This window comes from Rhodohalobacter sp. SW132 (genome assembly GCF_003390325.1).
GTDB lineage: Bacteria > Bacteroidota > Rhodothermia > Balneolales > Balneolaceae > SW132.
Map to the genome: position 1 here is coordinate 173,014 of NZ_QUOK01000001.1, position 57,671 is coordinate 230,684.

Annotated in this window: 52 protein-coding genes (2 of these 52 only partly in view); 29 read left to right on the forward strand and 23 right to left on the reverse strand. The window is 44.7% G+C overall.

Features of this window, described 5'->3' with window-relative positions:
* From DYD21_RS00735 to DYD21_RS00745, 3 genes are all read left to right on the forward strand, one after another.
* Positions 1-72 carry the 3' portion of a hypothetical protein gene (locus DYD21_RS00735; protein ID WP_116030871.1) on the forward strand. 1,662 nt of this gene lie to the left of the window's left edge, so the window shows 72 of its 1,734 coding nt (coding positions 1,663-1,734); its start codon lies beyond the left edge, outside the window; it ends in the stop codon at positions 70-72.
* A gap of 345 nt (positions 73-417) precedes the next feature.
* On the forward strand, positions 418-1,179 hold the full coding sequence (locus tag DYD21_RS00740) for a class I SAM-dependent methyltransferase (protein ID WP_116030873.1): 762 nt from the start codon (positions 418-420) through the stop codon (positions 1,177-1,179).
* Positions 1,180-1,198: 19 nt separating this feature from the next.
* Positions 1,199-2,005, forward strand: coding sequence for a glycosyltransferase family A protein (locus tag DYD21_RS00745; protein ID WP_158551358.1), 807 nt, complete (start codon positions 1,199-1,201; stop codon positions 2,003-2,005).
* Positions 2,006-2,557: 552 nt separating this feature from the next.
* On the opposite strand, the gene tnpA is transcribed toward DYD21_RS00745, so the two are convergent.
* The 5 genes from tnpA to DYD21_RS00775 all read right to left on the reverse strand — a co-directional run bounded on the left by tnpA (position 2,558) and on the right by DYD21_RS00775 (position 9,431).
* Positions 2,558-3,010 (reverse strand): IS200/IS605 family transposase, encoded by a 453-nt coding sequence (gene tnpA / locus DYD21_RS00750; RefSeq protein WP_116030877.1) that lies wholly within the window; start codon positions 3,008-3,010, stop codon positions 2,558-2,560.
* A gap of 1,145 nt (positions 3,011-4,155) precedes the next feature.
* Positions 4,156-5,145 carry a glycosyltransferase family A protein gene (locus tag DYD21_RS00760; protein WP_147303454.1) on the reverse strand — a complete coding sequence of 330 codons (990 nt, stop codon included), beginning with the start codon at positions 5,143-5,145 and terminating at the stop codon, positions 4,156-4,158.
* A gap of 41 nt (positions 5,146-5,186) precedes the next feature.
* Complete coding sequence (locus DYD21_RS00765; RefSeq protein ID WP_116030883.1) at positions 5,187-6,920, reverse strand: asparagine synthase-related protein; 1,734 nt, start codon at positions 6,918-6,920, stop codon at positions 5,187-5,189.
* On the reverse strand, positions 6,920-8,182 hold the full coding sequence (locus DYD21_RS00770) for a lipopolysaccharide biosynthesis protein (protein WP_116030885.1): 1,263 nt from the start codon (positions 8,180-8,182) through the stop codon (positions 6,920-6,922). Before DYD21_RS00770 ends, DYD21_RS00765 begins: the two co-directional genes overlap by 1 nt.
* Positions 8,183-8,258: 76 nt before the next feature.
* Positions 8,259-9,431, reverse strand: a complete 1,173-nt coding sequence (locus DYD21_RS00775; protein WP_116030887.1) for a glycosyltransferase family 4 protein — start codon at positions 9,429-9,431, stop codon at positions 8,259-8,261.
* A gap of 93 nt (positions 9,432-9,524) precedes the next feature.
* Between DYD21_RS00775 and DYD21_RS00780 the strand changes: the two genes are divergently transcribed.
* The 3 genes from DYD21_RS00780 to DYD21_RS00790 all read left to right on the forward strand — a co-directional run bounded on the left by DYD21_RS00780 (position 9,525) and on the right by DYD21_RS00790 (position 13,260).
* On the forward strand, positions 9,525-10,712 hold the full coding sequence (locus DYD21_RS00780) for a GNVR domain-containing protein (RefSeq protein ID WP_158551359.1): 1,188 nt from the start codon (positions 9,525-9,527) through the stop codon (positions 10,710-10,712).
* Positions 10,713-10,717: 5 nt separating this feature from the next.
* The gene (locus tag DYD21_RS00785; protein ID WP_116030892.1) at positions 10,718-12,115 is read left to right on the forward strand and encodes an O-antigen ligase; all 1,398 of its coding nucleotides are present in this window, start codon (positions 10,718-10,720) and stop codon (positions 12,113-12,115) included.
* 206 nt (positions 12,116-12,321) lie between these two features.
* On the forward strand, positions 12,322-13,260 hold the full coding sequence (locus DYD21_RS00790) for an NADP-dependent oxidoreductase (protein WP_199535433.1): 939 nt from the start codon (positions 12,322-12,324) through the stop codon (positions 13,258-13,260).
* A gap of 121 nt (positions 13,261-13,381) precedes the next feature.
* Here the strand turns inward: DYD21_RS00790 and DYD21_RS00795 are convergent, their stop codons facing one another.
* From DYD21_RS00795 to DYD21_RS00845, 11 genes are all read right to left on the reverse strand, one after another.
* Entirely contained in the window at positions 13,382-15,364 is a 1,983-nt protein-coding gene (locus DYD21_RS00795; protein WP_147303455.1) for an LVIVD repeat-containing protein, read from the reverse strand.
* Between the two features lie 97 nt (positions 15,365-15,461).
* Positions 15,462-16,229: a DUF305 domain-containing protein gene (locus DYD21_RS00800; protein ID WP_233505459.1), complete on the reverse strand. Its 768-nt coding sequence runs from the start codon at positions 16,227-16,229 to the stop codon at positions 15,462-15,464.
* 163 nt (positions 16,230-16,392) lie between these two features.
* The gene (locus DYD21_RS00805) at positions 16,393-17,490 is read right to left on the reverse strand and encodes a Gfo/Idh/MocA family protein (RefSeq protein ID WP_116030901.1); all 1,098 of its coding nucleotides are present in this window, start codon (positions 17,488-17,490) and stop codon (positions 16,393-16,395) included.
* A gap of 139 nt (positions 17,491-17,629) precedes the next feature.
* On the reverse strand, positions 17,630-18,172 hold the full coding sequence (locus tag DYD21_RS00810; RefSeq protein ID WP_116030903.1) for a tetratricopeptide repeat protein: 543 nt from the start codon (positions 18,170-18,172) through the stop codon (positions 17,630-17,632).
* A gap of 7 nt (positions 18,173-18,179) precedes the next feature.
* Positions 18,180-18,401, reverse strand: a complete 222-nt coding sequence (locus DYD21_RS00815) for a hypothetical protein (RefSeq protein ID WP_116030905.1) — start codon at positions 18,399-18,401, stop codon at positions 18,180-18,182.
* Positions 18,401-19,045, reverse strand: coding sequence for a deoxynucleoside kinase (locus DYD21_RS00820; RefSeq protein ID WP_116030907.1), 645 nt, complete (start codon positions 19,043-19,045; stop codon positions 18,401-18,403). The genes DYD21_RS00815 and DYD21_RS00820 overlap by 1 nt, the downstream gene beginning before the upstream one ends.
* 3 nt (positions 19,046-19,048) lie before the next feature.
* On the reverse strand, positions 19,049-19,537 hold the full coding sequence (folK, locus tag DYD21_RS00825; protein ID WP_116030909.1) for a 2-amino-4-hydroxy-6-hydroxymethyldihydropteridine diphosphokinase: 489 nt from the start codon (positions 19,535-19,537) through the stop codon (positions 19,049-19,051).
* Positions 19,525-19,890: a dihydroneopterin aldolase gene (gene folB / locus DYD21_RS00830; protein WP_116030911.1), complete on the reverse strand. Its 366-nt coding sequence runs from the start codon at positions 19,888-19,890 to the stop codon at positions 19,525-19,527. Before folB ends, folK begins: the two co-directional genes overlap by 13 nt.
* A gap of 11 nt (positions 19,891-19,901) precedes the next feature.
* Positions 19,902-21,347, reverse strand: coding sequence for a chromosomal replication initiator protein DnaA (gene dnaA, locus DYD21_RS00835; protein ID WP_116030913.1), 1,446 nt, complete (start codon positions 21,345-21,347; stop codon positions 19,902-19,904).
* A gap of 390 nt (positions 21,348-21,737) precedes the next feature.
* A complete protein-coding gene (gene prmC / locus DYD21_RS00840) occupies positions 21,738-22,607 on the reverse strand; it encodes a peptide chain release factor N(5)-glutamine methyltransferase (protein ID WP_116030915.1) in 870 nt (289 codons plus the stop codon).
* 25 nt (positions 22,608-22,632) lie between these two features.
* Positions 22,633-23,022, reverse strand: coding sequence for a hypothetical protein (locus DYD21_RS00845; protein ID WP_116030916.1), 390 nt, complete (start codon positions 23,020-23,022; stop codon positions 22,633-22,635).
* Between the two features lie 191 nt (positions 23,023-23,213).
* On the opposite strand from DYD21_RS00845, the gene DYD21_RS00850 reads away from it, so the two are divergent.
* Complete coding sequence (locus DYD21_RS00850) at positions 23,214-24,047, forward strand: hypothetical protein (RefSeq protein ID WP_116030918.1); 834 nt, start codon at positions 23,214-23,216, stop codon at positions 24,045-24,047.
* 228 nt (positions 24,048-24,275) lie between these two features.
* Here the strand turns inward: DYD21_RS00850 and DYD21_RS00855 are convergent, their stop codons facing one another.
* Positions 24,276-24,968: an HAD family hydrolase gene (locus DYD21_RS00855; RefSeq protein ID WP_158551360.1), complete on the reverse strand. Its 693-nt coding sequence runs from the start codon at positions 24,966-24,968 to the stop codon at positions 24,276-24,278.
* A 79-nt stretch (positions 24,969-25,047) separates the two neighbouring features.
* On the opposite strand from DYD21_RS00855, the gene eno reads away from it, so the two are divergent.
* The 6 genes from eno to DYD21_RS00885 all read left to right on the forward strand — a co-directional run bounded on the left by eno (position 25,048) and on the right by DYD21_RS00885 (position 33,860).
* Positions 25,048-26,334 (forward strand): phosphopyruvate hydratase, encoded by a 1,287-nt coding sequence (eno, locus tag DYD21_RS00860; protein WP_116030922.1) that lies wholly within the window; start codon positions 25,048-25,050, stop codon positions 26,332-26,334.
* Between the two features lie 486 nt (positions 26,335-26,820).
* Positions 26,821-29,814, forward strand: a complete 2,994-nt coding sequence (locus tag DYD21_RS00865; RefSeq protein ID WP_116030924.1) for a SusC/RagA family TonB-linked outer membrane protein — start codon at positions 26,821-26,823, stop codon at positions 29,812-29,814.
* Positions 29,815-29,880: 66 nt separating this feature from the next.
* Positions 29,881-31,239 carry a RagB/SusD family nutrient uptake outer membrane protein gene (locus DYD21_RS00870; protein WP_158551361.1) on the forward strand — a complete coding sequence of 453 codons (1,359 nt, stop codon included), beginning with the start codon at positions 29,881-29,883 and terminating at the stop codon, positions 31,237-31,239.
* A 162-nt stretch (positions 31,240-31,401) separates the two neighbouring features.
* Positions 31,402-32,538 (forward strand): DNA replication/repair protein RecF, encoded by a 1,137-nt coding sequence (locus tag DYD21_RS00875; protein ID WP_116033385.1) that lies wholly within the window; start codon positions 31,402-31,404, stop codon positions 32,536-32,538.
* Between the two features lies 1 nt (position 32,539).
* Positions 32,540-32,839 (forward strand): DUF721 domain-containing protein, encoded by a 300-nt coding sequence (locus DYD21_RS00880; RefSeq protein ID WP_116030928.1) that lies wholly within the window; start codon positions 32,540-32,542, stop codon positions 32,837-32,839.
* 19 nt (positions 32,840-32,858) lie between these two features.
* Complete coding sequence (locus DYD21_RS00885; protein ID WP_116030930.1) at positions 32,859-33,860, forward strand: CdaR family protein; 1,002 nt, start codon at positions 32,859-32,861, stop codon at positions 33,858-33,860.
* A gap of 11 nt (positions 33,861-33,871) precedes the next feature.
* Here the strand turns inward: DYD21_RS00885 and DYD21_RS00890 are convergent, their stop codons facing one another.
* On the reverse strand, positions 33,872-35,122 hold the full coding sequence (locus DYD21_RS00890; RefSeq protein ID WP_116030932.1) for a 4-hydroxy-3-methylbut-2-enyl diphosphate reductase: 1,251 nt from the start codon (positions 35,120-35,122) through the stop codon (positions 33,872-33,874).
* A 533-nt stretch (positions 35,123-35,655) separates the two neighbouring features.
* On the opposite strand from DYD21_RS00890, the gene DYD21_RS00895 reads away from it, so the two are divergent.
* The 9 genes from DYD21_RS00895 to DYD21_RS00935 all read left to right on the forward strand — a co-directional run bounded on the left by DYD21_RS00895 (position 35,656) and on the right by DYD21_RS00935 (position 44,769).
* Positions 35,656-36,513: a CsgE family curli-type amyloid fiber assembly protein gene (locus tag DYD21_RS00895; RefSeq protein WP_116030934.1), complete on the forward strand. Its 858-nt coding sequence runs from the start codon at positions 35,656-35,658 to the stop codon at positions 36,511-36,513.
* Positions 36,514-36,856: 343 nt separating this feature from the next.
* The gene (locus DYD21_RS00900) at positions 36,857-37,417 is read left to right on the forward strand and encodes a hypothetical protein (protein WP_147303456.1); all 561 of its coding nucleotides are present in this window, start codon (positions 36,857-36,859) and stop codon (positions 37,415-37,417) included.
* A gap of 875 nt (positions 37,418-38,292) precedes the next feature.
* Complete coding sequence (locus tag DYD21_RS00905) at positions 38,293-39,039, forward strand: hypothetical protein (protein ID WP_116030938.1); 747 nt, start codon at positions 38,293-38,295, stop codon at positions 39,037-39,039.
* A gap of 77 nt (positions 39,040-39,116) precedes the next feature.
* Entirely contained in the window at positions 39,117-39,935 is an 819-nt protein-coding gene (locus DYD21_RS00910; RefSeq protein WP_158551362.1) for a hypothetical protein, read from the forward strand.
* Positions 39,936-40,066: 131 nt separating this feature from the next.
* Complete coding sequence (locus tag DYD21_RS00915) at positions 40,067-40,909, forward strand: hypothetical protein (protein ID WP_116030942.1); 843 nt, start codon at positions 40,067-40,069, stop codon at positions 40,907-40,909.
* 110 nt (positions 40,910-41,019) lie between these two features.
* Positions 41,020-42,225 carry a hypothetical protein gene (locus DYD21_RS00920; RefSeq protein WP_158551363.1) on the forward strand — a complete coding sequence of 402 codons (1,206 nt, stop codon included), beginning with the start codon at positions 41,020-41,022 and terminating at the stop codon, positions 42,223-42,225.
* Positions 42,226-42,415: 190 nt separating this feature from the next.
* A complete protein-coding gene (locus DYD21_RS00925) occupies positions 42,416-43,429 on the forward strand; it encodes a hypothetical protein (RefSeq protein ID WP_116030946.1) in 1,014 nt (337 codons plus the stop codon).
* A 68-nt stretch (positions 43,430-43,497) separates the two neighbouring features.
* Complete coding sequence (locus DYD21_RS00930) at positions 43,498-44,049, forward strand: hypothetical protein (protein ID WP_147303457.1); 552 nt, start codon at positions 43,498-43,500, stop codon at positions 44,047-44,049.
* Positions 44,050-44,118: 69 nt separating this feature from the next.
* Complete coding sequence (locus DYD21_RS00935) at positions 44,119-44,769, forward strand: beta-sandwich domain-containing protein (RefSeq protein ID WP_116030950.1); 651 nt, start codon at positions 44,119-44,121, stop codon at positions 44,767-44,769.
* 40 nt (positions 44,770-44,809) lie between these two features.
* On the opposite strand, the gene DYD21_RS00940 is transcribed toward DYD21_RS00935, so the two are convergent.
* The gene (locus DYD21_RS00940) at positions 44,810-45,727 is read right to left on the reverse strand and encodes an AraC family transcriptional regulator (RefSeq protein ID WP_147303458.1); all 918 of its coding nucleotides are present in this window, start codon (positions 45,725-45,727) and stop codon (positions 44,810-44,812) included.
* Positions 45,728-45,912: 185 nt separating this feature from the next.
* Between DYD21_RS00940 and DYD21_RS00945 the strand changes: the two genes are divergently transcribed.
* The 6 genes from DYD21_RS00945 (at position 45,913) to DYD21_RS00970 (ending at position 52,404) form a co-directional block, all read left to right on the forward strand.
* Entirely contained in the window at positions 45,913-47,415 is a 1,503-nt protein-coding gene (locus tag DYD21_RS00945) for an aldehyde dehydrogenase family protein (RefSeq protein ID WP_116030954.1), read from the forward strand.
* Between the two features lie 294 nt (positions 47,416-47,709).
* Positions 47,710-48,075 carry a DUF779 domain-containing protein gene (locus DYD21_RS00950; protein WP_199535434.1) on the forward strand — a complete coding sequence of 122 codons (366 nt, stop codon included), beginning with the start codon at positions 47,710-47,712 and terminating at the stop codon, positions 48,073-48,075.
* Between the two features lie 97 nt (positions 48,076-48,172).
* Positions 48,173-49,156, forward strand: a complete 984-nt coding sequence (locus tag DYD21_RS00955) for an N-acetylmuramoyl-L-alanine amidase (protein ID WP_116030958.1) — start codon at positions 48,173-48,175, stop codon at positions 49,154-49,156.
* Between the two features lie 232 nt (positions 49,157-49,388).
* A complete protein-coding gene (locus DYD21_RS00960; protein ID WP_116030961.1) occupies positions 49,389-49,838 on the forward strand; it encodes an anti-sigma regulatory factor in 450 nt (149 codons plus the stop codon).
* 19 nt (positions 49,839-49,857) lie between these two features.
* The gene (locus tag DYD21_RS00965; RefSeq protein ID WP_116030963.1) at positions 49,858-51,681 is read left to right on the forward strand and encodes a PAS domain-containing protein; all 1,824 of its coding nucleotides are present in this window, start codon (positions 49,858-49,860) and stop codon (positions 51,679-51,681) included.
* Between the two features lie 72 nt (positions 51,682-51,753).
* Positions 51,754-52,404, forward strand: coding sequence for a response regulator transcription factor (locus tag DYD21_RS00970; RefSeq protein ID WP_116030965.1), 651 nt, complete (start codon positions 51,754-51,756; stop codon positions 52,402-52,404).
* A 13-nt stretch (positions 52,405-52,417) separates the two neighbouring features.
* On the opposite strand, the gene DYD21_RS00975 is transcribed toward DYD21_RS00970, so the two are convergent.
* From DYD21_RS00975 to DYD21_RS00985, 3 genes are all read right to left on the reverse strand, one after another.
* Positions 52,418-53,824, reverse strand: coding sequence for a histidine kinase dimerization/phosphoacceptor domain -containing protein (locus DYD21_RS00975; protein WP_116030967.1), 1,407 nt, complete (start codon positions 53,822-53,824; stop codon positions 52,418-52,420).
* A gap of 326 nt (positions 53,825-54,150) precedes the next feature.
* Positions 54,151-54,597 (reverse strand): nuclear transport factor 2 family protein, encoded by a 447-nt coding sequence (locus DYD21_RS00980; RefSeq protein WP_116030969.1) that lies wholly within the window; start codon positions 54,595-54,597, stop codon positions 54,151-54,153.
* 8 nt (positions 54,598-54,605) lie between these two features.
* Positions 54,606-55,022, reverse strand: coding sequence for a thioesterase family protein (locus DYD21_RS00985; protein WP_116030971.1), 417 nt, complete (start codon positions 55,020-55,022; stop codon positions 54,606-54,608).
* Between the two features lie 150 nt (positions 55,023-55,172).
* Here DYD21_RS00985 and DYD21_RS00990 point away from each other — a divergent pair, with 150 nt between their 5' ends.
* Positions 55,173-56,177: a hypothetical protein gene (locus DYD21_RS00990; RefSeq protein WP_116030973.1), complete on the forward strand. Its 1,005-nt coding sequence runs from the start codon at positions 55,173-55,175 to the stop codon at positions 56,175-56,177.
* Positions 56,178-56,195: 18 nt separating this feature from the next.
* Here DYD21_RS00990 and DYD21_RS00995 read toward each other — a convergent pair whose 3' ends face one another.
* On the reverse strand, positions 56,196-57,671 hold the 3' portion of the coding sequence (locus DYD21_RS00995) for an NAD(P)/FAD-dependent oxidoreductase (protein ID WP_116030975.1). It continues 78 nt past the right edge of the window; the window shows 1,476 of its 1,554 coding nt (coding positions 79-1,554); its start codon lies off the right edge, out of view — the gene reads right to left on this strand; the stop codon is at positions 56,196-56,198.

Genomic DNA, 57,671 nt, shown 5'->3' on the forward strand with positions numbered 1-57,671 from the left:
GCTGATTCAGCATATCGCTGCTCCGGAATTCCGGCCTCATCTACTGGGGAAACAGGTAACTCTTTGGAGTGATGGAATTCCATAACCTGAGTTCGATTAAAAAATGTGCTTTTTAGGGGCCCAAAAGTGAGGCTCTCCAAAAAGGGCGTCATCCCGCGCTCGATGCGGGATCTCCTCTCTTTGGTAAAGTCAGGAGATATCGCTCCGCGGGGAAAAAATGAGCGGATCGGGGTCCGGTATGACGATACCGATGATGAACATTCTTATTGAACCCCCTTTTTTTAGACAGCCTCAGCTTAATTTTTGCATTTATAAAAAATAACATAGTCCCAATGTTTTAATCAGATAATTTACCCCATCGTTTGTCTTGATTTATTCTTAAATTTTCAATCATTCTGAGAAAGTATCATATATAATATGCCAGACAGGGACAGACTCGACCGGGAAAAAGAGTTTCACAATGAGGCGTTCGCCACTGGCAAGCGGAAGAATGTAAAGAAATACTACAAAACCACCGATCTAAGCAAGAGTTTTTATCGGGAAAAGATACACGAAAACGTTGCTGGGTTATCTGTTCTTGAATATGGCTGCGGGCCGGGCAGCCAGGCCTTTGACTTGGCAAAAGCGGGAGCCAGCATTACCGCGATCGACATTTCTGACGTGGCGATTGAGCAGACTAAAAAGGAGGCCGACCGGCAAGGTGTTGAGATCGAATGCTTTGTGATGGACGGAGAGGACCTATCATTTGATAAAAACAGCTTCAACCGGGTATGCGGCAGCGGAATTTTGCACCACCTGGACCTTGAGCGCTGCTACCCGGAGCTGAAGCGCGTACTGATACCGGGCGGCAACGGAATCTTTTTTGAGCCGATGGGCTATAATCCGCTAATCAATCTTTACCGAAACATGACACCCGGCCTTCGAACCGATGACGAACATCCTCTGCTGAATGAAGATTTTGAACTGGCCGAAAAATACTTTGACGAGGTCAACCCCGCATTTTTTCACCTAACCTCCATCGGTGCCTCCTTTGTCCCCGTCGCTTTCCTTCAATCAGCTCTCGCCCGTCCGCTAAACGGACTCGATTCGGTTCTTTTTAAAACTCTCCCGTTTCTGAAAAAATACGCGTGGATTACGGTTTTAGAACTAAAAACCACAAAACAAGATCTTTCAGCTTAAATCAATCAATCCAAAAAAGTTGAACTCGCCACTTGTAAGCATTGTCATTCCAACGTATAACAGACCGGGTCACCTGGTGAGAGCCATAGAATCCGCATTGCGTCAGACCTATGAAAACATCGAAATCATAGTTGTGGATGATTGTTCTGACTTGGATCTTGATCAGTTCCGTGAAGAATTCCCTGCAGTAAAGTTATACAAAAACAGTGATAACAGGGGCGCATGCTTTTCAAGAAACCGGGGTTTGGAAATTGCATCCGGTGATTACATCAATTTTTTGGATGACGATGATGAACTGTATCCGGATAAAATTGCATTGCAGATCCAAAAATTTCAAAGGTCGGCTGATCCAAATTTAGGCATGGTAACCTGCCATCTTGAAGATTATCGTTCAGGAAACAAGCAAATAGTCCGAAATAGAGTAAATGGTGACGTTTATCGCTTACTTCTCTCAAAATTTGCAATAGCGGGTACCGAATCGATGCTATTTAAACGATCCGTATTTGATGAGGTTGGTGGGTTTGATGAAAACCTTCAGTCCAGCCAGGAATACGATCTTTTTCTAAGAGTTTCTGAACTGTTTACAGTTGATTATGTTGATAAGATACTGAGCCGTAAAAACAGATCATCCGATCAAATAAGCCTCAATTTTGATAAAAAGATGGCGGGTGCGAAATATCTTTTCAAGAAACACGATGAACGTTATAGGCAAATTGGGTTCCTTTTTTGGCTCAAAATGCGGCTAAAACTTCGCGGACTGATCTGCCGGTTCTATATTGGGAAATGGTTTGGGGAAAAGGCGTACAGGCTTACCATCAGGGATTGACCACGGCATTGTTTTGAGAGGCTTTCGCCCGTTTCGGGCTGACATCTACGTGATGTCATTCTTGTTCACAGGGCGGTGCCCTGCGCTATTGCTGAGGCCCTTTCAGGGCGGACTCTTGAAATGGATTTTTACTTGAATCTACTTTTATGAGCTAAAAGAGAATGATTTTATCAGTTTTATCAGAAATTAAATCATCTTCAAATTCGGATTTGGTTTGCGCTAATAATTCGAGTTAAGAGCCGGGCAAAAAGTCCTAATTTTATTCTCAGGATGATAAAAATGGTTACCATTACCAGCCCCAAAGGGGCGAGAGCAACAGCACTCATTTCCCCATTATGGGTTGTATTGTAAAGAGATAAGCAACACCTTCGGATGAGAATAACTTCAATGTATTCTCACGATGACTTTGGTCAGCAAACCGATAATCAGCCCCAACGGGGCGTGGGCATCAGCACGGGGCACCGCCCCGTGCTGATGGAATCGAAGGAGAAATCATCAGCCCCGAAGCGGGCGCAAGCCAAAACAATACCCTTTTTCGAATTCTGGTCGGGGTCAATCCCAAACATATTTTTCATCATAATCAACATCGTACGATTTTAGTATTTTCCTGTACTCTTCTTTAAACGCTATCTTTTTATGATGATTTTTTTGATTCCTGATGTAGGCAGCGGTTTTATCAATATTGCGGGGTGTCACAGAAAAAATTCCGTACCCATTTTGCCAATAAAATCCAGAATACTTTTCTCCTTTTGTCTTTATCCATTTCGAGGATCGTTTCTTCACCTCTTCAAGAAGATTCATTTGCGTAATCTTCCTGGAATGCAGGCATAAAATATGTACATGATCAAGATATCCACCCACCTGTACAGGATAGCATTCCAAACCTTTACAGATTCCTCCAAGATAGTCGAATAACAATGGCTGGATCTCTTCATCAATCAGTTTTCTCCGGTGCTTTGTGCTAAAAATAATGTGTATGTAAACTTTAGATAATGATTGTGGCATTTCTTCGGGGATATAGATTTGACTTTCGCCCGTTCTGGGCTGTCTTCTGCATGGTTTTATTCTTGTTCACAGGGCGGTGCCCTGTGTTGTTTCTTTAGGCCCTTTCAGGGCGGACTCCTTAATTAGGTTTTTACCTAACTCCACATATAAGAGCTAAAAAAGGGTGATCCCTTACAGTTTTTCTATTATTTACTCTCTTTTATCGGTTCTGGGTCGCGTTGAAATGAGACATGAACAATCTCTGGATAAAAAACCTCAGTGAAGTTTCATGATCATGTTGGTTAGCAAACCATTAGCAATGTTAGTGGGCAACCGCACCAGGTACCATTCCGTGATCATCGAATTGAGGGGGAAAATCATCAGAGATTAGACCAAGGCATTGTTTTGAGAGGCTTTCGCCCGTTCCGGGCTGATTTCTGTATGGTTTCATTTTTGTTCACAGGGCGGGTGCCCTGCGCTGTTGCTGAGGCCCTTTCAGGGCGGACTTTTGAAATGGGTTAAATTCATTTTGAAAAAAAGAGACCCGCAACAAAGAGTGGCAAAAAGCTCTCACTATACCCTCAGGATGATGTGAACGGATGCCATCATCAGCCCTTACGTTAGTGGACAATAGCACTTGGCGCCTCCCTGCGGGCATCGAATTGATGGGGGAAATCATCAGAGATTAGACCACGGCATTGTTTTGAGAGGCTTTCGCCCGTTCCGGGCTGATTTCTGTATGGTTTCATTTTTGTTCACAGGGCTGTGCCCTGTGCTGTTGCTTTGGGCCCTTTCAGGGCGGACCCCTTAATTAGGTTTATACCTAACTCCACATATAAGAGCTAAAAAAGGGTGATTCCTTACAGTTTTTCTATTATTTACTCTCTTTTATCGGTTCTGGGTCGCGTTGAAATGGGATATGCAACATCTCCGGATAAAAAAGTCTTTAGTATTGTCTCATGATGATGTAAATGGATGCCATTACCAGCCCCAACGGGGCGCGGGCATCAGCACGGGGCACCGCCCCGTGATTATGGAATCGAAGGAGAAATCATAAGCCCCGAAGCGGGCGTAAGCCTGTGACGAACAATTTTTAAGGCATCGGTTATATAGATCACCCACATCGGAATAAACCTCCCTTAAAACCCTGTATTATTCGTTGGAGATCACTGAAATCGCTGCCTGGCTTTTTTTCTCCTGTACACGGGTAAATTATCAATCGCACTGCTCCAGTCAACAAATGCGTGGTTGATATCATAGTGGCCGCGCTGGGCATCGGGTACTTTATTATTTTCCACAGCTTCAATGATATCATCCAGTTTGCTGTAGAACTCTTCCGATCTGAATGGCGGATGCAGGGTCCAGAGCCCGGGTTCTGCGCCAAGGTAATCAAGCCGGCAATACTCTGTCTTAGCCAGGTAGTCGCTCAAGAGCTGCGCCGGTGTTTTCACAGCGGGATTACGCTGCCAACGGCCGATGAGAGATCGCAGCAAATCCGGTTTATCGAGAGTGATCTCTTTTAGAATTCCCGTCAGGCGCTTTTTTTCGGTCAGGTAAACCCGTGTTGTAAAATTATCGGAAAAAAATGCGGCTGCCAGATCCTGGTACGGAAACAGCGGCTCGCCAAACTGATGGGGTGCGGACCGGTCTTTCATTGGCGGACCCGAAAGCGGTTTGATGATTGCAATCTCTGGATCGTCTTTCAACAGTTCAATAGCATTGCTGCACCAGTCAGGGTGCCCGCCGCCCAGAAAAATATCGGAATCCAGATGAAAGACATAATCAGTCTCAGCCCTGTGGAGTCCATAAATGTAGCTATAGAACGGTCCGCCGCGATAATCTTTCACCGGGAGTGAATCTCTCCCCCAAATCTCTTGTGCCACCTCTTTTATGGCTTCATCACTGTAATCGACATAATGTACTACAGCTTTGTCATATTGCTGTTCTACATCCTCAAGAATTTGCTTGAATTCCGTGATCTGCTCATCACTAAAATGAAACCTTCCCTTTCGGCTGGGGCGAATATCGGCGGTAATGTGAATCTCATTCACCTGGTTCCCCAAAACGGAAATCTGATGCTTCAAAAGAGACCGCAGAAACCGGTTATCGGTCGGGGCTGTATTAATTTGCAGTGTTATCGTTTTCAGCTTAGCCACTGTCATTTTTTTACCTGTACATCTTTATAAGTTCTGCGCAATTATTGCCGGTACTCTTCATTATCTTCGAAAATAAAATGAAGTTTATAAGCAAGAACGCAGGTTAGTGCATTGCATTTACCTCTTGCTTTGTACTGTGCAAAAATATGGTTTGTATTTCTTTTTATCTCATTGTTTGGCATATTTTTCAACCCGGATTGAAACAAGTGGTGAACCTGGTCTCTGAGCACTTTATTTTCGCTGAACCAGTCATCAAATGGATTCATTGAACTTCGGTCTCTCCCCAACAGACGTTTAAAAAGTGATTGTGCCCTGTTCAACTTCATAAAAAGTTTAGTTAACGCTCTGTTCTTTGGTGCTATTCCTGTGCTGTCCCACCGATAATTGAAAAAATGTGGGTGCTTATTTCGAATCCATTCAGTGTAGAGTAATTTTTTATGCTTAAGCGGTTCAGGCAATCCCAGGCAAAAATGGATCAGCTCTTTGTTGTAAAATGGTGATTGTATATCGATAATGTGCGAGCAGAGCCGATCTCCATTCAGTGTTCCATTGATCTGCCGTTGTTCATAGGAGAATTGCTCTACGGTATTGCGGTACCTCTCCGTGATTTCAGGTAAAATGGAGATTTGATCAAGCACTTTCTGATCATTTACATACCCGAGTCTCCCAACATTTTTCTGCAAATCAAACCCGGTTCGATTGAATGATCCAAAGAGCACATCTCCGATTTGCCCGGAGTGGGCCATACCAAACTGTTCAGCTTCAATATACTGCAGTGCACGATACATATGAGATCCCCCGCTTACGGTCACCATGCCGTCATTCGCAGCAACTAACTCTTCAAATGAATCCAGGAAATACTTTCCGCCATCCAGCGGGTAGAAACGATAGCGAAACCTTTCACCTTCCGAAATCTCTTTTGCAATCAGGTGATCCGGTGCCCCGGTTTGTGAAAAATTGAGTGCAGTGACCTCACCATACCCCAGTTCAGCCGCAAGCAGAGCGTTTACCCTCGCGTCCAGTCCGCCGCTGATAAATGTGAGTGAACGGGACGACTCCTGCTTGTCTTTCTTCCATTCCATGTCAACGGCATTGGTAAGAAGTTTATCGGTCTGCTCAATAGCACGATCCATCGGAATATTCTGCTCTTCAGCCGTGAAATCAAAATACTTTCGCTGTTTACACGATCCGGTTTGAAGATCGAATGTTGCAATCGTAGCATGTTCAAGCCTTCGTATTTCGCGTACCAGTGTAAGGTCGTTTAGCATGTAGCCAAGCGTCAAAAGACAGTTAAAACCGTCTGAGTCAGGCTCAAAAGGTATTTTCAGGTCTCTTAGCAAGCTTGTTAATACTTTTAATTCCGATGCGAAAAAAAGATGCTCTTCCGCAGGATTTGAATATATATAGATCGATTTTGTAGCCAGGATATCAGTCAGCAGATGCAGCTTCTTTTCCGTTTTATCGAAAATAAAACCTGAAAAACTCCCCTTAAGATTTTCTGCAAAATTCACACCCTGTTTACGATACATCTCCGGGATATCATGCTTTGGATTATCCTGTGAATAGATAATTCCCTCGATTCCAATCACAACCTGATCATTTTCATATAAAAACCGGTCATCCAAAAATTTGGCCGGCACGCTTCGTCCGTAAACAAAATTACTCAATCGGTGCTCTTCATTCTGAACACCTTCAAGTTTGCAGCTAAAAAAGCGTGTATAGTTATCTTTTAAGTGAATCGGGGATTTGCTGTAAAACCCGTAAATACCGGCCATCAGTTTGCTGTTTTAGTAAGTGATAAAATCCAAAATAACAGGTACAGCTGAACGGCTACACCTACGGCACTGAAGGCAGCGATTGCAATCCAAGCGCTTCCCGCGAGAAGACCGCCCGTTAGTGCTGCCACCCGGAGAAACAGGTATACAATATCAATCTTAAACGCTTTTCGCTGTTCATTCAGCAAAAGTGGAATATAGGTCAGTGGCGACACAATAAATACCAGGAACAGGAAAGGAGTAAGAATCTGGGAATAGACACCTGCCTCACGCCACGATTCACCAAAAACAAATTCAAACAGTGCGGGGGCAAACAGCAGTAAGATCCCGAAAGGAACCACTGCAGCCAATGAAAGCTGTTTACATACCGAAAGTGAAAAATCGTGAATCTCTTCGTCGCGATTGTATCTTTCGGTTAGAGTACGACTGTAAACCTGCTGGACGGAACTTGAGATTAGCTGAACCGGTGCAAAACACATTCGATGGCTCAGGCTGTAAAAACCGGCAACTCCAGATGAAAAAAATGATGCGAGAAGTATATTCGGAAGACTGCTTGATGAGGTGTTGGTTAGTGCGTGAGGTGCGTTTACTTTTGGGAATTCGCGATATTTTTTTGCCTGATTTTTCATTTCACCCCAGTTCAGGTGCACATCCTTCAATCGTTCATTTTTCCGTGAAAGCCACCAGCCGTATGCCGTACTGATTAAATCACCAAAAAGCTTACCGAAGAGCAATCCATACGTTGAGAAAGATGCATACCCCAAAAGAAGCTGAACTCCTGATCCCCCCCCTGAACGGCAGATTTTTGCGGTTGCCATTCCTTTGTAATCACGCGTTCTGTTCAGCAGGTAGATAAATACCTGAAAGAGCGCGATACCCAAAACTCCGGCCGGTATCAATACGATCAGCAGGTCAAAACCCTCAAATCCAAGGTATGCGATGATGTCTTTTCCAAATAGCAGAAATACAAACAGGGTAATCAAAGCGGCTCCGGCTACAAGTAGTATCGCAAATGCAGCTAAATTCTTTGCCTTACTGTCGTTTTCGGGCATCAGGATTGCCATTTCATACCGGCCTGTAGCAACCACTCCTATGATGGCAATCCAGGCAGCATAAAAAGCCAGCAGGCCAAACTCTTCCGGAGTATAGAGCCGGGTTAAAATTGGAGAAACCGCAATAGGTATCACCTGAGCGATGCCAATTCCGCCCATGAGTGTAAATACATCTTTATAAAAATCTTTCCCTAACAGGTTAAATTTCATCTGTTATAAGGATCAGTTTTGCAATTTGCGACGCTTTTGAATGGGATTCTTTCCTGTTCATTTACAATTCTCTTCATCAGTACACCTCCCGGTAAACCGCATTCAGTTTCTCTCTTTTTGAGGATAAGCTGAAATTCTCCGCAATGTACTGGTGTAGATTTTCCGGTATATACCGTTCTTTCGAGGTGATCATCTCTTCCAGAGCCGTCCTCAACTCACCCGGATGTTCCGGTGCAACCAGCGTTCCGGTTTCCTCTGTTACAATTTCTTCAGGCCCGCCGGAGCGTGTGGCAACAACCGGGATTCCGCATGCAAGAGCTTCAGCGACCACAAGCCCGAAACCCTCTTTTCGGCTGGATGAGACCAGCAAATCTGATGCCCTGTAGAATTCCACAAGCTGACCCGGAGATTTTTGGTCATAAAATGTCACACGGTCCCGAAGATTGAGTGTATCCATCAATTTCTGTGTTTCCCTTTTTGCATCGAAATCAGAGCGTGGCGCCACGATATGAAGCCTGCAATCTTTTTGCGATTTTATTTTTGAAAAAGCACGGAGCAGAATGTCGTAACCTTTTACCCTGAATAAATTTCCAACTGCAAGCAGATGCGTTTTATCAAAATCCCACCCGAGTTTCTTTTTTGAACTGCCGGGATTTTTTTCGGGGCAAAACAGGTCGGTATCCACTCCGTGTGGCAGATGATAAAGTTTTTTTTCAATTCGCGGTTCGTATTGCGCAATATCCTGAAGAAGCTTTTTTCCAACGCAGAGAATTTTGTCGCAATGATCGAGAGAATTTATAAGGCGCGGCATCAGCCTTTTGTGCCTCAAATTGTAGTACCAGTCGCCTCCGTGAATGGTAAGAATCACCGGGTAGCCTGCTTTTTTTAACTTGTTTGCAGCCAGTCCGATGGGATAAAGCGCATGCAGGTGCACAACATCCGGATCTTGTTTTCTCACTGTTTTTAACAGACTTGATGATAGCGATCGCTGCGTAATCGAACTAAGACGACGCCTTGGAATTGAAAAGTACACGGATGGATGGAAAGGTAATTTATCTTCCAGCGGATTCCGGTTTCGGCTATAAGCTTTGTGAAATGGCAGTGATAAAACTGAAGGTAAATGAATCTCCGGATGGTGATCTGAGGAGATCAGATGTGCTTCATTTTTAATGAAAATTGACCTCCCCGGATCATCCGTCGTAGGGTAGGAGTGACTAATTACCGCAATCTTCAAGGGGATTTTTTCCACTTATCGGATTTAATTCATTCAACAAGTTTGCGAACTTTTTGTATTATGCAAACCTGAAATTTTTTGCAGACAAATCAATTTAATGTCGAATACGTGAGTAAGCAAACGGTTAATTTCCTGGATGTACTGTTAACCCTTCTGAAGTACAAGATCACGATCCTCACTTTGGTAGTATCGCTGACCCTGGTTGCACTTATCATCAGTCTGATATGGCCGCAAACGTTCAGGTCAGGCTCTGAAATTGTACAGGTTCAGGAATCGGGCGCGCCATCAGTCGGCGGCTTGCTTCAGAATCTTGCACCCTTTAATATCTCCGGCGGAAAAGTAGGCGGAGAGACCATTCTTGTAGTATTAAACAGCCAGACGCTGCGGGATAACCTCATTAATGAGTTCGATCTGTTTGAAGTTTATGAATCCTCAATTATTGAAGAAGTTCGTAAAACGCTCAACAATAATCTTACAATTGAGGAAGTGCGGGAAGGCGGATTTGGCTTTAATCCGGTGGTATCCGTCAAAATTGGAGTCATTGATAAAGATCCGGAACGCGCGCGGGATATGAACCAGTTTATACTGGATGAACTCAACCGCACGCTGGAACTTCTCAATCGCCGGTCCACGACCGAATCACTGACAGTGCTTGAATCACGATATAGCCAGAATATCAGCGACCTCAACGAAGCGGAACAGGCTCTAAATGAATTTCAAAATGAATACGGAATTATTGAAGCCCCGGCTCAAATTGAAGCACTGATCATGAACCTCGCCGAAATCAAAGCTACGATAACCGAGCGGGAAGTTGAACTCGCCGTGATTGAGCGGAATGTCAATCCGAATACATCCATTTACCGTTCCAAGCTGGTGGAGCTCGAAGAACTTCGCAGTGCATTTCAATCACAGGTTCGGCGAAGTGAAAGTCTGTCACAGATTGAAGACTCCTACTTTACACTTTTTGATATGCCCGATCTGCTTCTCGATTTTGTGCGCCTTCAGCGTGAAGTGGAAATTCAGCAACGGATCCAGGAAACGCTCTTCCCCCAGCTTGAACAGCAGCGGCTGATGCAGGAAAACAGCGGCAGCGGAATCCAGGTGGTCGACGAACCCGATTTTCCCACGTATAAATACGGACCCAAAAGGGCCTATATCGTACTGGCAGGTTTCTTCTTTTCTATATTCTTGGCGATGGTCATTGTGTTTTATAAAGAGATGACAAAGGATCCGGAGTCGGAAACAACCGTTAAAATCCGCGAGATTAAGCGGGAATTGCTCTTTAGAAAAGAGTAATCGCTTTGAATCTTTCCATTCGCAATATTGCCGCTCCTGTTACCGCAGCACTTGTTTGCACGGCTCTTTTACTGGCCAGTCTTGCGATGTCTTCCCTCCTGCCATTTGCGCTTTTTATCGCAGCCGGTGCCGGAATTGCCGGGGTATTTCTTGCTTTTCAGAAACCGTGGATAATGGTATTTTTGGTCGCAGCCGGATCCTACATGGGCTCGCTATTCTATTTTGCCGAAGATTTTTTCCTGCCGGTTACCCTCTTCCAGTTTTTCCTTTTTTCCGCACTTGCACTTTACCTGCTTCACAAACTCTGGTTTAACTCTTTCGAGATCCGTTATACAGGTTATGAACTTCCGGTATTTCTCTTTTTAGCCCTGATTTTTCTTTCTCTGATTTACAGTCCCGACCGGGAATCCGGGCTTGTAAACGCTCTCCGATTTGTCTTTCTGTTAATATTTGCAGGCTATGTTATCAATTCACTCTCCTCCGCAAAACTTACGGCTGCCATAATTGCGATGCTTACGCTTATTGCCGTGATACTATCTGCGTTTGCCGTCACGGAAACGATTCTTAATCCGCAGATTGCCATAGAAAACCTTACTGGTGGTGGCATAAATGTACGGCGGGCATCGGTCGGTGCCCTATATCACGATCCAAACCGATTTGCTGCTATTCTTTTTATGCCGGCTGCTTTCACTTTTGCGGTGATCAATTCCCAGCTTGAACTGAAGTACAAAGTGATTTCTGCGTTCTTTTTTGTAGTGTTGCTTGCCGGACTTTTTTCCACTTTCTCCCGCAGCGGGTTACTTTCTTTTGTGGTAATCATTCTTACAACAGTTGGTTTGTATAAAAACTGGAAAATGTTCTCACTTTTCAGTCTGGCCGGGCTTGTTGTGATTCTATTGATTCCCCAACTCCGGGACGCCCTTTTTCTGAATGTGGAACGCGTGATAGAAGTGTTGTTTGGAACGAGAGATGACTCCTCAGGTATTCGTGTGATGCTTGGAATTGCAGGAATACAAATGTTTATAGACTCTTACATGATCGGTGTCGGGTTTGATGGGTTTTCTGAGAGGTTTACGAATTACTTTACGCTTCAGGAATCGATTGGGGTGTATGAACCGCATAATATCACCTATACCATGATGGCGGAACTCGGGTTGGCCGGACTCTTTTTCTACCTGTTTTATCTCTATGTGATGAGCTACCACGCCTGGCAGAATGTAAAGCTTGCCGTCACTCCGTTTGAAAAAGTAATTGCCACCACTCTATTAACCGCTTTTGCAGCCTACACTCTCTTCTATCAATTCTATGGAGGCGCCCTGCTCGACAGCAACCTCATGCTAATTCACGCTCTTATATTTGTTGTTTATTACCAATATCTCAATAGAAAAAGCTCGGGAACGTAATCTGCCTTGAATGTTGTGCACAGAAACAGGGGTGCAGTCGTTACTCTACAATTTGGTACGTAATAGTCCATAGCTCAATAGAATAATTTTTATTGAAAAGATTCAGATAACAGGGAGAAAGAAAATAAATACCGAAACGCTATCTCATTCGCTCTTGTTTTAAAAACATCATCAGAATAAAATCCATTTAGATAGTGAGTAAAACCATGAAAGCATCGTATTTCGAATCATTCAATGAACTCGATCAAATAAAAACCGGTGAATTACCGGACCCCGAACTCAAAGAGGGTGAGGTACTGGTTCGAATTCGGGCGGCCGGTGTTAACCCTGTAGACGCGGCTGTGGTGCGCGGGATGCTTAAAGATGCCATTCCAACTGAATTTCCGGTAATCCCGGGATGGGACCTTGCAGGGGAAGTTGAAAAGCGTGGTTTTTCCGCACGGCGTTTTAGCGAGGGGGATGAAGTTTATGCCTATGCCCGCCGGCCGGTAATACAGCACGGTACATTTGCCGAGTACATATCTATACCGGAGAGCTATCTCTCGAAAAAGCCAGAGTCGATTACAATGGAACAAGCAGGCGGGATACCGCTGGTTGGGCTGACCGCTTATCAGTCACTTTTTGATGCTGGAAATTTACGGGAAGGTCAAACCGTACTCATTCTCGGCGGGTCCGGCGGAGTGGGCACGCTTGCCATTCAGCTTGCAAAGAGCGTGGATGCAAAGGTGATCGGCGTGGCGAGCGAAAAAAATCACGCCTACATGAAAGAGCTGGGTGCAGACGAAACAATTGATTATAGTGACGGGAATGTGGGAGAAGCCGTACGTAAACTTCATCCGGACGGGGTGGATATGATTTTTCACTGCTCGCGGGGTGATTCCCTGAGCCAAAGTATGGGTACGCTGAAAAAAGGCGGGCATCTTGTATCTATCACAAAGAGTAAACCTGAAGTGAGAGATGACATTCACTTTCAGTATGTTTTTGTGGAGCCAAATGCCCGGCAGCTGGATCACATCCGGGAACTTGTGGACAGCGGTAAAATCACCGTTCCGGTTTCTGAAACATTCACCCTCGAGGAGGTTCCGCAGGCGCTTTCACAGATTGAAAAACTTCATACACGCGGTAAACTCGTGGTTACGCCCTGATCTGTTTGGTGAAATTTGACAATTTTAAGAATCGAACTTACGTTTGAAAATTGATGTGCATAAAAAAAGCCGCCCCGAATATCTTCGGAGCGGCTTTTTTAATTTCTGAAATCAGCCATCGTTAAGAGGCTGATGCAAGATCACGAAGTGTGTTTGCAATTTTTGTCACTTTATCCCCATTGGAGGAAGATCCGGCATGATTTTCAAGTTCTCCGGCGAGCTCAGTAAGCATACGTCTTTGTGCTGAACCGTTGGTATTTTCCGCTTCCTGTACACCTCTGCGGATGCTGTTAATAGCGGAAATATCCAGTTCACGATTTCGCTCAAGCTGATCGAGATAAGCTTTCGCCAGCGCAAAAGATGACGGGAATGAGTATTTAGGCTGACCCTGGGGATTGAAATAATCCATGGAGACTGTATGCATGGCATCGATTTCATTCTGGGTAATAAATTCACTTGGAACCAGTTCAAAAATATCAAGTCCGCGTGCAATCTCTGAGTTTACCAGGTATCCGTTGTACCAGTAAATCGACCAGCTGCCACCGGTTTCCACTCGTTCAGCGCTGATTGGTCCGCGATCGTGAAACGCAATCTCTACTGGATTTTTTGGATCGGTAAAATCAAACACATTGATCCCGCCCTGGTACCACGACTGCACCATAATATCACGGTCGGGGATTGGAATCATCGAGCCGTTATGAGCTACACAATTCTCTGTTTCGGTCTGCGGTGCATCCATTTTGAAATAGCTTTGAAAAACCATCTCGCCGTTTTCTATGCTATAGATAGCGTTTGCTCCCCATTCGTAGGGATCTTCCTCGCGGCACTTTGGCTGTGTACCGCCGCCCCATTCATCCGTAAAGAGTACGGTTGTGCCATCATTGTTAAAGGTAGCAGAGTGCCAGTAAGAGAAATTTGAATCGGCTACTGCATCAATCCGAACAGGATTCACCGGGTCTGAGATATCGAGTAAAAGTCCCAGCCCTTCACACGCACCACCTGCGAGACCAATTTCCGGGTAGAGCGTAATGTCGTGACATTGGTTGGGTCCGAGTGCTTCAGAACCTCGACCTCTTGCGGCTAACATCTCGTCAATAAATTCAGGCAGGCGTTCTTGTAAGGCTGCGCTGTCGGCTGCAGTGGGTTCACCCTCGCCGTCTCTTTCGCTGACCAGTCTCTGCAGAAACCCTCGGGCCATACCGTTCGGAATGACTCGTTCGCGGCCCATCATTTCGCCTACGAAACGTCCCTGTTCACGAGCCTGTTCGATTCGCTCCTGCTCTTCTGCAGTGAGTTCCCGAACGGGGGGTGCTTCAAGGCCGTCAAAAATCCGGGGTGAGTTTGCAATTGCGGCATCCTGTGGATTTGCAAGCGGTACCTTAATAACCTCAATTCTGAAAAGCGGACTATCGGGATCTTCATCAGGAAAGGCGGTAGTACAGCCGGGAAGCTCTTCTTCGGGACGGACCGGTGCAGATCCGGAAACATACACATATACGTTTTCGTCATCATTCGGGTCGACCAAAACAGAGTGGGTGTGTGATCCCCGGCAGGTTTGAACATTTGCAATGTACTCGGGATTGTACATATCAGAAATATCGAATATTCGGATACCGCGCAGCCGGTCGGCACTTACGGTCTCCCGTACGCCTTCCGTACCGCAATCTAACCGGCCGCCCAATCCTTCACCGGATACAAAAAGCAGATCTCCGTAAACGGAAACATCACTTTGTGATGCCGGGCATTTGAAATCAATAGCTACCTCAGGATTAGCAGGGTCACTGATATTCCAGACGATAAATCCATCATAATTTCCCTGGATTGCGTAATTATCTTTAAATGCAAGGTCGGTTCCCCAGGATCCGAGAAACGCTTCGGGCGGGGGAGTTGCGGATAAAAGGTTCAGATTCCAGATTGTTTCCTCCGCATCAAATAGCCCTGCCTGAAGTCCTACACGAGGGTCGGGGCTGGGGCGCTCAATCTCAGAGAGCGGCTGGATGGTTGGCTGATCATTTTCTTGTTGTGTGATATCGGATGATGCGCAACTATAGACGCCAAATATGGCGGCAAAAGTAAGTAGCAATCCTGGTAGTAGTTTTTTCATACGTATTGAATGATTGATGTTTTTTGTGTTCGTAAATAAAATAGTTGCAAGACATTGTTCATCAATGCCGACTTTAAAATCTTGATTCCCTTTTGATTCAGGAGCCTTCCATCTCTTCCAGCATCGACTGCATGCGGTTGATTTCGGTAATTTGTTCAGCATTAATACCGGATGCGAGGTCGAACATTTCGCGATCGCCGGCGGCGCCATTAGCGTTAAACAGGGTTTCAACCATTGTTATAGCGCCCTCATGATGTTCGATCATATAGAGCAAAAAAAGTCTGTCGAACTCACGCCCTTGTGCCTCGGCGAGTTCTTCAAGCTGCTCCTGGGTGAGCATTCCCGGCATGTCGCTGTGGTCATGCATTCCTCCATGGTGATCATGATGCCCGTGATGGCCGCCACCGTTATGTTCCATATCCGGCATGTGAATCATCAGGTTCAGGCCGTCGATATGAACTTCGGGTACCGGCTGGTTCCGATCGGCAAGCCATTGCTGCATCAACCGGATTTCATCACCCTGTGCATTAATAATTCTTGCCGCCAGCACCTGTACGGAACGGCTGGCATCGTTTTCGGGAGCCAGGCGCGACATAATCAATGCCTGTGCATGATGCCCGATCATTCCGGTCATAAAAACCACGTCTGCCTGTGTAAAATTCATCCTGGAACTGTCGATACGCGCCCAATAAATCTCTTCGAGACTGGAAAGATTGCGATCCGGGGAATGTTCAACCGTTTCATTGTCGGCAATCTGTTCTGATCCTGCGCAGCCCATGAAATGAAATGAAAGCAGAAGTATAATTGAAATGAATAGTACCGGCAAAGTTGTAAAGCGCATCGAAAGGAACATGTTAAAACTCAAATCTTAAAAATTTTAGAAACAGAACTATACAGCATTATTTGAATGTTTCAAAAGCAAAGATCGCTGAATAAACGTAAAATTTCGTCAACAAAAGATATGGAAATCAGCATACCGGCATTCCCATTGCGTGGATGAATATGACCGTAAGATCTGAATCAGAACTTTACAGCTCTATCCATTCACCACCGCGCTGCGATGATTCCATAATTGCCTTCACAATCCGAATATCTGCCAGGCCATCTTCACCCGGAACGATCGGGTCTTTACCATCAAGAATCGCTCGTGCGTCGTTATCCATCTGGCGCGCCTGCTGGTTGATTCCCGCTGGCGGAAGCTCTCTTCCATCGCTGGTTTCTCCCTGAACACCGCGATAGCTCTGCATCGGGCTCAGGCGGTACCATCCATCCGTGCACTCCACATTTAAGTAATTTGTAGAGTTGCCAAAACTGGTTTCTCCGGTGGCAATGACACCATTTGGAAATTCCATCTCAAAATCTGTGTGTTCATCAACGTCGGAATACATCTCCTCGCGGTCTGACCATTGCCGGCCTTTTACTGCGATGGGTTCCATTCCGGTAGCAAATCGCGCTGCATTGATCGGGTATACCCCCATATCATACAGTGCACCGCCGCCGAGATCGGGATTGCGCCGCCAGTTCTCCGGATCACGATGAGCTCCGCTATATCCGGCTCCGGTTTGTACACCGGTAATCACTCCGTAGGTCTCTTCTCTGCCAAATTTTATGACTGTTTGTGTATTCGGTTCATGCTGCATCCGATACCCAATGGTAAGCTGAACTCCGTTTTTACTTGCTGCGTCAATAATATTCTGACACTCCTCTTCATCCATTGCCATCGGCTTTTCACACCATACATGCTTTCCCGCTTCGGCTGCAACAATAGCGTCTCTTGCATGGACACCCGGCGGAGTGACAATATAAATCACGTCAATATCATCGTTATTGGCTACTTCATGCAGGTTTTCGTAGTTGTATACGTTTTGATCCCGAATTCCGTACCGCTCCTGCCACTCGGGAATTTTGGATGGTGTGCCGGTTACAATCCCCCGGAGTTCGCAATATTCGGTTTCCTGGAGTGCAGGGGCAAGCTGGCCGCCTGCATAACTCCCCAAACCAACGAGAGCAACACCTATCTTCTCCTTTTTACGGGGAATAATAATTGAGGGAAAACCTACGGAGGCAATGGTGAGTGCCGTACCGGCATGTTTCAGGAATGATTTCCGCGTGATATTTTTAGACATAACATGAGGTGGTTTTAAGTTGAATTTTTGGGGGTGTGAACATCATCTGTTCAATACAGCAAAAAAAACTTTAAACGTTTTCAGATCTGAAATTCATGCATAACACTCCAGTCTCACTCACACGAATTTATTCGTCCGGTTACTCTTCCAGTAGGTTCTTCACATACTCATTGCCCGGATCCATCTTAAGAGCTTGTTCATAGTACGTTTTTGCTTTTGCATCATGGCCGCCTTTTTTCATCAGGTCGCCCATCAGGATCCAGTTTTCAACGTCTTTGGGATCACTTTTAATGCGGTCGAGCAGATACTGAATTGCCTGCTGGCCTTCACCATTCATAAGTTTATAAAGGACAAGGTTCCTGTGTGCAGCAGGTAAATTATCCAGGGCAATCGCCCGTTCGAAATCCTTTTTTGCTTTGTCTGGTTTATCGACATTCAGATAGGAATATCCCCTGAGGTTGTAGAGTCGTCCGTTATCGGAATCTTTTTCGATCGCATCATCAAACGACTTAATGCTGGTATCCCACTGGTTCAGTTTCTGCATCACTTCTCCTTCGAGTGTAAAACCCTCCGGTGCATCCGGATTCAGCCGCTGTAGTGAGCGCGCTACATCCAGACTTTTATCGAGGTCTTTTTCGTGCAGAAGTTCATACCCTTCTTTGTGTCTTTCTTCAAAACTCATATATAATCTATTTCTTCTCTTTTTCAGTTATATCTTCAAATTCAGCTTCTTCAATATGTTCCAGATTTTTTCTGCGCCGGCCATTTTGTGAGCTGGAACCGGATCTTTGTGAATGTGCCCCGCCTGGCCGGTTATTCTGACGGGGAGTGTTAAAGCTGCTCAGTTTTTTGGATAAATATCGATAGAGCAGAAAAAAAATAAGTGCGAAAAATAGTCCGCGTAAAAGCATTAATCAGGAATAATGTGAATATGTGTGTTGCTACGGATCGGTTGATTGAAAATCTGTTCCTCAAGATACGATAAATGATCCGGATTATGTACAAAATCGATCTCCGTTGCATTTACTATGATGAGGGGTGATTTATTATACCGATAAAAAAATTGATTGTACGAATCGGACAGCTCTTTCAGGTAATCTTCAGTGATATTTTTTTCGTAATCCCGGCCCCGCATTTCTATGTTATGCATCAGCCGTTCAACGGAGTTTTGCAGATATATTACTAAGTCAGGCTTGGCCGATATCCCGGTCATAATCCCAAAGATATTATCATAAAGTGAAAGTTCGTCATCATCGAGGTTGAGACGCGCAAAAATCCGGTCTTTTTCAAAAATGTAATCTGAGATCACAAAATCGTCAAAAAGTTCCCGGTTGGTCATCTTCTGTTGCTGCTTAAAACGGCTTGCGAGAAACGCGAGCTGAGTTTGAAATGCAAAACGTTCGCGATCTTCATAAAATTTTGGCAGAAAGGGATTCTCTTCAAATTCCTCCAACACCAGCCGTGCATTGTGGCGCTCCGAAAAAAGTTTGGCAAGTGAGGTTTTCCCCGCACCAATCACGCCCTCAATGGCAATAAAGTCAAAACGGTTTGGCATTTTTTACCAGTTCAGTTTGGTTTTTTGAATCTGCATTTCCGGTGCCCCGGATATAAGGTCTTTCAGCGGCCTGCCCGTTACAGGATCTGACCAGTCCTGTAGAATCTCATTCATGGGAAGCAAAACAAAACGTCTGACCGTGTATTCCGGATGTGGAATAATAAGGTTCTCTTGCTGAATCACCAAGTTGCTGTAGGTGATGATATCGAGATCCAGAATTCTGGGGCCCCAGCGGATGCGTTGTTCATCACGTCCCATCTCTTTTTCGAATAACTTCAGTTTTGCAAGCAGTGCAGCCGGCTTTATATCCGTTTCGATTTTTGCGGCGGAATTGAGGAAAGTAAACTTCGAAGGTCCCACAGGTTCAGATTCCCAAATGGATGACTTGAGAGGCGTTGATGATGAGATTGAATTGAGAAACACCCCTGCTTTCCGGAGCACCGCATGGCGATCGCCCAGGTTGCTTCCGGCTGCAATAATTACCGTTTCCATTCCAGGGTGACTTCAGCGTATGATGCCTCGGTTTTTATAGGCGGGTTGAGCTTGCGAACGGATACGTTTAAATGCTTTACAACCGGGAATGATTCAAAAATTTTACTGCCGATCTCACTGCATAAAGTTTCAATTAGTTTTTTTGGTTCACCGTGCATCACTTCACTGACAATCTGTTCAGCCCGTTCGTAATCGAAAGTAATTTCCAGATTATGGTCATTTGTGGCTGCTGCACGGAACGAACCATATGCCGTCAGATCGATTTCGAAACGATTTCCGCCACGACGTTCATCATCATAATAGCCGTGTTTCGCTTCGTAGGCGAGCGATTTAAGTGTTATTCGATCCAGCATTCGATAAAGAATTAAATCGTTGCCACTTCCAGTTTTTGCTCCAGTTCATTCAGAATCCGTTTGTGTTTCGGATTAGTTGACATTCTCTCTTCGATGGTTGAAATGGCATGGATAACCGTAGAATGATCACGACCCCCAAACTGAAGCCCGATCGTTTTCAGGCTTGATTTAGTATATTTTTTCGAGAGATACATGGCAACCTGCCTGGCTTCAACAATCTCCTGTTTCCTGGTTTTCTCCCTCACTTTGTTTGTATCGATCCCAAAATATTCACAAACGCAGTTTTGGATGACCTCGATGGATATCTGTGTCTGCGAACTTTTCACCATATCTTTCAATACGGTCTTGGCCATCATCAAATCAATTTCATCCACATTTTTTAGAGATGCAGTAGCCAAAAGTTTAATGATCGCCCCTTCAAGGTCGCGAACATTCGATTTAAAATTGTGAGCGATAAATTCAACAATTTTCGGATCGATGGAGATGCCGTTGTCACTCGCTTTTCTCTCCAGGATAGCATACCGCGTTTCGTATTCCGGAATCTGCAGATCTGCGCTTAAACCCCAGCTGAAACGGGAAATCAGACGCTCTTCAATGTCGGGTACATCTTTGGGGGCGCGGTCACTGCTTAAAATTATCTGTTTTCCTTCCTGGTGAAGCGCGTTAAAAATATGGAAAAATTCTTCCTGTGTTTTCTCCTTACCGCTGAAGAACTGAATATCATCCACAATTAACACGTCAATATTGCGGTAAAACATGGAAAATTCGCTGGCCCGGTTATTCCGTATCGCCTGAACAAATTCATTGGTGAACGTTTCCGAAGAGACATACAAGACCGAAAACTGATCTCCGAAATCTTGTTTAATTTTATTTCCAATGCTCTGAACAAGGTGGGTTTTACCGAGCCCGGTGGTGCCGTATACAAAAAATGGGTTGAAAGAATTTTTTCCGGGGTTTTCGGCGATTGCCATCGCTGCAGAGCGCGCCAGGCGATTACAGTCTCCCTCGATATACCGCTCAAAAATGTAACTGTCGTTCAGGTTGGGGTCGATATTCGTTTTGCGAATACCGGGAATCACAAACGGATTTTCAATTTTTCCGGGATGATAGTCGCTGTACGAGTTCATCTCCTGCGGCTTACTCGGCGGAACTGGCCGCTGTGGGAGATTTATGGAGCGGTTATCCTCAAGCTTATCAGATTTTTCAACGAGTACTGAGTATTCAAGTTTTCCATTTTCACCCAATACTTTTGCAATCGTAGAGCGAAGCATATTATAGTAGTGCTCTTCAAGCCACTCATACCAAAACTGACTCGGTACCTGAATCGTTAACGTATCCCTATCAAGTTTAACAGGTTTGATAGGTTCAAACCATGATTTAAATTTTTGATAGCTGATGTTATCCTGTATGATTTCCAAACAATCATTCCAGGCATTTTCTGCGGTTACCGTATCCAAACGTACTGGCCTCCAAAATTCTTAAAATAGTTACAAATATCCCTTCAGTTATCCACACGCACTGCCCAATCTTTTTGCGTGCGGTGAAGAGAAAATCACGATTTATTTGGCTGAAATCAAAAAAATATGACGGGGCTGTGTAAAAGTTATCCACATTAGATTAAACATGTTAATAAATTGGCGCACAAAGAGTTAAATATTTTTTCACATTTTCATCACATTCGGCTTGACACGCCATAACAATTCCCTAACAATGGTTTTACAATAAAAACAAGTTGGGCAGGCACCCCTTAAAAACTTTTCCACAAGTTATCCACATGAATCTGTTAACTATTCAATGGGTCTAAAACAAATCTATTTTGTGTAAAAAAGAGCTTGTGAAGCAGTGATTTAACCGGCAATAAGTGCCAGAATGAAACGCGGGTTTTGATCCAGGTCTTTTTCGATTTTTGCACCGGGATAAAACTGTTGCACGATTCCGAGTATTTCATCGGCCAGTGTATTGTTAAGCTCGAGGAAAAGATGAGCTTTTTTACGATGAGCGAAAGCGGTAATTGAGTGATATACCTCGAGCGGCTTATCATGAAACAGGGCAGATTCCGGTTCAAATTCCGAAACCTGTTTTTCGATTGCCGGTTTTTCACCTGGCTGTATATAGGGAGGGTTTGAAACAACCAGATCCAGTTCCAGGTTTTCAGCCTCTGAGTTCTCGGGCTCGAAAAGATCTCCCTCAAAAAAAACAACATCCACAGAATTGAGCGTGGCGTTCTGTTTTGCGCAGGCGAGGGCCGGCTCCGAGTTGTCCATTCCCCAGCAGTTCCAGTTCGGCACGGCTTGCTTTATTGATATTGGAATACAGCCGCTTCCAGTTCCGATATCAAGAACATTTAGTTTGTTGGCGTGAAATCCGGCGGTTTTATCAAGCAAGAGCTCAACCAGCTGTTCGGTTTCTATGCGGGGAATCAGAACGGATGGATTCACTTCAATTCTTGCGTTCATAAAATCGGTATAACCGATAATATACTGCAGCGGCTCATGATTGGCTCTCCGTTTAACCAGCGGCCTGATGGAGTCGAGCTCTTGTTGAGAAAGCGGACGATCATATTTTAGATAGAGATCCAGCCGTTTGCACTCCAAAACTTCCGCGAGCAGCCACTCGATGCTGTGGCGCGGGTCTGGAATCTCTTTCTTTTTAAAGTAATCTGTGGCCCACTCCAGCATACGCAGAACGGTCCACAGCTCTTCTTTTTGGCTGGCCATGGAATGGATTTGGCGTCACTGCCTTCTAATTATCGTCGTCCGTAGCTGGTTTTTCCTGCTCTTCCTGGAGGGAAAGCCCAAATCGTTTTGAAAAGTCCATCACAAAATTCACGATTTCAGCTTCAATATTATGCTCTTCCGAAAGTGAACTGCCGCGGAACCCCATCCTGCCGCCAGCCTTTTTCAGCTCTACGCGGTTTTGAGTGGCTGTGCATTCAATAATACAGGTGAGCGTAATTGTGGCATTTATCTGCTTTTCAAACTGTTCGTAAACAGCAACAAAAACTTCATCGTTGTTGGCAGGTGATTGATACTTATACAGAAATTTGGGCTCTACACTCTCTAAAAGTTTTGGCGCCATTCTGCGCAGTGTAGATTGTGGTCCATAAACCAAATATTTTGTTACTGTACTCATGTGCGTACCCGGCGGATTTTGTGTATATCAATATAAAGGTAATGTGCAATTTTCTGCCTGAATAAAAGCCAAAATCAAACAATAATCAAATAGAGACTGTAAAGAAATGCGATAACATTTATATATTCGTAAGTTCGAATGCAATGATATCCGTCTGAAAACCGTTTCACCATCGAACTAAATATTTATTTATGAGATCTCTGACAGGTACTTTCATACTTTTAATCACTTTCTTGCTGTTTTCTGTTGCGGAGCAGGCGGATGCACAAGTTACCGAACCGGAACTGCGCGTGGAGGATCGTGTGGCTGTTCCGCTGAGCGATAACTACAGATCCGGCCTTACGTTCGATATTGTTATCAATAATTTTGGATTTGGTTTAGGTGGTGAATACCGCCGTGTAATCGGCTCTCAGACAGAAGGGGTATTTAACACGAGAATTACAGGACTTCGTGATGCCTCAGAGCAGACGTTTACGGACTTCTTCGGGCAACAAGCTGTCCCCAACAAATACCAGCGTGCATTTGCGTTTCCGGCCATGATCGGTATGCGCCAGCGTCTTTTTGCGGATAAGGTTCAAGAAGAGTACCGGTTTTTTGTTACACTCTCTGCGGGTCCCGTAGCAGCTTTCGCTTTTCCCTATTTCGACGACCGAAATGATAATGGCTATAGAGAGCAGGGCATTGAGCGACCTGATAATTATTTCGAGCCGATCAACGATATATTTTCAGGCTGGAGCAGCGGCGAATGGCATTTCGGTGCGGCGGGTGAATTCAAGTTTGGTCTCGATTTCGGGCGGACATTCAGCAGGGTAACAAGCGTGGAATTTAGTTATCACTTTAATTTCTTTCCTGACGGCATTCAGATGATGATGCCCACGCAGCCGGATCTGCGGGAAAATGTAGCGCCAAACCAAAATCCATTTCAATACGATGAGCAGGGTGAGCTGATTTTAGAACCGTTTTTTGATGCCCAGCGATTCTTTGGTACACCTCAAATCACTATTACATTTGGCCGTCTCTGGTAAAAGCTGCTGCATTTTTGTGTTTTGTTATTGATGCAGTGATGGGGGTATTGGGTTGGGATCTTCACCGGATGAATTGTCCAACCTTAGCATTATCCAGTGCATAATCTTATAGTGTAATATCTTACTCCTATCAACTCATCCGATGACGTGGAGTCAGCGGATGAGGGTATTTTCAAAATATCCGAAAAATTAAATATCACTTAGCTTCAAGTAATCTTGTTTTTAAAATCATGATAATTCAAATCCAAGTTTGCTTAGCCAATGGCGCGGATTGTCAAGAGAGTCGAGGATCAGATCCGGCCGGTGCGGCTCCAGTTGCGCGGCAGTAAATCCCCCCGTGGTTACGGCTACCGATAACGCACCAAAATATTTCGCGCACCGGATGTCGTTCGGCGTATCGCCTATCACCACATAGCTATTAGATTCCGGTTTTATTCCGAAGATCTCTTGATACTCATTTGCGGCTTCTCCTGGCAGAAAATTTCTGTCTGAATGGATCCCGCCAAAGCCCCCGAATGAAAAAAATCCGTTGAGGCCGGCCGCTTCTACCTTTTTCATAGCTACACTTCTGAAGTTGCCAGTGCACAGGCCTATGGGAATATCCAGATTTTTGGCGGCACGAACGGATTCAACAGCCTTCTCGATTTGATGTACATGCATTGAAGTAAGATTCACATTCATGGCATCCATATAACTTTTCGTCAGCCGTTTAAAGATCTCTTCTCCGTCTTCTCTTTCGCCGATCAATTCCATAAAAATTCCACGATCTGTTCGGCCCGCAAATGATTGCGGACGCGCATCGGGTTTTTCTACTCCGAATCTTTCGAGCTGTTCAGCAATGATGGATAACAGGAAATCCCGCTTCACATTTAGCAGTGTTCCGTCAATATCATATAATAGGATTGGTCTGGATTGAGGCATCATCTTATTTTCTTTATACAAATCATATTAAACAGTACATTTAGGTAATTATCAAATTAACTAACATAAATAACTAACTATGAGTTTAATTGAAGATATTTCAGCACGTCAGATCCTGGATTCACGTGGCAACCCAACTGTTGAAGTGGATGTGATTCTTGAGAACGGAATCGTTGGGCGCGCAGCTGTCCCCTCAGGAGCGTCTACCGGCGAATTTGAAGCGGTGGAGCTGAGGGATGGAGATAACGATTATTACCTCGGCAAGAGTGTGAAAAACGCAGTAAAAAATGTAAACGAAGTTCTTGCTGATGAACTTTTAGGGTATCCGGCATATCTGCAAAACGAAATTGACCAGATTATGCTTGAACTTGACGGAACTGAAAATAAATCAAACCTTGGAGCCAATGCACTCCTGGGTGTATCGATGGCGGTTGCGAAAGCGGCGGCTCAATCATCCGGGCTGCCGCTCTGGCGATATCTTGGCGGAGTGAATTCCAAGGTACTGCCGCTGCCCATGATGAACATTATCAATGGCGGATCTCACGCAGATAACAACGTTGACCCGCAGGAATTTATGATTATGCCTGCAGGAGCCGGCACATTCAGTGAAGCTGTGCGGATGGGAGCCGAGATCTTTCACAATCTCAAAAAAGTCCTCTCATCAAAGGGATACAACACCTCCGTGGGCGATGAAGGTGGATTTGCACCGGATCTGAAATCGAACGAAGAAGCGATTGAAGTAATCCTCAACGCGGTAGAAAAAGCGGGCTATACACCCGGCGATGACGTGCTGATTGCGCTCGACCCCGCCAGTTCTGAATTTTATAACACCGAGAAAAAAGTGTATGAGTTCAAATGGAGTGATGGCTCCGTTCGTAACGCTGAAGAAATGGTAGAGTATTGGGCAAACTGGGTTGAAAAGTACCCGATTATTTCTATCGAAGACGGAATGTATGAAGATGACTGGGAAGGCTGGAAAACACTCACCGATGCGATTGGTGACAAAGTTCAGCTCGTGGGAGATGACCTTTTTGTAACCAACACCGAGCGTCTTGCGCGCGGAATCAAAGAGGGAATTGCCAACTCTATTCTGATTAAAGTGAACCAGATTGGTACGCTCACCGAAACCCTCGATGCGATTGAAATGGCGCACAAAAACGGGTATAGCAGTGTTATTTCACACCGCTCCGGAGAAACGGAAGACACTACCATTGCTGACCTTGCGGTTGCAACAAACGCCGGGCAGATTAAAACCGGGTCGATGAGCCGAACCGACCGTATCGCCAAATACAATCAGCTGCTCCGGATTGAAGAGGAGCTGGGTGATGCAGCCGTGTTTTTAGGCAAAGACACGTTTGCCGGGTAATTTCAGGCGCTGTATAACAAATCTTTCCTATAGAGCCCCGAAAGATCGGGGCTCTTTTTTTTGCTCATATTTACGTGATCAAGATCCTGCCCTCATTCGGCTAAGTTTTTGCGAGATAATTACAGAGATAATCTTCAGGAATATTCGATCGAATAACAATTCTATAAATGAACTATGCACTCATTTTAAAAGTGATTATCCCACCTGTTCTTTTATATGTTATTGTGTTGGGTTTCGGTAGATCCACTCAATATTTCAAAGTGTGTACTTATATCAAGCCGACTATTGGCATTAAGGAATTTAAATGCCACACATATTTTGATCAATTCCGACATTATTTTGACTATTATTTAAGAGAGTGTAAATTCCATCAATAAGTAATTTTTAATCTCACTGTAATTTCAATTCTATTTTTCTCATCAAGAAAATTCCTGATAAAGCTTTCAATGTCAGGAGTTTTTCAACCATAACCGTAACACTTCTATTATGAAACATAGTTACAAACTACTTAAATGGATTATCGTGTTTTGTGTGATATCTTTGTCCGGGCAGTTATCGTATGCTCAGATGACGGTATCCGGCACAATAAGTGACGCTGCAACCGGAGAAGCTCTGACCGGAATTACCGTTTTCCATGCGGCAACAAATACCGGTACATCATCCGGAATCGACGGAGAGTACACACTTCAGGTTCCGTCGGGGACTGTAACTCTCCGATTTTCCTCAATTGGGTTTCTTACCCGCAACATTGATGTAACAGGATCCGATGGAGATTCTATCACGCTTGATGTTGAGCTCCAATCTGATGTGGCGAATCTCGATGAATTGGTTGTTACCGGATTGGCAAGCACGGTACGACGATCGAACCTTGCCAATTCCGTGTCATCCATCTCAGCGGAGAGACTCACCGGAAATTCCGATCCGCAAACTCTCGACAGGGCCCTTCAGGGGAAAATTCCGGGCGTTCAGATCAACTCCTATTCGGGAGCGCCAGGTGGTGGATTTAACGTTCAGCTCCGTGGTGTGAGCACACTGGGTGCCGGGGCATCTCAGCCACTTTACATTATCGACGGTGTGTATGTAAATAATAACGTATTAACTACCGGGCGATCTACTGTGAGCCAGGCTGGTGGCACCACACAGGATGGGGCGGCTAACCGCCTCGCCGACCTTAACCCGGATGATATCGAAAGTGTAGAAATACTGAAGGGCGCCTCTGCCGCAGCCATCTATGGTCAGCGCGCAAATGCCGGCGTGGTTATTATCACCACAAAGCAGGGCCGATCGGGAGCAACTCAAGTCTCCCTGAAACAAGATGCAGGTTTTAACAACGCCCTGAATCTTCTCGGAAGAACAGAATGGACGGAAGAGAGAATCGATATTTTTTATGGAAATAACCCGGCCCGTGCCGAACTCGAAAAACAAAGGCTGAATTCTGCAATAGCCAACGGAAATGTTCGAGATTTGGAACAGGAGATTTATGGCCATACCGGGGTTGTGCGCAATACCCAGCTCAGTGTTTCCGGGGGTGATGAAAATACCCGCTTTTTCGTATCGGGTGGACTGAATTCAGAAGATGGTATAGTGCGAAACACCGGCTTTGACCGACGCTCGCTGCGCGCCAACCTGGAGCATACCATTTCTCCGCAATTTCGGGTAAACAGTAGTTCAAGCTACATCCATACGGATTCAAGACGTGGATTTACCGGTAATCAAAATAACACAGGCGGTTCGATAGGGTATTCTCTGGCTTTCCACCCGAACTACGCATACGATATCATTCGGCAAAACGAAGATGGGTCGTTTAACGACACTCCATATTTCGGGGAAAATCCTCTTCGGTTGATTGAAGTTGCTGAAAACACACAGAAAGTAAACCGTTTTCTGCAGTCTTTAAGCCTTGAATCCATTCTTTACAATAATGATCAGTCGATTTTTACACTAAATCTCAGAGGTGGTCTCGACTATACCAACTCTAAATCAATGATCTACTTTCCGGAATTTATGCAGTTTCAGAGAACATCAGCCACATTTCCGGGAGATGTAATCCACTCTGCAGAAGAGGTTCTCAATACCAATCTTCAGGCAGTACTGCTCTACAATACAAATCTGAATACCGATTTTGGCCATGTAGATTTAACAACCCAGGTTGGTGCTACGCGGTTTGAGCAGCAGATATCGCTTGACAGAATCAGGGGGCAGGGCCTTCTTCCCGGACAGACGAACGTGGGAAATGCCGCCCAGGTGACCTCGGCTCAGAACAATGTGGATATCACCGATTTTGGGCTTTTTGCCCAACAAGAAGTCAATTTTGCTGATAGAGTTATTGCTACAGTTGGCGGCCGGTGGGATAAGTCTACTCTCAACCTTGATGTTGATCAATATTATTTCTACCCAAAAGCGTCTATCGCTATCAACGTAACCAATTTCGATTTTTGGGAAACGGATTGGGTAACACAGCTCAAACCCCGAATCGCCTATGGTGAAACCGGAGGGCTCCCCAATTTCGGGAGTATCTTTTCCAGTCTCGGAGGTACAAATATTGGAGATTTAGGAGGGGCAACTGCACCGGGAACGGATGTAGACCCCGATCTTAAACCAGAACGTGCAAAGGAACTTGAGTACGGTATTGATATCTCCCTTTTTAACGGTCGTGCATCCCTGGAATTTACGCGTTACAACAAAACCATTGAAGATCTGATCCTGGGGCTACAGCCATCTCCGGCAACCGGGGTAAGCAATGTAACCACAAACGCTGCCGAGCTGGAAAATATCGGTACGGAGATTGGATTAAATCTTATCCCGTTCCAGCGAGAAAATTTTGTGTGGAATTCGGGAATACTCTGGTGGACCAACAGGTCAGAAATCACCAATCTGGCCATTCCTCCAAGAACCAACACATTTTATGCGTCTCCTAACTTTGGGGCGAGCAGAATTGAGGAGGGAGTTTCACCAACGGCCATTTACGGATTTATACCGGATCCTGATGTTACAGATCAGGTTGAAATTGGAGATCTCCAACCCGACTTTCAAATGTCTTTTTCCAATGAATTTACGTTTCTGAGAAATTTCTCGGCAAGTTTTCTTATTCATTGGAGTCAGGGCGCGGAAGGTATTAACCTGTCAGAATTGCTGACTGACAGTGGCGGTAATACCCCCGACTTTTTCGATAGCAACAATAACCGTGTACAGCGCGAAGGGGGGACGCTTTCCTACCTTGAGGATGCATCGTATGTAAAGCTCAGAGAGGCTTCACTATACTATTCCCTCCCGGCCTCTGTTTTACAGCGACTTACCGGAAATACAGTAAATAACGCCCGTTTTGGAATTACGGGCACAAATTTACTGATGTTCACCGACTATCAGGGTTACGATCCTGAAGTGAATGCCACAGGGCGAAATGCACTTGGCACACGTGTAGATATTACTCCATATCCCTCTACACGAAAAGTGCTGTTTTCCGTACAAGTTGACTTTTAATCCAAACTGAGAAATCCAATGAGAAATATAATAATTAAGATAATGGTCTTAGCAGGATTAATGCATTTGTCAACATCCTGTAATTTAGTAGAAGTAGATCCCGTAACGGATCCGAATAGCCCGAGTTCCGCCGCTGTTCTTGAAAACGCCACTTTGGGGCAACTGCAGGATTTAGCTGCGGGACTTGAATCCGTACATCGGAACTATAATAGTGCAACAAGCGGGTGGTGGAGCCTTACCGGTACAATTAGCCGCGAACTCTACTATATCAACACATCAGATCCCAGCTTTGCCGGCACCTGGCTGCAAATTCCACCCGTCTCCGTGCCCGCTGAACAGGATAACAACTTCTTTGTGGATGGCAGCGGTTATAATACACCATACTTTGCCATACGTCATGCAAATCTGGTGATTGAGTCTGTTAATAACACAGATGTCGTTACCGAAGCTCAGCGAAACGGATATCTTGGGTTTGCGAATACCATCAAAGCCTACCAGTTCCAGATGCCTTTGATGCATCAGTACGAGAACGGGATTCGTGTAGATGTAACATTCCAGGAACCCCTTAATCCGGGCGGCTACCTGTCGTATGACGACGCTCTCTCAGAAATAAGGGGCATTCTGGATCAGGGATACAGCAACTTGCAAAATGCAGGAAACGAATTTGCATTTACTCTATCTCAGGGTTTTGAAGGATTTAATACTCCTTCTGGTATGATGGAAGTAAACCGTGCGATTGCAGCCCGTTATGCCATTTACGCTGAAGATTGGCAAGGTGCCCTGACGGCGCTGGATGATTCTTTCCTGAACCTTACTCCCGGCCAGGGAGAAGCAGAACTCTATGCAGGGCCTCAACATACATTCAGTGGTGGAAATGACCTGTTTAATCCATACCATTTTGTACCAGATGCTGACCAGAACCTATTAATCGTACCGAGTCCTGCATTTGTAGATGAAGCTGACAATGGTGACCTGCGGCTTGAGCGAAAGCTTGAAGAACGAGAAAATCCGGCTACTACGCCCGACATCACCGGGTTAGAGTCAGCTTACCAGGATGCCCGTTTCAGCTCAGCAACAAGCCCGATGCCGTTTATCAGAAACGAGGAGTTACTTCTTATTTATGCAGAGGCTAATATTCAAATCGGTGATGCAGCAAGTCTTGATAACGCTGTTGATGCGCTGAACATCATCAGAGAGGCGTGGGGAGTCGGTGCATACACCGGCACTATTAATCAGGAAGCATTAATTGATGAGATGCTGAAACAGCGCCGCTACTCTCTTTGGGGCGAAGGTCACCGTTGGGTTGATATGCGAAGATATGAACGGCTTGATCAGATTGATACATCAGCTGATGGCGGACGTGTCGCAAACTATATCGGACGGCCACAAGGTGAACTCGATTGGGATACCTTCTCTTCTAATTGAGAAGTTCTAACAAAGAATAAAAACCGGCCCCCTGCCTCAAAACAGGGGGCTTTTTTTGTGATAACGGGATCAATAGAACTCTTCCATTATAACCTGCTGAAATAACCGGATGAATCAACCGCATTGATATACAGGTACCTATTTTTTTTCTATCTTGGTCAAATGCGAATCAACCGGCTAAAATTACGCTACTTCAGAAATCACATCGATACCGAGGTGGAGTTTGCACCACATCTGAATTTAATAACAGGTCCCAATGGCGCCGGAAAAACCAACGTGATTGATGCCATTCACTACCTTTGCATGAGCCGCAGTTTTGTGGCGTCCAGCGATCAGTACGTGGCCAATAATGAAGAGAAATATTTTATGATCGAGGGCGATTTTGAAGGCGAGATCCGACAGTCGTTCAAGGTATCGTGCAGTTATTCGCGGGGGGAGGGGAAAAAAATATTTGTGAACGACAGCCCGCTCTCCCGCCTGTCTGACCTGATCGGGATGGTGCCGGTTGTAGTGATGAGTCCGGAAGATCTGAAACTAACTGCAGAAGGCCCGGCGGAGCGCCGCTCATTTCTCGACAGTATGATCAGCCAGATCTCCCCAAAATATCTTCGTGATCTGATAAAATTCCGTCACATCCGAAAACAGCGTAACAAACTGCTGCAGGAATTTCGCGGGCCGCGTGAGATTCTGGAGGGATATCTTGAGCCATGGAATCTGCAGCTAACCGAAACCGGCTCACGCCTGATTGCCAAACGGGCAGAAGTACTGGAACGTTTTAAGCGATATCTTGAATTTCAATATCAGTCAATCTCCGAGTTGAAGCTTAAGCCCGGTCTCCGCTATCAAACCATAACGGATCAAACCGAAGACGAAGACGACATTCGCGAGACATACATGCAGCAGCTCGAAGAGAATTCAGAAAAAGAGATGGACCGTGAGCAAACTCTGATCGGCCCGCACCGCGATGAAGTTGTTTTTTACCTTGATGATATGGAACTTCGAAACTATGGATCACAGGGTCAGCACCGCCTTTTTTCCATGGCCCTGAAGATGGCTCAGTTGTTCTATTATTCCGATCAGCTGGATGACCTGCCAATTATGCTGTTGGATGATATTTTTGGCAATCTTGATCAACAAAAAGTATCCGTTATCATGAAAACACTGACTAAACACTCCGGGCAAACGTTTATAACTTCTGCAGCTGAGAAACCTTTTCTGGAATCTCAGTTTAAAGACCATGTAACAAACCGGTGGTTTAGAGTTGAAGACGGGCAAATTGCAACCAAAGCGGAGACTTAATATGGCATTTGGAAATAAACCTCAGTCGATGGACAACCTGCTGAAAGAGTTTATGAAGCGGATTCCACACCGCACCAAACTCCAGCGGGGAATGGTTCTGCACGTCTGGCCGGAAATTGTGGGCGAGCGGATCAACTCCGTTTGTAAAAATCTGCACTTTGAAGGCAGTCGTCTTGTAGTGGAAGTAGAAACCGCTGCCTGGCGCCACGAAATACATATGAACCGCTTCTCAATTGCAAAAAAACTGAACGATAAGGTCGGCAGTAAAATCGTGAAAGAAATTGTTGTGAGATCAGCGTAAATCCACCATATTGAACTTTATGGGAATATTTAAAACCACAAAAGATAAAATAACCGAACTTCTGACAGGGCGGTGGGGCGTCGATGAAGATGACGACACCAAAATGTTTTCCCGCCAAAAAGTGCTCGGATTTGCATTTGCAATGTTGCTTTCCATCAGCCTTTGGGTGATTGTAAATATGGGGCGAGATTATAACGTAAGTATGATGATTCCCATCGAAATTGCACAAATCCCTGAAGATGTAGCTCTGAGCAGCGAAATTCCCAATCATGCAGCTGTAAGCGTAAGTGGTGAGGGCTGGAGTCTGTTTAATTTATATACAAACATTCCGACCATCTCACTCAGCGGGGATAATCAGCAGGTAAATATGTTTGAGCAGGTGAGGCAGCAGATCGGATCGGTTTCTACTGTGAGCGTGATGCAGGTTGATCCGATGTTTATTGAGATTGAAACAGAGCAGCGAATTACAAAACGAGTACCTGTTGAATCGAACATCAGCCTTTCTACCCGCTCTCAGTTCGGAATTTTGGGGTCACCCCGATTTATACCAGACAGCGTTACCGTTACAGGCCCCGCATCGCGTGTAGAACAAATTGAGTCATGGAGCACTGAAGAATCAACGATTGCTGATGTAAGCACGAACCTTGAACTGAATGTGGAGTTGGAATCACCGGGATCCGGCTTGACAGTAAGCCCTTCTGAAGTGCAATTACGGGCTGATATAGCCGAATTTACCGAAGCTCAGGTTCGCATTCCCGTCCGTACACGAGACCTTCCTTCAGGAGTAGCCATTACATTTTCGCCATCCTCGATACTTGTTCGGTATGATGTGCCGATTGAGCAGTATAATGATGTGCAGGATATCCGCCCCTTTGTGGCTTTTGTAGATTACGAAAGAATCGAAGCCGACACCACGGGTCTGATTACACCACAGCTCGAAACGGTAACGGATGAATATGATGTGCGCCTGAGAAGTTTTCAGCCAACCCGTATTTCCTATTTCAATATTCTTTCTGATTAAGCCCGGATATTTTAGGTAGCTGCTGCCATCGTTTTCTCAAACGGTTCGATCACGTCATCCACCTCTCTTGTCTGGTCAAAGAACGAAAGTATTTTCAACAGAACCTCATCCACCAGCACATCCGGACATGAGGCTCCGGAAGTTAGTGCAACTCTAAGATTCTTCTTATCTGCAGGCAGCCAGTTTTTTGTCTCTTTCATCTCCTTCTCCCACTGGTCAAAATGGAGAATTGCTTCAGGTGAATCGAATTCATTTGCATCCCGCACGTGAAACGTAGGGCAATGATCCTCCAGGATTTCAACAAGATGCATCGTATTCGATGAGTTGTAACCGCCAACCACAATTGCAAGATCCGGCTTTGCATCGGCGAGGGCATACGTGGCGGACTGATTTTCGTTCGTGGCGTAACATAACGTATCTGAAGTGTCCGCAAAATGATTTTGCACGTTAGCTTCCCCAAATCGTTTTTTGGAAGCATTCTTCAAGATATTCATCACTTCCTGGGTTTCGGTAGCCAGCATGGTGGTTTGATTGATCACCCCGAAAAATTCAAGATCTTTAAGCGGGTCGAATCCTTCGGTGCTTTTGTGGCCAAAATATTTTTCAAAATCTTCAATCGGACGTTCTTCGGTCATAATTTCAGCCAGGATACGGGCCTCCTCCGGGTTCAGTACAACAACTACCGGTGAATGATCGGCACTGTGAGAGAATGTGGCCCGGGTCTCCTCGTGCCGGTGTTTCCCGTGAACCACCAGGCTATATCCCTTTTTACCGAGCTGTTTTCCACGCTTCCACACCTTCTCCACAAAGGGGCAGGTGGTGTTGTATTGATAAGGATCGATCCCTTGCTGCTGAAGTTTTTCCTGGATATCGAGTGTCGTGCCGAAGGCGGGCACAATCACGATATCATCGGAATGGAGCGATTCGATTGGAATTCGCTCCGTGCCATCCGTATCAAACAGAAATTTCACACCTTTTTCGAGCAGATCCTCGTTTACGGTGGGATTGTGGATCATCTCGCTGAGCAGGTAGATATTTTTATCCGGATTCTCCTCCACCGTGCGGTATGCGATATCGATAGCGTTTTCCACGCCGTAGCAGAATCCAAAATGCCGCGGGATTAACACTGTAAGCGGACCAAAATTGAGTTCTGAAGGCTCCAGGTCTTTTTTACGCGGATCGGTAACCTTGTTCGCCTCCTTTACTTTTCGGATGATCGGTGACCGGTACATTTTCGGGATGTCGAACGACTTTCGTGCCATAAAGCTGCTGGATCATAAAATTATAATTCTGATGAACTCCCCAAAAGAGAGCTCAGCTGAACACCAAATCAATCTTAAAGATACAAAGTTCAAATCAGAAACATGATTGATCTTTTAAAGATTCGGTTCACTTATGGATTTCTGGTCAATTCCTTTGAGCGGTTTTCAGTTAGGAATTATAGAACGGGTCAATGCAGTATGATGAATGATTGACAAACGAATCATCTTGCTGTCTGTGATATTTTTACGGATGCAAATATTGCGAAGCGTATAAGCGGTTAGGAAAGATTAACGGAGATTGGCAACAGGTGCAGCGGGGCCAAATTTAATATTTTTAAGTTACTTAAATTATTAGGCTTAAGTATCATTATAAAACATTTAAGAGCACTACTATAAAAGATTCCTAATTTTGACTATAGAGGTAAAGTTCATTACTTCTAAGGCGATTGCTTTATACGATGTATGAATAAAATAAAGTTGGCTTATACAATATATATAAAGCATCAATCGGGATAAAAAGAGAACACAGGCAAATGGTACAACGTATTATCATATTTATAGTATTGGCAGTATTGCTGAACGGTTGGCATCCGGCAGGTAATGATGATGTTTCAGAGCTGGAACGGTGTAGTGATCTTGACGTTATCTACGAAGTAAAAGAGGGTGATAATCTCTATGAAATCAGCGCACATTATGGAAGCTACCTTTTTTGGGAGTCGATCTATGTGGCAAATGCAGATATACTAAACGATCCAAACCTGATTTTCCCCGGGCAGCAAATTCGGATACCATACAACATCGCGTACTATCAGCAGAATGAGCTGGCTATGAGTGATGTGCTTGAAAATCCCTTTTGTAAACTATCGGAGCTTCCTTACAGGCAGGTACAAAATCGATTTATAACACGCTATGATTTAGCATTTTTAGAGAATAAAGCTAATGCAGAACGTCATCAGGAGAAAGAAGAAGCAGAGAAAAAAGAGCAGGAGAGAATGGCAGAACTTCATGCAGAAGAACTGCAGAGAGAGACCAGGGTAAATCAAAGAGAAAGCAACCAGGAGCAGGTACAGAGAGAATCAGAGAGGCAGATGCTGATTGAGATCGACGGAATGGTGCACGACGAAACGCGTTCGAAGGTGGGCCGCGATTTCTACGATGTATTCTATTCCCATTGGCAGTCACCGCCTGAAGCAGGCAACTTCACTATTCGGGTGGATGAACAGCCTTCACCAAACATGGGAACAACCATCATGGTAAAGGTGAATCAAACGGAAACTTTCAAAATGAGGCTGCAGCCCCGTTATGAAATGATCCAGGAAGCCGGTAAATACGCGGTTCACCAAACATATATGCATCTGAAAAATAACCCGCAAGGGACTTTAATCTACTAAAGCAAATGTACACAAGGTGTAAATGTCGCTATAGTAACAGCAGTTTATTGATGGCACTCCTGACCAGTGAGTCATCGAATTACAGAACAGAAACCAGAACAAAACGTATGAAATCAGGCATTATGGTGTTTCCCTGGAATGGAGTACAGCGGGCGAGTTGAATAGGGTCGGTGTCAGTTAAAGGAATGATAAAGTATACGTAAGAGTGCTTCAGGTAAGATTTAGCAGTGAATTACAAAAAGAGAGAACAAATAGATAGAACTTAGGTTTCAGTAGCAAGACAGGGAACGGATACGGTATCCGTTCCCTGGCAGGAGAACATAAAACTTTAGGAGTCAGACAAATGAGACAATTATACATACTGTTTTTGGTAACCCTTTTTATCACATGCAATGCCTTTGCGCAGACAGGGCAGCGGCCGGGTGAAGTATTTATCCAGCAGGCGAACTTTGATCATACGGAGGCAGCCCAACAGTTTACTAGTGATTTTACTGCACTTTTCGATATGAGTCTCGACGCCGTTGATTTGTTTGATGGCCGGACCAACACCGCATTCGTGAATTTGTATGGGAGTGATAACCAATCCAGTGTTACACAATCCGGCTGGGGAAATGTTGCCATGGTTAATATTCTGGGAGACAGGAACAGATCCGGTCTGCAGCAAAGGGGAAATAGTAATCGGTTTATCCTCAACCTGGAAGGCAGTGATGGTTTGGTTGATGGTATGCAGGCAGGAAAAAATAACTTTTTGCGAATGGACCTGATTGGAAATACCCATAATCAAACATTCAGCCAGACCGGGGCAAATTTATCACTCCAGCTAATTGACAATGGCGGGGGCGGTGTACCCATGCAGATTGAACAGCGAGGCAACGGCGCATCGGTCATTATCGAAAACTACTGAAGTAAATAGTTGATGTAATTTGTTGCTTCTTAATGGGGGGGCTCTCCAACATCGATCCTCGGATGAGGCCCCTGAATCATATACTAAAATCAGCACAACTCGATTTATTGATAACTCATCCGATGATCCAGCTCTCCGGAGGTATTCGGAAATCCGGGTCACTTTTCTTTTCGGTACTAACCTCTCTTCTCTGTCGAAAAGCATTTGGTTAATGAATTCCCAGAAACGTATTTGAAGGGTTCTGATCCTTTTTTGTAATTCCTTTAATAACTCAGATTAAGAAGGCTTTGAAATACCCATCTGCCGGCTGGCTGCCCTCATTGAGATTTTTGAATACAGTCATCCACCGATTTGATTTTGCTAATCGCTGAAATTTGATTTTATAGTTGATATTAAGGTGTGTTTTGAATTCAGTTATTTTTATGTCATACATTTTATATACTATAGTTTTTAATATCATGATTAATTTCAGGCACATCTCAAAGTGATATTTTGGTTCCTGGTAAAACGGAAGGATTTGAATTAGAAACCGCACTTCTTTTCTAATTTTTGGAGCTGTCAAGCAGTTAAAAATCTATAACACACAGACGGCCATTCGTATTCGTTAGATTTTTTAATGCTCTTAAATAACTTATAAACAATAACTTAAGATTGTTATGAAAATTTTAAGGGTCAAACTATAAAGAAACGCTAATTATGATCAATGACAGCTTCTTCATTTCTTTGATGGAGCAAAGAAATCAATTGGTATGATTCTATGATGTACATATTTAAAAATTGAATCTTTATTGATTTTCAAAAACAAATGTTACAAAGTGTCGGCAAGTTGGCTGCCGGCAAAGATTTAGAAAAACTACAGAATTCGGGATTAAACAATGAAAATGTACACTCTCTCTATGCTTATCTGGCTCCTGGCAACAGCCGGGCTATTTGCCCAGGGCAATGATGCCATCATTGAGCAGGCCGGCGATGATCATTCAGCTTCTATAGAGCAGGTTGGATCAACAAATAGTGCATTAGTTATCCAGGAAGTTGCCGGAAACGAGGCAATCATTCATCAGGAAGGATCAAACAGTGCGCAGTTGATTCAGTATGGTGTAGATAATCGCGCCGAAATCAACCAGTGGGCCGGTGGCCAGTCTGGAATTGAGGGAGCTTCTTCAGCTACAATCGAGCAGGCGGGTGATGGAAATAACGTTGAAGTAAATCAATTTGGAAGCCATATCGCAGAGATCAGTCAGACAGGAGAAGGCAGCAATCAAATTAACCTGACACAGGCACAAGGTAATTCAACAGTTTCCTCTTTTGGTGAGGAATTCGGAAGCGGCGCTTTTGCGCTGCTGATGCAGCACGGTTTCAGCAATGAAATCACGCTGGCGCAAAACGGCTCCCATTATGCTGAAATCACGCAGCATGGAAGCTATAACACTGCAGCTGTTACGCAGGATGGACTGGATCTCGGCAACTTTGCCGAAATCGAGCAGGATGGCATACAGAACAGCGCTTTAATTGAGCAGTTTGGCGCAGACAATGCCGCCATCATCCGACAATACGGTAACGGGCACTCCGCCCGCCTGGAGCAATACGGCAACGGCAATCGGGCCATCATTACTCAACAATAATGCAAATTTACACTGAACCGAGAGGTTCAGCTCAAATTAACAAACAACAAATCGTACATAACAAAACACAGAGAACTATGAAAACAATAAGCACATTTACACTCGCACTGTTCTTCGCAGCAGGAACCGCATTCGCACAAAGCAATGATGCAACAGTTGATCAGGAAGGAAATAGCAACGATGCAACAATTGAACAGACCGGAAGCGGACAAGTTTCTGCCATCGATCAATCAGGATCTTCAAATACTGCATCATCTGTTCAGAATAGTACAAGCAACAGCAGTGAAATAAGTATAACACAAGTTGGCTTTTATAATACTGCTTCAGCTGACCATTCAGGTAGCGGAGAAATTACTCAGTATCAGGCTGGCCTGAATAACAGTGCAGTAGCGCGGGCTACATCTTCATCTGATGTAGAGCAGACTCAAATTGGATCCGGTAATGAGGCGTTAATTGCGGAAACAGGTTCCCGATTAAATCAAAATAGTTCAGTGGAGCAATATCAAGTGGGTTTTAACAACGAAGCTTCTCTGTCTATCTGGAGTGGGAATGGCCGTCATCTGGATATTGAACAAATTCAGGTTGGTAGCGGAAATGTAAGTGACATTTCAGATGTAAGCCATTCAAATGTACTTAGTACGAGACAGTATGGGTTGAATAACAGTGCAACACTCGAAAGAGGAAGCAGTGCTTTTACCGGGCATACAGTTGACGTTCTTCAGCTTGGTGATGGCAACAGCGCAACATTTACAAGTAACGGACAACACAATAGTTACGCCGGAATTGAGCAGTTTGGACTCAGTAATATGGCTTCAATTGCACACGGCAGCGGAGATTTCGCAACTATTTCACAAGAAGGCTACAGCAACTCAGCTACAATCACACAAGGAAACTAAATCCTTTTGATGTCCGGACGCCCGGTTCTAATTGCCGGGCGGCTGAGACTCAAACGCCAGTATAAAAACAAGAAAAGTACCAGTTACATATCATAAATCAACAAATCGTACAACTCAAAACAAAAAGAATCATGAAAACAATAAGCACATTTACACTCGCACTGTTCTTCGCAGCAGGAACAGCATTCGCACAAAGTAATGACGCTTCAATTTCTCAAGTCGGCTCAGATAATGATGCTGATGTAACTCAGACAGGCACTCATGAGGCGTCCGTTACACAAATTGGAGATTACAATAGCGCAACAGCTCTTCAGGTAGGAGCCGATACTGAAAGTTCTGTAACGCAAACCCAAACCGGAAATGAGAACAGTGCAACAGCATTGTACCTCGGACGATCGGGTGACTGGGATGGACGAAGCGGAGTCATAACCCAGATTCAAACTGGTGACAATAATACCGCTTATGCTGTTGGCCGTGAAGGAGCAAATCTTAGCCAGGAACAGATCGGTAATTATAACCATGCCCAGATAGGCGACCCTACAGGCGAAAGCGGCAACCCAAATGGTATTCGACGAGTTATGAACGTCGACCAATATCAGGAAGGTGACTTCAATACAGCTTATGTAGAGCCTGGATTCAGATTCATCCGTGATGGTGTTATCAATCAATCACAAATTGGTGATGGCAACCTCGCAGAAGCACTTGGCCTGACAAATGCAGCCCGAATTAATCAGTCACAGGTTGGTGATGATAACATTTCTATTGTTGAGCAGGGAAATAGCAATTTTCATGCAAACACAACGCAAGAAGGCGATTTCAATGAAGCGTACATCATAACTGGCGGCCATTCATTTAATGAAATCAGTCAGTTCGGTGATTCTAACTTCGGCTCAATTGAAACATCCAGCCACAGCAGTGGAGTGATTTCGCAAGATGGTGATTTCAACACAGCTACAATCACACAAAGTAACTAAATCTTTTGATGTCAGGGCGCCTGGTTCAAATTACCGGGCGCCATTGGCTCAAATTACACAGAACAACAAGAGAAGTACCTAAAACAAAAAAACGACTACAGAGGTTAATTATGAATAAGTTTACCACACTATCATTTGCACTGCTTTTCGCGGCAGGAACCGCACTTGCGCAAAGCAATGACGCTTCGATCGACCAAGTGGGCGATGATCACGATGCCATGATTTCCCAAACCGGATCTTTAAACGATGCACATGTTTTGCAAACGGCTGACGCCGGCAGGGAAGGCAGCGACGTTGGAACAGCTGATGTGACTCAGGATGGATCAGAAAACAGCGTAAATCTCCGTCAGAGAAACTTTTTTGGCAATAATGTTGCAAACATCACGCAAGTTGGATCAGGCAACAGTGTGCAGGGAACAAGCGCCGGTTCAGCGTTTCTGCAGAATCACGGACTGAACATCATTGATGTGATGATGGAAGGAGATGATAATACGCTTTACAGCCTTCGTGGTGAAGCACAGAAAAATACCAACACTCTTCTGCTTGATATTCTTGGCGACGGTAACACGGTAGGACTCCTGCAAGAGCATGGATATGCAGATATATCTCTCACCGGATCTTTCAACGATGTTGTACTCGATCAGAAAGCGAACAACAACGCAAATCGTCAGACTGCCTATGTGGATGTAACCGGAAGCGATAACCTGGTGGATGTTTCTCAGAGAGGACAAGCCGGAACAGCTGATATCACGCAAAATGGTGATGATAACACAGCTTTTGTACGTCAAAATGGTGTAGGAAACTCAGTTCTGATTGAGCAGGGTGTATACGGCGGTGCGACTGCAAGCATTGCAGACTTTACCCAAATTGGCGATGGCAACTACTTCGAAACCAAGCAGGTTCGTTCCGTTGATAACAGAGTGACCGGTACGCAGCTTGGAGATGATAACTACTACCGTGCAAGCGTTCGCGGCGAAGACAATTCTGTAAGCATGGATGTTGCAGGCGATGAAAACCGCGGAAGCTGGGCAATCAGCTCACTCGGATGGCCACATCAGCCAACAGGAAACTCACTTACTCTTGATGTAACCGGCAGCAATAACTACAGCACAGGAAGCATTGCCGGTGATAACAATACCGTAACCGTTGCACAGGACGGACTTGGTAACCGACTCGGAACATCATGGTACACAAGCGATGGCGTAAGCATTGCAGGTGATGCCAACTCCGTATCGATCGGACAGTTTTCAGACTATAACACTGCTTCAGTTAGCGTAGCAGGAAACAGCAATACAGCGACCATTACCCAGAACTAAATTTGTTCTGAGTGTACATTTGCAACCCTGCACGGTTTGAACGCCGTGTGGGGGATTTGTTTATCCAAATAAATTAAGAATGAAAAAGCTAATACATAACCGGAGGAATTGAACCGGGATGTTGAGGCAGATCATCAATAAAAAACACAGAGATTAAAAAACTGTTTTTTTGCTCAGGTCTAATCTATAAATGACTACCAAAGAGTTCCATATCGCCCTTCTGACCATTTTTCTGATCGTTGCAGGCGTGCTTACTCATCACCTGCTGAACGACGGAAATAATGCCTCTTATTTTCAGTTTGAGTTACCGAAATTCGGTGAGATTTCTTCAAATCAAACGGAAAAGGCCCCATCTGGAATAGGCACACCAATCTTTCGGGCACCATTTATCGGCGGGGAAAAGGATCAGAAAAGAGATACACATCCACTTTCGTTTGATGAAGAGCAGATTTTAAAAACAGAGCCGGATCAGGGTAAAGATGAAGAAAAACAAAATGTGGAAAGAGAACAGGTTGAAAATCAACAAGTGAGCCCACCAGAAGATGAGAGTGAAAATAAGGTAAAACCCACATCTGCCCGTTTATTCATTCCGTTTACCCGGTTAACGGAGAGCTACCCCTGGGTAAACAAAGGCTCGGCTTTACAAAAATTAGAAAGTGCCGATAAGAGAGATGAAGCGGGGTTTGGTTCCCGTATTGACGTATTGACCGGGCAACAGGAACTGAGTCGTTCTCATGTGAGGATTCTCCAGATAAGCGATGAAAATACCGCGGATGTAAGGAGTGAGAACCGCGATAATTATGTGGAGATCATTCAGTCGGGAGATTCCGGAAATGTGGTGCAACTGACGCAAAGTGCATCCGGAAATACCGCTCAAATCACTCAGCAAGGTTATGGAAACAGGCTTGGAAGTAATAAAACCCAGTGGATCAACCCGAGAATTACCACGGAGCAGATCAGGGATTCCAGGCTTGATATTTCTCAAGCCGGTGATTTTAACGCAGCCGATTTCATACAGGATGGATCCAAAGTGCAATCCCAACAGTTCGGTGTGATGAATACAGTGATTGCCGGCCAAATACAGAGCACAGCACATATTTCTCAAAATGGTGATTTTAACACGACAACCCTGGAGCAGAATAACGGATCAGCTGATATCAATCAGGAAGGAACTGGTAACCTGATCACGCTCCGCCAGCTCTGAGATCAACCGGTCATACGTTCGTTTATCAATCTTTTGGATTGAGCAAACCTAAAACGAATGAAACCGGAATGAAAATATTCATATGGATCGCTCTTTTACTGGCTGCAGGCCTTCCGGCCGCAATTGCACAGACCCATCAAAATCCGGGCGAAGTATTTATCGAACAGGCAGCATTTAATCATAATGATGCAGTCGTTCAGTTTACCGGAGAGTTCAGCCATCTATTTGAACCAGAAGAGGAGTTTTCGGCCAGTTTCAGTGATGGGGATCACCACGCAAGTGTTTTGCAATCGGGAAAAGGAAATCTGACTCTTCTGAATCAAATCGGATTTAATAATCGGACTATACTAAATCTGATTGGTGCCGATAATGTAGCGGGGGTTGTTCAGAATGGCGATAACAACCAGGCTGCAGTAAGATGGGTTGGATCGGCGAATGAGTTTGAATATCTTCAACTCGGCGATTTCAACCGGATGGAAGTACAGCAGTCTGGATCGGGGGTTCGTCAGCGTTTTGAGCAGATTGGCAGCAATCATGCCCTGCAGGTGATCGGCCGGGGTATCCCGCTGAACATTTCACAGTTCGGCAATGGAGCTTCTGCAGTGGTCGAAACGTATTAAAGTAGAGCAAACAGAGCGCCTGTTACATCAGAAAAAGTTTACCCATAACATTTCATTACAGAAGAAATTATGAAGTCACGAATTGTATTTTATCTGACAATGCTTGCCGCATCGGGATTGATTTTCGGATCGTGCGCAAAAGAGTCGGTTGAAGCTGAATCCTTTGGCGATATTGATGGCATTGTCATCAACAGTGAGACTGAGACGGGGCTGGGTACTGTAAATATTACAACCACACCGGCATCAAACGCAATTTTTACTGAGAGCGACGGCACGTTTACTATTCAAAATGTTCCCACAGGAAACTACACCATCCAGGCGCGTAAAAAAGATTACAGTAATGCATCAGTGAGCGTATCTGTCCGTGACGGGCAAACAGCCGTTGCCAAAATTTTGATGAACCCCGTGGACGAAGATGAAGATTCCACTGCCACAACCGATGACTTTCGTGCTGAAATTACAGCCTGGTTTAATGATGTGGATGGCGATTCAACTCACGTGGATGTGAATTACCGAGTAACCAACACAAGCGAAGCTGCCGATATCGAAGAGTATGAGGTCTATTTTGAAATTCTTACCGTGAGCGGAACCAGTTATTTCTTTGATGTCTCCGGCGAAACACTGCGTGCCGGTCAAAGTCGTAATGGTGAGCACAGACACTATATCAGAAATGAAGAGGCAACAGATGTAATTATCAATGATGTGTGGATTCTTCAGTAAACATAATCATGGCCGGGTACAATCTGTGAGATAAAAGATCTCATCCGGCCTGTTTCTTAAGCTGATACTGTTTAGGTGTGGTTCCGGTATGCTCTTTGAACAGTTTTATAAAATGGCTCAGGCTGGAATATCCCAGCTTAAAGCTCACGTCGGTCACGTTCAGATCTTTATTCCGGAGCAATTTGCACGCTTTTTTCACTCTCTCCCTGTTGATATACTCCACCGGACTGATCCCAAACTCGTTATTGAAATAGCGATAAAACGAAGCCTTACTCATGCAGGCGATATCAGCCAGTTTATTGATTGAGATTGGCCGGTCCAGGTTGTTTTTGATAAACTCCACGGCAGAAGCCAGCCCGCTTTGTGTAACATGCTTCCGGTAATTTTTCAAAAGCAGGTTTCTCGATTCGGTCTGCAGCATGTGAACAATCAGTTCGGCCGTATTCATCTCCACCAGAAGATCTTTTTGATTGTGCTCCTCTGTAAAAATGTGAAACAGCTTTCGGATCAGCAGATCAACAGATTCTGTATTGGAAAAATGGACAGAAGCTGATGCGTCATACTCCCACTCACCGGATGTTTTTGTACGCGGCATCCGGTCGTTCATCCGGGCAACGATCTCATCAATCCGCTCCAGGGGAAGCTCAACGGTGATGCATTTTGTGGGCTGATTTAACTTCGCATCCGGAAAATCGATGTAGATCGTCGAATCGGGAGGCAGTACCAGCGATTCACTAGGCACAAACTCAAAAGGGGTTTCATCGCCCGAGTGGATCACCTTCTTGCCGGAAATCATACCGCAATACATCGGGCTGTCTGATTTCAGTTCCACCCTACTCGCTTCCTGATACGTATCATAAACCGAAAAGACGGCATCCCTTCCCGCATAGCTGGTCCGGTTTTCAACCAGTTGCCGGGGCGGCTTTTCTCTGTTTTGTACCAGGGATTGATTAATCATGGCAGAATGGATCTGATTACCGTACAACCGGCGCTGCACCGTTTTTTAGTATAGATAATGAACATATCGAAACCAAATTGAGACGATAGCGCAATTTTCTGAGAGTATAGACCAAGATTGGAAGCGCTTTTTTATGCATCATTGAGTACAAATAACTAAGTAACTTAATTTAATGGAGACTTAAAATGTTGCATGAACGCCCCACATTCAAAGATAAATATGATAACTATATCGGCGGAAAATTCGTGCCGCCGGCCGATGGAGAATATTTCGATAACATTTCGCCTGTTGATGGAAAAGCGTTCACTAAATGTGCGCGATCCAATGAAAAAGACATTGAGATGGCACTTGATGCCGCTCATAAGGCAGCACCGGAGTGGAATCGCTCTTCAGCTGCAGAACGGGCATCGGTGCTAAACAAAATGGCCGATATCATAGAGGATAACCTCGAGCTTCTGGCACGTGTCGAAACAATTGAGAATGGAAAACCGATCCGGGAAACGATGAATGCCGATCTGCCCCTGGTGGTGGATCACTACCGCTATTTTGCTGCTGCGATTCGAGCACAGGAGGGTGGTATCTCGGAGCACGATGCCAATACAGTATCGATCAATCTGCCGGAGCCGCTGGGCGTAGTAGGTCAGATTATACCATGGAATTTTCCGCTGCTGATGGGCGCCTGGAAAATAGCACCCTCCCTGGCTGCAGGAAATTGCACGGTGGTAAAACCGGCCGAGCAGACCCCTTCAAGCATTATGGTGATGTTGGAGCTGATTGGAGATGTAATTCCCGATGGTGTGCTGAACGTTGTAAACGGATTTGGCCCTGAAGCCGGACAGCCGCTCGCTACCAATGAGCGGATCGCCAAAATTGCGTTCACCGGCGAAACCACAACCGGCCGGCTGATTATGCAGTACGCATCTGAAAATATCGTACCGGTAACGTTGGAGCTGGGCGGCAAAAGTCCGAACGTCTTTTTTGAAAGCGTGATGGATGCTGATGATGAGTACTTTGATAAAGTTCTGGAAGGTGCGGCAATGTTTGCGCTAAACCAGGGAGAAGTCTGCACCTGCCCGTCACGTATCCTGGTACAGGAGTCAATCGCGGAAGTATTTACCGAACGGGTTGTTGAGCGGGTGAAGAAGATCAAAATGGGGCACCCGCTGGATGATGAGACGATGGTGGGCGCGCAGGCTTCGAACGATCAGTATGAGAAGATTCTGAACTACTTTGAAGTTGGCCGCGAAGAGGGTGCAAAAGTTCTCGTTGGCGGCGGTAAAGCCGATGTGGGCAGCAACGGAACCTCCAATGGGTACTATATACAGCCAACCATCTTTTCCGGAAATAATAAAATGCGGGTATTCCAGGAAGAGATTTTTGGCCCGGTTTCATCACTCACAACATTCAAAGACGTGGATGAAGCTATAGAGATTGCCAATGACACACTCTACGGTCTCGGAGCCGGCGTGTGGACCCGTGATGCTCACGAACTCTACCAGGTGCCGCGTGCCATCAAAGCGGGGCGTGTGTGGGTGAACTGCTACCACACCTATCCGGCACACGCAGCTTTTGGCGGGTATAAAAAATCCGGATTTGGCCGCGAAAATCACAAGATGATGCTGGATCACTATCAGCAGACCAAAAACATGCTGATTTCATACGACAAGAAAGCAATGGGCTTTTTCTAAGAGTTGACCCACAAACCAAACCCCCGGTGCTTTTATTAGCCCGGGGGATGTTTAGTTCGGTTGAGTGGTTTAAGTTTAATTACAGGCTGTACCAAAATCCCAACAACCCACCTCTGATCCAAACTCTGTACGAGTTTTGATCTGTCTCCTCCCGGGAGGAGAGGTTCATTTTCTTGCTATTCCGAGGTAGGCTCGAAAGAGCTGGAGTTGATAATCTAACTCAAATCATCAATCTCAGGATGTTAACTATGAGCTCCTCTAATCATTTAACTTTCATCTCTAATCTGTTGTACCATGCCAGTAAAACGAGTTCTTATAACCGATGATGCCAAAGAAGTAATGGATGAACTGCGAGAAAAGCATGGCGAACTGATGTTTCACCAAAGCGGCGGGTGCTGCGATGGTTCTTCGCCTATGTGCTATAAAGCCGGGCAGTTTCGGGTGGGTAAAAGTGATGTGAAACTGGGTGAGGTTTATGGTGCTCCTTTTTACATGGCGAAAGACCAGTTCAAATACTGGCAGCACATGCAGCTCACGCTTGATGTGAAGCCGGGACGCGGTTCAAGCTTTTCGATAGAGATTCCGATGGGTGTGCGGTTTCTCATCAAATCGAAGATGTTTACGGAAGAACAGCTGGAGGATCTGGAGCCTGTGGAATAAACCGAATTTTTTTTCTGATTAAATCATAATTATCTATTCTTTGCCGGTATTTATTACTTTCATGCATCAGGAATTTCAAATGATATAAATTCTTAGCATGAATAGAATTCTTTTTCTTTTTTCTTTTGTCATTCTGTTGGCGGGGTGTGAGACATCTGAAAATTCAATCGAAGGCAAAACAATTGTGCTCGATCCCGGTCACGGCGGTACGGCTGAAGTGGATCACTATCGGGTTGGACCCACTGGAGAGCGGGAGGAGTGGATCAATTTGCGTGTGGCACTGATGCTGCAGGATCTGCTGATTGAAGAAGGTGCTGAGGTGCTCATGACCCGCACGGATGACAGCGACGTAGGCTTGCAGGAACGTGCACAGCTTGCTGTGGATAACAATGCGGATCTGTTTCTGTCGATCCACCACAACGCTATAGCCGATACTTCCGTGAACTTTCCGGTGGTCTACTTCCATGGCAATGCCAGCGAAAACCGCGCCGGCCTGCAGCTTGGTAAGATATTGGGACAAAAAATAAACGATGCGCTTTTTGATGGAGAGGAACCGGTGTTGGTGGCATCTGATCACACCATATTCACCCGATCGGGCACAGCGGTTTTGCGGCACTCTTACGGCATTCCCGGTATCATTACAGAGGCTTCCTTTTTCACAAATCCGGATGAAGAACAGCGCCTGAAAGAGGAGGATTACAACCGTAAGGAAGCGGAAGCACTTGTTGAAGGAATCAGTGAATTTTTTGAGGCCGGTGCCGAACCCATTAAAGAGAAATTTAGCAAAATTGAACTTCCGTCATTCCCGGTACTGCAGGCTGAAGGGCGAATGAGTCCTGAAGTTCTTGGGTGGAAATCAGCTTTTGAACAGGCACAGGAGTTAAGAGAAAGTTCAGAACCTGAAAAAATTATTCAGGCTTTAGAATACGCAACAGAGAGTGCCCATCTTTTTCCCGATTCACCTGTGGCGAAACAGGCTCATGAGCTGCGAGCTGAATTGCTTGAGAGATTAGGTCGCCCGGATGAAACTCATTTAGCCAGAAAACGCTCCGAAGAGTTCTATAAACTATTACGGCCGTAAATAAATAAACACAGGTTATTAAATGATATGCCGGTGACTTAGAACTTATGATTTAGGTGGTTAAGTTATTGTTAATGTTGTTTATTGCAGGTGAGATATGGCAGACACTCACAGTGAGAACCCGGAACAAATATTTCATGAGAGCCTATATAATTATTAATTAATTGAACCATATAAATTTTTAATACGAATCGTTACCGTATTAAGCATCACGGTTTCAAAACTATTATATATGAATTTATGTAAGAAAAACATACCGTCAGATACCTTTACAACGGTTGACTTGTCGGATGTGATAGAGATACGCCGGTATACCAGGAATTTGGCCGGAACCCTGGGATTTTCAAAAACAAATCAAACTCAGATTACCAGTGCGGTAAGTGAAATTTGTGAAAATGTGATTGATTTTGCGATCAGAGGTCATGTGAACGTGAAGTCCGTGAATTTCGAAACCCGCCGGGGTATCCTGATAAAAGTAACAGATTCTGGTCCTGGAATTCTCGACATATCTGCAGCTGTAAAGGATGGATATTCAACCCGTAACCGCCTCGGACTGGGCTTGCCGGGCACAAAAAGGTTTATGGATATCTTCAAAGTGCAGTCTAAGCCGGATGACGGAACTAAAGTTGTGATGTGCAAGTGGGTTACTGACAGAGACAGATTCATGCTTCAATCAGTTTGAAGAATAGGGCTAAACTATTATGAGTATCGATAAAAGCGACATCAAACAGATGTTTTTCGACCGGCTGAACAGTTTTTTAGTAAATCAGTCGGAAGAGAATTTATCTGATATTTATTCTCTTGGCAGGCAGGCTTTGAATAGCGGTTTTGGACTGCTTGAATTGCTTGAAATCTATCATGAAACCACTGAAAGCAGAGATTTTAATATCAGTGAATCCCAGCAAAAACATCTGAAGATCGCGCTTAGCTTTCTTACGGAATGCCTTGCTCCCTACGAAATGAAACAGCAAGGGTACGAAGAAATGATTAAAAGTCTCAAAGATCAAAACAATCAGCTGAAAAAAGAGGTTGAACAGAGAAAACAGGTTGAAAACGAACTTAAGGAAAGTAAAAATCACTTCCAGCAGCTTGTAGAAAATGTGCTCGATATCATAACCATTTTAGACCCCGATGGTACGATCCGGTTTCTAAGTCCCTCGGTAAAAAAAGTTTTAGGATATTCGCCCGAAGAGCTTCAGGAAGTGCAGGTATTGGATTTGATCCGTGAGAAGGATCGTAAGCAGGTAAGGAATAAATTACAGGAAGTTTCTGAAAAACCAGGCAATGAAATTTCTGTGCGATTTGAAATTAAACATAAAAAGGGTCAGTACAGGTGCCTGGAAAGCTCAGCAAAAAACGCTGTTAATGCATTGGGGAAGCCGGGAATTATTGTCAATTCACGCGATGTCTCCGAAAGGGTAAAAGCATTTGAAAAGTTAGAAGCGAGTCGCGAACAGCTTCGGAAAGCGCAAAAAATTGGTATGCTTGGGAGCTGGGAGTGGGATATTGTAAAAGGCGATCTCAATTGGTCTGGTGAATTGTGCGATATTTATGGGATTCCGGAAGAGGAGAAGCCCCGTACATACAAGGATTTTTTAGATATGATGCCGGATAAGGACCGGGATAGAATGATTCGTATCATACGTGATGAGTATATAAAGAAAGATAGTTTCGAATTTGAACACCGAATTGAGCTGCCTGATGGCCGGAAAAAACTACTTTTAGTTCGCGGAGATGTGATACAGAATGATGAGGGTAAACCTGTGAAGATGATCGGGACCGGACAGGATATTACCAGGATGAAAGAAACAGAACGTAAACTGCGTGAATACAGCGATCAGCTGAGACAATTGTCCCGCAAAAATGAACAGGTTCGTGAAAATGAAAGGATTCGTATTTCGCGCAAACTCCATGATGAATTGGGGCAGACATTATCTTTACTGAAAGTTGATCTGTTTATTTTACAGCAAAAACTGGATTCAGATGATAAAACTGCAATCCAAAAAGAGTATGTAGTTGAGGAGCTGAAGAAGTCAATCAAACACGTTGAGACAACGATAAAAACGGTGCAAACCATTTCACGTGAACTGAGACCGCTGATACTGGATGATTTTGGCCTTTCTGAAGCAATATGCTGGCAGCTCGATAAGTTTGAAAGTCATAGTGGAATTACGACCACATTTCAGAATAATACTGACCCTGACCAACATCTTGGTGAAGAAGAAACCACGGCTGTGTTTAGAATTTTGCAGGAATCATTGACAAATATTCTGCGACATGCAAATGCCAGTAAAGTAGATGTTGAACTGCAAGAGAAAAAAGGCCGATTGGTCTTAAAAGTTAAAGATGATGGAATTGGCATTCGCTGGGATCAGCTTAAAAACTCTAAATCATTGGGGATACTGGGGATGCGTGAGCGGTGTGCTCTTCTCGGCGGAGATATATCTTTTGTTGACCAGGATGGGAAGGGAACAACAGTCATTCTTACCATACCATTTGAAAAAGAAGAAGTGTCTGATGGATAGAATCACCACTGCTGTCGGCTGAGAATACTCGATTTGAAACTACAAACTATAAAAAAACTATAAAATTGAATTATGATTAATGTAATTGTAGCGGATGATCACCCACTGCTTCGTGAGGGGGTTAAAAAAGTATTGACAGAACAATCAAATTCGATCCGGGTGATAAAGGAAGTATCAAATGCCGGTGATCTGATGAACGCCCTCTCTGAAGAGGAACCGGATCTCGTCATTCTTGATATCACCATGCCGAACCGAAGTGGTCTGGACGCGATGAAGGATATGCAGGATATCCACCCAAAAATTCCGGTACTTATTTTAAGTATGCATCCGGAAGATCGCTTTGCCATACGTGCCATTAAAGCAGGCGCTTGGGGTTATGTGAACAAGTCGAGTATTGGGGAAGAGCTTGTAAAATCCATCACAACAATTGTAAAGGAAAAACGCAGATACATTAATTCCAAAGTTGCCGAGGAGCTAGCACGCCAGATCGGAACGCCGTCTGATCAGCTTCCACACCATGCATTATCCGACAGGGAATTCCAGGTATTTCACAGGGTTGCTTCAGGAATGAAAATAAGCGACATCGCAAAAGAGCTTTCTTTAAGCGTGCAAACGATCCACACCTATAAAACGAGACTTAAAAAGAAAATGGATCTGAAATCCAACGCAGATCTTACAAGGTATGCAATCCAGCATAACCTGGCGGATCTGAACGTAGAATAACTGATTCACCGCTTTATTCTGTTGTAAATTCCAGAGTGGCACGGGTTCCGTTGTCAGATTCAAGAGATATGGAGCCATTGATCTGTTCAGCCATTACCTGCGCCAGGTAAAGTCCTGAACAGTTGGTTTGATTCACTTCAAAACCGTGTGGAACTCCGATGCCGTTGTCACTTACAGTAAGCAAATAATTCTCTCCTTTTTTCTTAAGCGAAACTCTCACTTCTCCGTGTTTCTTTTTCGGGAAGGCATATTTAATGGCGTTGAATAGAAATTCAACGAGGATTAAACCAACAGAGCTCGCTTTTTTTAGCTCGAGCCTGAGTTCGCAAATATCGTCCTTCTGAACGGAAATAGAATCTGTGTTTCCAATAATAGAATCGATAATCAGATTACAATATTCGTGAACATTTACATCCTCTGAGGATTGATCCTGGTACAAGAGATGGTATACCTCTGCGACTGATTGTATTCGCGCCGAAAGACCTTCCAATAGTTCCCTGGCTTCATCAGTTTCAACAGACATCGCTTTAAGGTCGGTTAAACCGCAAATGAGGCTGAATGAATTTTTTGTCCGGTGTTGCAGCTCCTGAATCATTATCTCTTTAGTCTCAATTTCTTTTTCCAGCAGTTTAATCGTTCTGTTTTTAGGCGTTGCATCCCGAACGGTATACTGAAATCTCCTTCGTCCATCCTCAAGAAACACGCTGCCGCGAACATCAATTTGTTTGAAGTGATAATCAGGAGTTGTTACCGGAATGTTTTTAAACCATTGGCTGCCGTTGATAAATATCTCATGCAGGAAGTTTGCTTCATTCTCAATCTGCTGCAGAAGATCAATTTCCCAGAATTTCTTTCCTGAAAGCTGTTGTCCGGAAACCTTTGTAAACTCTGCTACAGCAGGATTTACATCAAGCAGTCGGCCGGTATCTGCATCGAAAATAAAAATGGCATCATCTGAATTATTGAACACCATTTCATAGCGGCTGCTATTTTTAGATGATACCTGTTCTGGATGGATATGATTGTATTGAAATTGAAGTGCCTTCCGGATAGATGAGTCCAGTTTGTTTAGCTCAACGGAGTTATCCATGATACTTGCGGATACAGGTTTGTCAACACGCGTTTCGTCATGTCGCGATTCATCACCTGAAGTGAACAGAACCGGCAGGCTAAAATAACTCATCATGTTCATGATAGACTCTGCCTCCTGCCTGTTTTCAACCAATCCAAGATCCATAACAATCAGATCAATACTGGGTAGGTGTTGTTTGATACTGTTCATTAGATTCTCGTCGCCGTTGGTGGTTACAACTTCATAACCGCAATGTTTAATCTTATCGGCAATACCCGTAGCCTCTGATGAAGAATCCCCTATAAGCAGGATGTTCTTTTTTGCCTTGATGTTGTTTTTTTGTTGCATAACGTAAAATTAGATGCTGTTTTGCAGAACCATTGAATTCACCTGATATTCAATCGGGGAAAAACTGCACGGTTTTGCAAAAAAAGTGGTTCTAATTAACATATAGCATTTTCAAGAGATCTGATATGCGTTTGCAGGTGATTCTTAAGTCGTAAATCATTGATTTTTATGTAGTAAATTTACTACACGGTGTCTTAAGAGTACTCTTGTGAAAGAATATATAATTCCGATTATCGGGGTATAGAATCCCGGAAGAAAGGTTGCTTTTTGACCCGTTTAAAACGGGTTGGATATTTCAGCACCAATCTACAGCGTGATTTGAACAGCTATGGTATCCGGGTAGCCTGCCACGCCACAGCCCGCCACTCTCCATCTGATTTTCGAAACGTTCCGGTATTATAATAATTAAGAGAGTCATTCTCTGATTCAGCGACCAGCCGAAAAGCGACGACAGCTGTATCTCCATAGAGCTGAATCTGAACTTCTTCTGAGTGATAGATAAACTCCGGCTCTGACTCCTGATTTCCGCCATTATCGAGACTGCTTAAAATATCACCTTTGGATACCCTGCGACCGTCTGAGCCGGTATATATCAGCTCTTCATCCCAAAATCTTTCGTGAATTTCTGAACTATTCTCAGAGGCACCCTGCAGGAAATTGTCTAATAACTCCCGGAGTTCCTGCTCGTCGTTCACCACATTTTGTTCAGAGGGATGAGTACAGGCTGAGACTAAAAAAATCAGGAAAAAAATCAGAACTTTAATCAGGTTCATAGCAGGATCTATGTTTTGTTTCGGTACAGTTCAAGTGCATCCACAACTTCAGCAGGAGGACGAATCGGCCGGCCGTCATTCATAAATACCGTAGTGACAATTCCCTTCAGCATAAGTTCGTTGTCTTGGCTTCGATAAATATCTTGTTCGAAAATATAACGAACATGCCCTTGTCTTCGAATTACAGATCTCACAGTAAAAATATCGTCTCCCATCAACGGGCGTTTATACTCCAGTTCAATTTTGTGCACTACGGCATCAACACCATTTGTGTGAAGCTCGTTAAAATTCAGGCCGAGCTCCTTCAGGAACTGGTGGCGGGCATGTTCCAGGTAATTCTGGTAGACGGAGTTATTTACAACACCTTGAGTATCCAGTTCGTAATCCCGAACCTGCATCTCAAAGTCAAAATCATAAGATTTCATTAAAGTGGGTTTAATTATAAATTTGCTTCGACGATAACATACATCACAATTCCTGAAAGATGAAGCGGCAGATGAAATTATCTGGCATCCTGTTTAAAGTACACCTGCCAGACTAATCAGGTAACCAGTCAAATAAAAAAGAGTAAGACAATGGCTTATAGATTATACAGGCAACTGCGCAATTTCGGGTTTATGATGGTGAGTGTGATGTTTGTTTTTCACACCGCACAGGCGCAAGACTTTCCAATGGATAATCTGTCTGAGTTAACATCCGGCACACCATCAGAAGCCGCTTATTTTTCGGATCATATAATGGGTGGGGAAACGAAATCTCTTCATTTTATTGATTTTCAAAATCGCAGCATTATAAAGCGTTTTGATGAGTTCAATACGAGAAATGAAGAACGAGAGCGGATAAGCAGTCGTCAGAGAACCAAATCACTGACCGCAGGTTATATTGATGATGAATTTCTGCTCGATACAGAGAGCGGCAGCGGCAAATTTCGGTTTGATGGAGAAGCGGCCGGGCTGATGTTCAGCGGGCAGTCAGCATCGCTTATGCTTTCGTACGGAAATGCGGAAGCAACTGAGCACGATGGAGATATCAGAAGCATCACAGCTGATCTGAGTTTTGGAGGAAACAAGCACATTTTCAGAAATTTTCTGCAGCTGCCCATTGGGATCTATGTTCCGGTTCGTCTGAGTGCAGGGTACCGGAATCTTACGATCATTGAAGAGGAAGAAACTGCTCATATCACGAACAGTGCAATCGGTGCAGGAATTGGGACAAGTGCCCGTATTCCAACATCATTGCCGATTTTTCGCGATAACATCACCGGTTTTGCGTCGCTTGTTCGAAGCGTGGGCGGAATTGGAGATCTCTCAGGCAGTGAGGACTCTTTTGGTCTGGAGGATGAGCGCATTTTCGGAGGAATACACCTCACACAAAACACCGATTTCAACATCGAGGGTAAATTTGAAAATCTTCTTGGTGATAATACCGGGGTTACCATTGGCCTGACACTCCGCTGGATGGCATGGAGTGAAGAGGCTGCGGATAATTTCCGGGAACTGTTTGATGTGGTTACCGGTCAGCGGGAAGATCTGGTTCAGCGAAGTAGTCAAACGTTCCTTCGGGTTGGTCTGAATTGGTAGGAAAAACATGAGATGCCGTTATCCGGATTGGGCCGCTTGTTTAGCACAGCGAATTCCATCCATAGCGGCTGATACAATACCGCCTGAGTACCCTGCCCCTTCACCGCACGGATAGAGTCCGGCTACGCCGGGATGCTGCAGTGTTTTCCAGTCACGCGGAATACTTACCGGGGACGACGTCCGGGTTTCCGGCGCATGCACCACGGCATCATTGGTCAGGTATCCCCTCATCGATTTATCGAACTGTTTGAAACCATTTTTCAGGGAATGATAGATGAAATCAGGAAGGACAGATCTAAGGTCAACGGATGTAATTCCCGGGGAGTACGATGTGTTGGGGAGGTCATCAGAAACCCGTCCTTCAGTAAAATCGACCAAGCGCTGAGCGGGGGCAGTTTGTGTTTTTCCGCCTTCAGCCCATGCCTTCTGCTCAATCGATTTTTGAAACTCCATTGCAGCAAGCGGACCATACTCACTGAATGAAGCAAAATCTTTTTCATAGAGCTCTACGACAATCCCGGAATTAGCTGTTGCCCGGGCCCGGCGTGAAGAGGACCAGCCGTTGGTTACAATTTCACCCGGTTTTGTGGCGCACGGAGCAATCACACCCCCCGGACACATACAGAAAGAGTACACCCCGCGTCCATCCACCTGCTTAACGATACTGTAAGCCGATGGCGGCAGATGTGGACTTCGTACATCACAACTGTACTGAATGGAGTCGATCAGCGACTGCGAGTGTTCCACACGTACACCCACGGCCAGCGGTTTCAGGTCAATTTTAACACCTTTCCGGTGAAGCATTTCAAAAATGTCTCTTGCCGAGTGACCGGTTGCCAGGATTACCTTGTCGGAGTGATAGGTTACGCCGCCGAGAGTTTCTACACCGTGAACTTTATCTCTCGTGATGATCAGATCGGTGACACGAGTGTTGAAATGGATTTCACCGCCGGAATTGAGTACGCACTCTCTCATCTTTGCGATAATTGGCGGGAGTTTATTCGTGCCGATATGCGGATGGGCATCCACCATGATCTCTTTTACAGCGCCGAATCCAACGAAAAGTTCAAGGATTCGCTGAACGTCACCGCGTTTTTTAGAGCGTGTGTAGAGTTTGCCATCAGAGTACGTGCCGGCACCTCCCTCCCCAAAACAGTAGTTGGAATCTTCGTTTACGACATGATCCACGTTGATCCCTTTCAAATCTTTAATCCGCTTTTTTACATCTTTTCCGCGTTCCAGGATAATCGGTTTGAAACCCTCTTCGATCAGCTGCAGGGCGGCAAACAAGCCAGCCGGACCCATGCCTACAATCAATACTTCTTTGGCGGAAGAGACATCGGGATAATGGGGCAGCGTTACAGGCTCTTCACTGAACTCCTCATTTACATAAACGTCCACTTTGAGGTTGATGATCACCTGTTTTTGCCGTGCATCAATCGATCGGCGAAGAATTTGTACGTGCCGGATATCATCTTTTGGAATATTCAATTG

Bases quoted from the DNA above. Each gene is read 5' to 3' on its own strand.
- DYD21_RS00935 (WP_116030950.1), top strand. From the start codon at position 44,119: ATGAAGTCACGAATTGTATTTTATCTGACAATGCTTGCCGCATCGGGA.
- DYD21_RS00810 (WP_116030903.1), bottom strand. From the start codon at position 18,172: ATGAGTTTTGAAGAAAGACACAAAGAAGGGTATGAACTTCTGCACGAA.
- DYD21_RS00740 (WP_116030873.1), top strand. From the start codon at position 418: ATGCCAGACAGGGACAGACTCGACCGGGAAAAAGAGTTTCACAATGAG.
- DYD21_RS00795 (WP_147303455.1), bottom strand. From the start codon at position 15,364: ATGAAAAAACTACTACCAGGATTGCTACTTACTTTTGCCGCCATATTT.
- DYD21_RS00950 (WP_199535434.1), top strand. From the start codon at position 47,710: ATGCCAGTAAAACGAGTTCTTATAACCGATGATGCCAAAGAAGTAATG.
- DYD21_RS00820 (WP_116030907.1), bottom strand. From the start codon at position 19,045: ATGCCAAACCGTTTTGACTTTATTGCCATTGAGGGCGTGATTGGTGCG.
- DYD21_RS00865 (WP_116030924.1), top strand. From the start codon at position 26,821: ATGAAACATAGTTACAAACTACTTAAATGGATTATCGTGTTTTGTGTG.
- DYD21_RS00850 (WP_116030918.1), top strand. From the start codon at position 23,214: ATGAGATCTCTGACAGGTACTTTCATACTTTTAATCACTTTCTTGCTG.
- DYD21_RS00880 (WP_116030928.1), top strand. From the start codon at position 32,540: ATGGCATTTGGAAATAAACCTCAGTCGATGGACAACCTGCTGAAAGAG.
- DYD21_RS00815 (WP_116030905.1), bottom strand. From the start codon at position 18,401: ATGCTTTTACGCGGACTATTTTTCGCACTTATTTTTTTTCTGCTCTAT.
- DYD21_RS00885 (WP_116030930.1), top strand. From the start codon at position 32,859: ATGGGAATATTTAAAACCACAAAAGATAAAATAACCGAACTTCTGACA.
- DYD21_RS00960 (WP_116030961.1), top strand. From the start codon at position 49,389: ATGAATTTATGTAAGAAAAACATACCGTCAGATACCTTTACAACGGTT.
- DYD21_RS00955 (WP_116030958.1), top strand. From the start codon at position 48,173: ATGAATAGAATTCTTTTTCTTTTTTCTTTTGTCATTCTGTTGGCGGGG.
- DYD21_RS00855 (WP_158551360.1), bottom strand. From the start codon at position 24,968: ATGCCTCAATCCAGACCAATCCTATTATATGATATTGACGGAACACTG.
- DYD21_RS00890 (WP_116030932.1), bottom strand. From the start codon at position 35,122: ATGGCACGAAAGTCGTTCGACATCCCGAAAATGTACCGGTCACCGATC.
- DYD21_RS00875 (WP_116033385.1), top strand. From the start codon at position 31,402: ATGCGAATCAACCGGCTAAAATTACGCTACTTCAGAAATCACATCGAT.
- DYD21_RS00970 (WP_116030965.1), top strand. From the start codon at position 51,754: ATGATTAATGTAATTGTAGCGGATGATCACCCACTGCTTCGTGAGGGG.
- DYD21_RS00940 (WP_147303458.1), bottom strand. From the start codon at position 45,727: ATGATTAATCAATCCCTGGTACAAAACAGAGAAAAGCCGCCCCGGCAA.
- DYD21_RS00925 (WP_116030946.1), top strand. From the start codon at position 42,416: ATGACTACCAAAGAGTTCCATATCGCCCTTCTGACCATTTTTCTGATC.
- folK (WP_116030909.1), bottom strand. From the start codon at position 19,537: ATGGAAACGGTAATTATTGCAGCCGGAAGCAACCTGGGCGATCGCCAT.
- DYD21_RS00965 (WP_116030963.1), top strand. From the start codon at position 49,858: ATGAGTATCGATAAAAGCGACATCAAACAGATGTTTTTCGACCGGCTG.
- DYD21_RS00915 (WP_116030942.1), top strand. From the start codon at position 40,067: ATGAAAACAATAAGCACATTTACACTCGCACTGTTCTTCGCAGCAGGA.
- DYD21_RS00985 (WP_116030971.1), bottom strand. From the start codon at position 55,022: ATGAAATCTTATGATTTTGACTTTGAGATGCAGGTTCGGGATTACGAA.
- DYD21_RS00945 (WP_116030954.1), top strand. From the start codon at position 45,913: ATGTTGCATGAACGCCCCACATTCAAAGATAAATATGATAACTATATC.
- prmC (WP_116030915.1), bottom strand. From the start codon at position 22,607: ATGGCCAGCCAAAAAGAAGAGCTGTGGACCGTTCTGCGTATGCTGGAG.
- tnpA (WP_116030877.1), bottom strand. From the start codon at position 3,010: ATGCCACAATCATTATCTAAAGTTTACATACACATTATTTTTAGCACA.
- folB (WP_116030911.1), bottom strand. From the start codon at position 19,890: ATGCTGGATCGAATAACACTTAAATCGCTCGCCTACGAAGCGAAACAC.
- DYD21_RS00895 (WP_116030934.1), top strand. From the start codon at position 35,656: ATGGTACAACGTATTATCATATTTATAGTATTGGCAGTATTGCTGAAC.
- DYD21_RS00980 (WP_116030969.1), bottom strand. From the start codon at position 54,597: ATGAACCTGATTAAAGTTCTGATTTTTTTCCTGATTTTTTTAGTCTCA.
- DYD21_RS00790 (WP_199535433.1), top strand. From the start codon at position 12,322: ATGAAAGCATCGTATTTCGAATCATTCAATGAACTCGATCAAATAAAA.
- DYD21_RS00990 (WP_116030973.1), top strand. From the start codon at position 55,173: ATGGCTTATAGATTATACAGGCAACTGCGCAATTTCGGGTTTATGATG.
- DYD21_RS00905 (WP_116030938.1), top strand. From the start codon at position 38,293: ATGAAAATGTACACTCTCTCTATGCTTATCTGGCTCCTGGCAACAGCC.
- DYD21_RS00920 (WP_158551363.1), top strand. From the start codon at position 41,020: ATGAATAAGTTTACCACACTATCATTTGCACTGCTTTTCGCGGCAGGA.
- DYD21_RS00845 (WP_116030916.1), bottom strand. From the start codon at position 23,022: ATGAGTACAGTAACAAAATATTTGGTTTATGGACCACAATCTACACTG.
- DYD21_RS00930 (WP_147303457.1), top strand. From the start codon at position 43,498: ATGAAAATATTCATATGGATCGCTCTTTTACTGGCTGCAGGCCTTCCG.
- DYD21_RS00765 (WP_116030883.1), bottom strand. From the start codon at position 6,920: ATGGCCGGTATTTACGGGTTTTACAGCAAATCCCCGATTCACTTAAAA.
- DYD21_RS00975 (WP_116030967.1), bottom strand. From the start codon at position 53,824: ATGCAACAAAAAAACAACATCAAGGCAAAAAAGAACATCCTGCTTATA.
- DYD21_RS00900 (WP_147303456.1), top strand. From the start codon at position 36,857: ATGAGACAATTATACATACTGTTTTTGGTAACCCTTTTTATCACATGC.
- DYD21_RS00770 (WP_116030885.1), bottom strand. From the start codon at position 8,182: ATGAAATTTAACCTGTTAGGGAAAGATTTTTATAAAGATGTATTTACA.
- DYD21_RS00910 (WP_158551362.1), top strand. From the start codon at position 39,117: ATGAAAACAATAAGCACATTTACACTCGCACTGTTCTTCGCAGCAGGA.
- eno (WP_116030922.1), top strand. From the start codon at position 25,048: ATGAGTTTAATTGAAGATATTTCAGCACGTCAGATCCTGGATTCACGT.
- DYD21_RS00805 (WP_116030901.1), bottom strand. From the start codon at position 17,490: ATGTCTAAAAATATCACGCGGAAATCATTCCTGAAACATGCCGGTACG.